Annotated in this window: 55 protein-coding genes and 3 pseudogenes; 30 read left to right on the plus strand and 28 right to left on the minus strand. The window is 52.3% G+C overall.

Going from position 1 to position 56,011, the window contains the following annotated elements; all coding sequences use genetic code 11:
- Both dnaA and ispD read left to right on the plus strand, forming a co-directional pair.
- Positions 1 to 1,362, plus strand: a complete 1,362-nt coding sequence (dnaA, locus tag RHJ31_RS00005) for a chromosomal replication initiator protein DnaA (protein WP_206200529.1) — start codon at positions 1 to 3, stop codon at positions 1,360 to 1,362.
- 51 nt (positions 1,363 to 1,413) lie between these two features.
- Positions 1,414 to 2,121 (plus strand): 2-C-methyl-D-erythritol 4-phosphate cytidylyltransferase, encoded by a 708-nt coding sequence (gene ispD / locus RHJ31_RS00010; RefSeq protein WP_206200530.1) that lies wholly within the window; start codon positions 1,414 to 1,416, stop codon positions 2,119 to 2,121.
- On the opposite strand, the gene RHJ31_RS00015 is transcribed toward ispD, so the two are convergent.
- Together RHJ31_RS00015 and RHJ31_RS00020 are read right to left on the minus strand one after the other, a co-directional pair.
- Positions 2,118 to 2,507: a hypothetical protein gene (locus RHJ31_RS00015; RefSeq protein WP_206200531.1), complete on the minus strand. Its 390-nt coding sequence runs from the start codon at positions 2,505 to 2,507 to the stop codon at positions 2,118 to 2,120. The genes ispD and RHJ31_RS00015 overlap by 4 nt on opposite strands.
- Positions 2,508 to 2,607: 100 nt before the next feature.
- Positions 2,608 to 3,789, minus strand: a complete 1,182-nt coding sequence (locus RHJ31_RS00020; protein WP_206201545.1) for an aldo/keto reductase — start codon at positions 3,787 to 3,789, stop codon at positions 2,608 to 2,610.
- 155 nt (positions 3,790 to 3,944) lie between these two features.
- On the opposite strand from RHJ31_RS00020, the gene RHJ31_RS00025 reads away from it, so the two are divergent.
- The 5 genes from RHJ31_RS00025 (at position 3,945) to lipA (ending at position 9,012) form a co-directional block, all read left to right on the plus strand.
- Complete coding sequence (locus RHJ31_RS00025) at positions 3,945 to 4,979, plus strand: PstS family phosphate ABC transporter substrate-binding protein (protein WP_206200532.1); 1,035 nt, start codon at positions 3,945 to 3,947, stop codon at positions 4,977 to 4,979.
- A gap of 95 nt (positions 4,980 to 5,074) precedes the next feature.
- Complete coding sequence (locus RHJ31_RS00030; RefSeq protein ID WP_302676897.1) at positions 5,075 to 5,779, plus strand: helix-turn-helix domain-containing protein; 705 nt, start codon at positions 5,075 to 5,077, stop codon at positions 5,777 to 5,779.
- A 167-nt stretch (positions 5,780 to 5,946) separates the two neighbouring features.
- Entirely contained in the window at positions 5,947 to 7,092 is a 1,146-nt protein-coding gene (locus tag RHJ31_RS00035; protein ID WP_206200534.1) for a sugar phosphate nucleotidyltransferase, read from the plus strand.
- 10 nt (positions 7,093 to 7,102) lie between these two features.
- Entirely contained in the window at positions 7,103 to 8,113 is a 1,011-nt protein-coding gene (locus tag RHJ31_RS00040) for a permease (RefSeq protein ID WP_302676898.1), read from the plus strand.
- Between the two features lie 2 nt (positions 8,114 to 8,115).
- Complete coding sequence (gene lipA / locus RHJ31_RS00045; RefSeq protein ID WP_206201546.1) at positions 8,116 to 9,012, plus strand: lipoyl synthase; 897 nt, start codon at positions 8,116 to 8,118, stop codon at positions 9,010 to 9,012.
- A gap of 136 nt (positions 9,013 to 9,148) precedes the next feature.
- On the opposite strand, the gene RHJ31_RS00050 is transcribed toward lipA, so the two are convergent.
- On the minus strand, positions 9,149 to 9,679 hold the full coding sequence (locus tag RHJ31_RS00050) for a Dps family protein (protein WP_302676899.1): 531 nt from the start codon (positions 9,677 to 9,679) through the stop codon (positions 9,149 to 9,151).
- Positions 9,680 to 9,784: 105 nt separating this feature from the next.
- Here RHJ31_RS00050 and RHJ31_RS00055 point away from each other — a divergent pair, with 105 nt between their 5' ends.
- Complete coding sequence (locus RHJ31_RS00055; protein WP_302676900.1) at positions 9,785 to 10,051, plus strand: Asr1405/Asl0597 family protein; 267 nt, start codon at positions 9,785 to 9,787, stop codon at positions 10,049 to 10,051.
- Here RHJ31_RS00055 and RHJ31_RS00060 read toward each other — a convergent pair.
- The 6 genes from RHJ31_RS00060 to RHJ31_RS00085 all read right to left on the minus strand — a co-directional run bounded on the left by RHJ31_RS00060 (position 10,048) and on the right by RHJ31_RS00085 (position 17,844).
- Positions 10,048 to 12,675 (minus strand): right-handed parallel beta-helix repeat-containing protein, encoded by a 2,628-nt coding sequence (locus RHJ31_RS00060; RefSeq protein ID WP_302676901.1) that lies wholly within the window; start codon positions 12,673 to 12,675, stop codon positions 10,048 to 10,050. The genes RHJ31_RS00055 and RHJ31_RS00060 overlap by 4 nt on opposite strands.
- 148 nt (positions 12,676 to 12,823) lie before the next feature.
- Complete coding sequence (locus RHJ31_RS00065; RefSeq protein ID WP_399375712.1) at positions 12,824 to 13,984, minus strand: PQQ-dependent sugar dehydrogenase; 1,161 nt, start codon at positions 13,982 to 13,984, stop codon at positions 12,824 to 12,826.
- 28 nt (positions 13,985 to 14,012) lie between these two features.
- Positions 14,013 to 14,348 carry a hypothetical protein gene (locus RHJ31_RS00070; RefSeq protein WP_302676903.1) on the minus strand — a complete coding sequence of 112 codons (336 nt, stop codon included), beginning with the start codon at positions 14,346 to 14,348 and terminating at the stop codon, positions 14,013 to 14,015.
- Between the two features lie 10 nt (positions 14,349 to 14,358).
- Complete coding sequence (gene rpoD / locus RHJ31_RS00075; RefSeq protein ID WP_302676904.1) at positions 14,359 to 15,525, minus strand: RNA polymerase sigma factor RpoD; 1,167 nt, start codon at positions 15,523 to 15,525, stop codon at positions 14,359 to 14,361.
- 486 nt (positions 15,526 to 16,011) lie between these two features.
- Entirely contained in the window at positions 16,012 to 16,785 is a 774-nt protein-coding gene (locus RHJ31_RS00080; RefSeq protein ID WP_302676905.1) for a PH domain-containing protein, read from the minus strand.
- 9 nt (positions 16,786 to 16,794) lie between these two features.
- The gene (locus RHJ31_RS00085) at positions 16,795 to 17,844 is read right to left on the minus strand and encodes a PstS family phosphate ABC transporter substrate-binding protein (RefSeq protein WP_310445710.1); all 1,050 of its coding nucleotides are present in this window, start codon (positions 17,842 to 17,844) and stop codon (positions 16,795 to 16,797) included.
- A 753-nt stretch (positions 17,845 to 18,597) separates the two neighbouring features.
- On the opposite strand from RHJ31_RS00085, the gene pstS reads away from it, so the two are divergent.
- The 4 genes from pstS (at position 18,598) to pstB (ending at position 22,436) form a co-directional block, all read left to right on the plus strand.
- Positions 18,598 to 19,644 carry a phosphate ABC transporter substrate-binding protein PstS gene (gene pstS, locus RHJ31_RS00090; RefSeq protein ID WP_302676907.1) on the plus strand — a complete coding sequence of 349 codons (1,047 nt, stop codon included), beginning with the start codon at positions 18,598 to 18,600 and terminating at the stop codon, positions 19,642 to 19,644.
- 104 nt (positions 19,645 to 19,748) lie between these two features.
- The gene (gene pstC, locus RHJ31_RS00095; protein WP_206200544.1) at positions 19,749 to 20,717 is read left to right on the plus strand and encodes a phosphate ABC transporter permease subunit PstC; all 969 of its coding nucleotides are present in this window, start codon (positions 19,749 to 19,751) and stop codon (positions 20,715 to 20,717) included.
- An 8-nt stretch (positions 20,718 to 20,725) separates the two neighbouring features.
- On the plus strand, positions 20,726 to 21,613 hold the full coding sequence (gene pstA, locus RHJ31_RS00100) for a phosphate ABC transporter permease PstA (protein WP_302676908.1): 888 nt from the start codon (positions 20,726 to 20,728) through the stop codon (positions 21,611 to 21,613).
- Positions 21,614 to 21,635: 22 nt separating this feature from the next.
- Positions 21,636 to 22,436, plus strand: a complete 801-nt coding sequence (gene pstB / locus RHJ31_RS00105; RefSeq protein ID WP_302676909.1) for a phosphate ABC transporter ATP-binding protein PstB — start codon at positions 21,636 to 21,638, stop codon at positions 22,434 to 22,436.
- A 3-nt stretch (positions 22,437 to 22,439) separates the two neighbouring features.
- Here pstB and gatA read toward each other — a convergent pair whose 3' ends face one another.
- Positions 22,440 to 23,888: an Asp-tRNA(Asn)/Glu-tRNA(Gln) amidotransferase subunit GatA gene (gatA, locus tag RHJ31_RS00110; RefSeq protein ID WP_302676910.1), complete on the minus strand. Its 1,449-nt coding sequence runs from the start codon at positions 23,886 to 23,888 to the stop codon at positions 22,440 to 22,442.
- A gap of 203 nt (positions 23,889 to 24,091) precedes the next feature.
- Between gatA and RHJ31_RS00115 the strand changes: the two genes are divergently transcribed.
- The 4 genes from RHJ31_RS00115 (at position 24,092) to RHJ31_RS00130 (ending at position 28,362) form a co-directional block, all read left to right on the plus strand.
- Positions 24,092 to 24,475, plus strand: a complete 384-nt coding sequence (locus RHJ31_RS00115) for a hypothetical protein (RefSeq protein ID WP_302676911.1) — start codon at positions 24,092 to 24,094, stop codon at positions 24,473 to 24,475.
- On the plus strand, positions 24,472 to 26,022 hold the full coding sequence (locus RHJ31_RS00120) for a DUF697 domain-containing protein (RefSeq protein ID WP_302676912.1): 1,551 nt from the start codon (positions 24,472 to 24,474) through the stop codon (positions 26,020 to 26,022). The genes RHJ31_RS00115 and RHJ31_RS00120 overlap by 4 nt, the downstream gene beginning before the upstream one ends.
- Before the next feature lie 79 nt (positions 26,023 to 26,101).
- Positions 26,102 to 27,577 carry a hypothetical protein gene (locus RHJ31_RS00125; RefSeq protein WP_302676913.1) on the plus strand — a complete coding sequence of 492 codons (1,476 nt, stop codon included), beginning with the start codon at positions 26,102 to 26,104 and terminating at the stop codon, positions 27,575 to 27,577.
- 29 nt (positions 27,578 to 27,606) lie between these two features.
- Positions 27,607 to 28,362 (plus strand): hypothetical protein, encoded by a 756-nt coding sequence (locus RHJ31_RS00130; protein WP_310445826.1) that lies wholly within the window; start codon positions 27,607 to 27,609, stop codon positions 28,360 to 28,362.
- On the opposite strand, the gene RHJ31_RS00135 is transcribed toward RHJ31_RS00130, so the two are convergent.
- From RHJ31_RS00135 to RHJ31_RS00155, 5 genes and pseudogenes are all read right to left on the minus strand, one after another.
- Complete coding sequence (locus RHJ31_RS00135; protein ID WP_206200552.1) at positions 28,359 to 29,501, minus strand: GNAT family N-acetyltransferase; 1,143 nt, start codon at positions 29,499 to 29,501, stop codon at positions 28,359 to 28,361. The two genes, RHJ31_RS00130 and RHJ31_RS00135, sit on opposite strands and share 4 nt — an antisense overlap.
- 105 nt (positions 29,502 to 29,606) lie before the next feature.
- Positions 29,607 to 29,903 carry a ferredoxin PetF1 gene (gene petF1, locus RHJ31_RS00140; RefSeq protein WP_011056851.1) on the minus strand — a complete coding sequence of 99 codons (297 nt, stop codon included), beginning with the start codon at positions 29,901 to 29,903 and terminating at the stop codon, positions 29,607 to 29,609.
- Positions 29,904 to 30,101: 198 nt separating this feature from the next.
- A complete protein-coding gene (locus tag RHJ31_RS00145; protein WP_302676915.1) occupies positions 30,102 to 33,482 on the minus strand; it encodes a glycosyltransferase in 3,381 nt (1,126 codons plus the stop codon).
- A 170-nt stretch (positions 33,483 to 33,652) separates the two neighbouring features.
- A pseudogene (locus RHJ31_RS00150) lies at positions 33,653 to 33,757 on the minus strand (IS630 family transposase); the annotation flags it as partial.
- Positions 33,758 to 33,863: 106 nt separating this feature from the next.
- Positions 33,864 to 34,316: a type IV pilin-like G/H family protein gene (locus RHJ31_RS00155; protein ID WP_302676916.1), complete on the minus strand. Its 453-nt coding sequence runs from the start codon at positions 34,314 to 34,316 to the stop codon at positions 33,864 to 33,866.
- Between the two features lie 235 nt (positions 34,317 to 34,551).
- Between RHJ31_RS00155 and RHJ31_RS00160 the strand changes: the two genes are divergently transcribed.
- Positions 34,552 to 34,830 (plus strand): hypothetical protein, encoded by a 279-nt coding sequence (locus RHJ31_RS00160; protein ID WP_149817044.1) that lies wholly within the window; start codon positions 34,552 to 34,554, stop codon positions 34,828 to 34,830.
- A 105-nt stretch (positions 34,831 to 34,935) separates the two neighbouring features.
- Here RHJ31_RS00160 and psaC read toward each other — a convergent pair whose 3' ends face one another.
- The gene (psaC, locus tag RHJ31_RS00165) at positions 34,936 to 35,181 is read right to left on the minus strand and encodes a photosystem I iron-sulfur center protein PsaC (protein ID WP_011056855.1); all 246 of its coding nucleotides are present in this window, start codon (positions 35,179 to 35,181) and stop codon (positions 34,936 to 34,938) included.
- Between the two features lie 314 nt (positions 35,182 to 35,495).
- Here psaC and RHJ31_RS00170 point away from each other — a divergent pair, with 314 nt between their 5' ends.
- The 3 genes from RHJ31_RS00170 to RHJ31_RS00180 are packed head-to-tail and all read left to right on the plus strand — an operon-like array spanning position 35,496 to position 37,622.
- Complete coding sequence (locus RHJ31_RS00170) at positions 35,496 to 35,915, plus strand: DUF4168 domain-containing protein (protein ID WP_206200556.1); 420 nt, start codon at positions 35,496 to 35,498, stop codon at positions 35,913 to 35,915.
- Positions 35,916 to 35,919: 4 nt separating this feature from the next.
- Entirely contained in the window at positions 35,920 to 36,687 is a 768-nt protein-coding gene (locus RHJ31_RS00175) for a glycosyltransferase (protein ID WP_302676917.1), read from the plus strand.
- Positions 36,642 to 37,622 (plus strand): glycosyltransferase family A protein, encoded by a 981-nt coding sequence (locus RHJ31_RS00180; RefSeq protein WP_302676918.1) that lies wholly within the window; start codon positions 36,642 to 36,644, stop codon positions 37,620 to 37,622. Before RHJ31_RS00175 ends, RHJ31_RS00180 begins: the two co-directional genes overlap by 46 nt.
- A 20-nt stretch (positions 37,623 to 37,642) precedes the next feature.
- Here the strand turns inward: RHJ31_RS00180 and RHJ31_RS13115 are convergent.
- Both RHJ31_RS13115 and RHJ31_RS00185 read right to left on the minus strand, forming a co-directional pair.
- Positions 37,643 to 37,732: pseudogene (locus RHJ31_RS13115) on the minus strand (permease); the annotation flags it as partial.
- 102 nt (positions 37,733 to 37,834) lie between these two features.
- On the minus strand, positions 37,835 to 38,002 hold the full coding sequence (locus RHJ31_RS00185) for a metallothionein (RefSeq protein ID WP_149817054.1): 168 nt from the start codon (positions 38,000 to 38,002) through the stop codon (positions 37,835 to 37,837).
- Between the two features lie 118 nt (positions 38,003 to 38,120).
- Between RHJ31_RS00185 and RHJ31_RS00190 the strand changes: the two genes are divergently transcribed.
- The gene (locus tag RHJ31_RS00190) at positions 38,121 to 38,513 is read left to right on the plus strand and encodes a helix-turn-helix transcriptional regulator (protein WP_302676919.1); all 393 of its coding nucleotides are present in this window, start codon (positions 38,121 to 38,123) and stop codon (positions 38,511 to 38,513) included.
- Here RHJ31_RS00190 and RHJ31_RS00195 read toward each other — a convergent pair.
- Positions 38,487 to 38,960: a type IV pilin-like G/H family protein gene (locus RHJ31_RS00195; RefSeq protein ID WP_302676920.1), complete on the minus strand. Its 474-nt coding sequence runs from the start codon at positions 38,958 to 38,960 to the stop codon at positions 38,487 to 38,489. The two genes, RHJ31_RS00190 and RHJ31_RS00195, sit on opposite strands and share 27 nt — an antisense overlap.
- Before the next feature lie 76 nt (positions 38,961 to 39,036).
- Positions 39,037 to 42,366, minus strand: a complete 3,330-nt coding sequence (locus tag RHJ31_RS00200; RefSeq protein WP_302676921.1) for a tubulin-like doman-containing protein — start codon at positions 42,364 to 42,366, stop codon at positions 39,037 to 39,039.
- 274 nt (positions 42,367 to 42,640) lie between these two features.
- Between RHJ31_RS00200 and RHJ31_RS00205 the strand changes: the two genes are divergently transcribed.
- Entirely contained in the window at positions 42,641 to 43,972 is a 1,332-nt protein-coding gene (locus tag RHJ31_RS00205) for a MotA/TolQ/ExbB proton channel family protein (RefSeq protein WP_302676922.1), read from the plus strand.
- Here the strand turns inward: RHJ31_RS00205 and RHJ31_RS13120 are convergent.
- The 4 genes and pseudogenes from RHJ31_RS13120 to RHJ31_RS00225 all read right to left on the minus strand — a co-directional run.
- A pseudogene (locus tag RHJ31_RS13120) lies at positions 43,969 to 44,115 on the minus strand (ABC transporter ATP-binding protein); the annotation flags it as partial. The gene RHJ31_RS00205 and the pseudogene RHJ31_RS13120 overlap by 4 nt on opposite strands.
- A gap of 68 nt (positions 44,116 to 44,183) precedes the next feature.
- Positions 44,184 to 44,528, minus strand: a complete 345-nt coding sequence (locus RHJ31_RS00215; protein WP_302676923.1) for a histidine triad nucleotide-binding protein — start codon at positions 44,526 to 44,528, stop codon at positions 44,184 to 44,186.
- 29 nt (positions 44,529 to 44,557) lie between these two features.
- Complete coding sequence (gene ispG / locus RHJ31_RS00220) at positions 44,558 to 45,766, minus strand: (E)-4-hydroxy-3-methylbut-2-enyl-diphosphate synthase (protein WP_206200565.1); 1,209 nt, start codon at positions 45,764 to 45,766, stop codon at positions 44,558 to 44,560.
- A gap of 121 nt (positions 45,767 to 45,887) precedes the next feature.
- Positions 45,888 to 46,253, minus strand: coding sequence for a helix-turn-helix domain-containing protein (locus tag RHJ31_RS00225; RefSeq protein ID WP_302676924.1), 366 nt, complete (start codon positions 46,251 to 46,253; stop codon positions 45,888 to 45,890).
- 164 nt (positions 46,254 to 46,417) lie between these two features.
- Here RHJ31_RS00225 and RHJ31_RS00230 point away from each other — a divergent pair, with 164 nt between their 5' ends.
- The 5 genes from RHJ31_RS00230 (at position 46,418) to RHJ31_RS00250 (ending at position 50,293) form a co-directional block, all read left to right on the plus strand.
- A complete protein-coding gene (locus RHJ31_RS00230) occupies positions 46,418 to 46,633 on the plus strand; it encodes a helix-turn-helix domain-containing protein (protein WP_302676925.1) in 216 nt (71 codons plus the stop codon).
- A gap of 172 nt (positions 46,634 to 46,805) precedes the next feature.
- A complete protein-coding gene (locus RHJ31_RS00235; protein WP_302676926.1) occupies positions 46,806 to 47,846 on the plus strand; it encodes a GGDEF domain-containing protein in 1,041 nt (346 codons plus the stop codon).
- Positions 47,847 to 47,873: 27 nt separating this feature from the next.
- On the plus strand, positions 47,874 to 48,071 hold the full coding sequence (locus tag RHJ31_RS00240) for a hypothetical protein (RefSeq protein WP_225901602.1): 198 nt from the start codon (positions 47,874 to 47,876) through the stop codon (positions 48,069 to 48,071).
- A 15-nt stretch (positions 48,072 to 48,086) separates the two neighbouring features.
- Positions 48,087 to 49,478 carry an argininosuccinate lyase gene (gene argH / locus RHJ31_RS00245; protein WP_302676927.1) on the plus strand — a complete coding sequence of 464 codons (1,392 nt, stop codon included), beginning with the start codon at positions 48,087 to 48,089 and terminating at the stop codon, positions 49,476 to 49,478.
- A 98-nt stretch (positions 49,479 to 49,576) separates the two neighbouring features.
- Positions 49,577 to 50,293, plus strand: a complete 717-nt coding sequence (locus tag RHJ31_RS00250) for a heme oxygenase (biliverdin-producing) (protein WP_302676928.1) — start codon at positions 49,577 to 49,579, stop codon at positions 50,291 to 50,293.
- Between the two features lies 1 nt (position 50,294).
- Here RHJ31_RS00250 and RHJ31_RS00255 read toward each other — a convergent pair whose 3' ends face one another.
- Positions 50,295 to 51,617, minus strand: a complete 1,323-nt coding sequence (locus RHJ31_RS00255) for a metallopeptidase TldD-related protein (RefSeq protein ID WP_310828487.1) — start codon at positions 51,615 to 51,617, stop codon at positions 50,295 to 50,297.
- A 149-nt stretch (positions 51,618 to 51,766) separates the two neighbouring features.
- Between RHJ31_RS00255 and RHJ31_RS00260 the strand changes: the two genes are divergently transcribed.
- Positions 51,767 to 52,639, plus strand: coding sequence for an SDR family oxidoreductase (locus tag RHJ31_RS00260; protein WP_302676930.1), 873 nt, complete (start codon positions 51,767 to 51,769; stop codon positions 52,637 to 52,639).
- Here the strand turns inward: RHJ31_RS00260 and RHJ31_RS00265 are convergent.
- Positions 52,636 to 53,496, minus strand: coding sequence for a peptidoglycan recognition family protein (locus tag RHJ31_RS00265; RefSeq protein WP_302676931.1), 861 nt, complete (start codon positions 53,494 to 53,496; stop codon positions 52,636 to 52,638). The two genes, RHJ31_RS00260 and RHJ31_RS00265, sit on opposite strands and share 4 nt — an antisense overlap.
- A gap of 69 nt (positions 53,497 to 53,565) precedes the next feature.
- On the opposite strand from RHJ31_RS00265, the gene aroF reads away from it, so the two are divergent.
- Both aroF and RHJ31_RS00275 read left to right on the plus strand, forming a co-directional pair.
- Entirely contained in the window at positions 53,566 to 54,597 is a 1,032-nt protein-coding gene (aroF, locus tag RHJ31_RS00270; RefSeq protein WP_302676932.1) for a 3-deoxy-7-phosphoheptulonate synthase, read from the plus strand.
- Between the two features lie 9 nt (positions 54,598 to 54,606).
- Positions 54,607 to 55,107 carry a GNAT family N-acetyltransferase gene (locus RHJ31_RS00275; protein ID WP_302676933.1) on the plus strand — a complete coding sequence of 167 codons (501 nt, stop codon included), beginning with the start codon at positions 54,607 to 54,609 and terminating at the stop codon, positions 55,105 to 55,107.
- Here RHJ31_RS00275 and RHJ31_RS00280 read toward each other — a convergent pair.
- Both RHJ31_RS00280 and RHJ31_RS00285 read right to left on the minus strand, forming a co-directional pair.
- On the minus strand, positions 55,088 to 55,414 hold the full coding sequence (locus RHJ31_RS00280; RefSeq protein WP_302676934.1) for a hypothetical protein: 327 nt from the start codon (positions 55,412 to 55,414) through the stop codon (positions 55,088 to 55,090). The two genes, RHJ31_RS00275 and RHJ31_RS00280, sit on opposite strands and share 20 nt — an antisense overlap.
- Positions 55,415 to 55,417: 3 nt before the next feature.
- Entirely contained in the window at positions 55,418 to 55,966 is a 549-nt protein-coding gene (locus RHJ31_RS00285; RefSeq protein ID WP_302676935.1) for a thioredoxin family protein, read from the minus strand.
- Positions 55,967 to 56,011 lie beyond the last annotated feature (45 nt).

Genomic DNA, 56,011 nt, shown 5'->3' on the forward strand with positions numbered 1-56,011 from the left:
GTGATTAGCTCTGCCGAAGATCTCTGGCACCAAATTTTGGAGCGGTTGCAACTGTTGCTCAGTCGCCCGACGTTTGAAACTTGGATTAAGACAGCAACGGTGCAGTCCTTTGATGGCCAGACCCTGACGATTTGCACCCCCAATCCCTTTGCCCGCAATTGGCTGCAAAAGTACTATTTGAAAACCATTGCCGATGTGGCACGGGAAATTGTCGGTGAGGCGGTGGAGATTGAGCTGGCGATCGCCCAAGGGGCAGAGCATGACACCAGCATTCGCCCCACCAGTCGTGCTGAAGTAGAGGCTACCACCCCGCCCGCTCGTCATCGCGGCAGTGAACTGAATCCCAAGTATGTCTTTTCCCGCTATGTCGTTGGCCCCAATAATCGCATGGCCCATGCGGCCTGCTTGGCAGTGGCGGAGTCACCGGGGCGGGAGTTTAATCCTCTCTTTCTCTGTGGCGGCGTTGGCTTGGGCAAGACCCATCTCATGCAGGCGATCGGTCACTATCGCTTGGAAATTGATCCCAATGCCAAGATTTTCTATGTCTCGACCGAGCAGTTTACGAATGATTTGATTGCCGCCATCCGCAAAGACAGTATGCAGAGCTTTCGCGAGCACTATCGGGCGGTGGATGTCATGCTCGTGGATGATATTCAATTTATTGAGGGCAAGGAATACACCCAAGAGGAGTTTTTTCACACCTTCAATACACTGCACGAGGCCGGTAAGCAGGTGGTTTTGGCCAGCGATCGCCCCCCCAGTCAAATTCCCCGCCTGCAAGAGCGCCTCTGCTCCCGCTTTTCCATGGGGCTGATCGCCGATATTCAACCCCCGGACTTGGAAACCCGCATGGCCATTCTCCAGAAAAAAGCGGAGTACGAAAATATCCGCCTGCCCCGCGATGTGATTGAGTATATTGCCGCCAGCTACACTTCCAATATTCGGGAACTAGAGGGGGCACTGATTCGAGCGGTGGCCTACATTTCCATTTCTGGGTTGCCGATGACGGTGGAAAATATTGCCCCCGTTCTGAGTCCAGCCATCCGCAAAATTGAGACCTCCCCAGAGGTGATCCTGAATGTGGTCTCTGAAGCCCTGAATGTGTCTATTAGTGATCTCAAGGGCAACTCCCGCCGTCGCGAAATTAGCATGGCGCGTCAAGTGGGTATGTATCTGATGCGCCAATACACGGGCTTGAGTCTGCCGAAAATTGGTGAAGAGTTTGGCGGCAAGGATCACACCACCGTCATGTATAGCTGTGACAAGGTGGCCGAACTGCAACGTACCGATCCAGAAATGGGCAGCCTGCTGCGACAACTCAGCGATCGCATTAACTTGGCCAGCCGTCCCACAGAGCCATAGTGCGCAGAGCCTTCCTATGCCAAGATAAAAACAGTCTTGAAAGGGGTATGAATGCACATCCTCATTCCCGCCGCCGGCATGGGTAAACGCATGGGGGCAGGCCACAATAAACTGCGCTTGCAACTCTTGGGTAAACCTCTGTTGGCATGGACATTGGCAGCGGTGGCTGCTGCGGAAGCGATTGAATGGATTGGCGTTATTGGCCAGCCAGAGGATTTTTCCACTTGGGAAGCACTCCTTGGGGACTTGAACCTACGGCAGCCCGTCCAGCTCATCGAAGGGGGTGAGACCCGTCAAGCCTCCGTTTTTAATGGGTTACAGGCACTTCCCGAAAGGGCTGAGCAGGTGCTGATCCACGATGGTGCCCGCTGCCTTGCCACCCCCGATCTGATCAACCGCTGTGCCCAAGCCCTAGAGACCTATGCCGGACTCATTGCCGCCGTGCCGGTCAAAGATACGATTAAAATCGTCAACCATGAAGGGGTTGTTGTCCAAACCCCAGAGCGGGACTCCCTGTGGGCCGCTCAAACTCCCCAAGGCTTTCGCGTCGAGCCGTTGCGTATTGCCCATGAAATGGCGGTGGTCAAAGGCTGGGAAGTTACAGATGATGCTGCCCTCTTTGAACGCCTAGGCTATGCCGTACATATTGTCTTGGGCGAAGAAACCAATCTCAAGATCACCACTCCCAGCGATCTCCCCCTTGCAGAACGAATCTTGCAGCATCGCCGGGAGCAAGGCCAAGGGGACACGATGCCCTAGGCCAAGGTTTCGGGACAGTAGCCCAAGCCTTGAATGAACTGCTTGCGAAACGCTTCGATGTCATCGTAGTTGGGGTAGCCGTGGGAAACGATCGCCACTTGATAACGGCGCATCACATCCACCATTGACTGTCCGGTTTCCAGTGCCCACAGTGCCATTTTCAGCGAAATCCCCGGTGTGTAGGGGAATCCCAATTCGTTCAAGAAGGCGCGGAAATTCCCTGCTTGTTCGTTGGAGAGGGGCGAATGCATTTTAATGCGAATCACCCACCCATCCACTTGATGAATGACTGTAACAAACTGTATTGGTAGCTTGGCGTATTCATGCAAGAATTGCACAACCCGCAGGGTAAGGCTGGCATTGCTGAGGTGATAGATGAAATCCATGGTGTTGACCTCTTACCCTTGATACTTTTATTGTCGGTGGCACCTAGAGCGATCGCCTAGGGGAATTGTCCGCGATTTGCTGGGGGAACCCCCCCTATCCTCAAGATTGAGATAATCGCTGCTGCGGCGTGCCACTGAGCAGATCATGGGCTGCCTGCAAAATCCTTGGAATCTTCTGCCGATGGGGACTCTTTTGCAAACAGGGGTCTAAATCCAAGTGCTTGACTTGGGCTGCATTGGCTCCAGGAAACCAGTGGCCGCCGTTGCCAAGCAAGTTATAGCGCATCCGCGCATAGTCCAGCAAATCGTAGGCCTGCACCAGATTCCACAGCCAGAGAATGGTGGGGATATTCACCTCACCGGGGGTGTGGCGATAGTCGGGCAATCCCTGATGCCAAGTGTGGTACCAGTCTTCCCCCAACCGCTCAATGGCGGCTTGCTCCAGTCGCGCCAAGATCGGCGGCAAAATTTCATCGGCCCGATCCAACAGATCGAGCACCTTGAGATGCTCATCAAAATCACTGGGGCGAGCAGCACCGACACTCAGGGTATGCACTTGGGGATGGGAGAGGCAAAACAAATCGTTAAAGACCATTGGGCTTAAGGGGGCACACAGTTCCACTAGGCGTTGGGGTGGCTTGTAGAGCATCCCCCCCTTATCCGCAGGGCTAATGATAAAGACGCCCATATCCCGCGCTTGGGCATCGAGGATGGCGGGCCAATTCTGCTGATTGATGTAGTACCAGTGCAGATTGACGTAGTCAAAGGCATCGCTGGCGATCGCCCGGCGGATCACCTCCAGACTGCCGTGGGTAGAAAAGCCAATGAAGCGGATCTTTCCTGCCGCTTGCCAGTCCCGTGCCACCTCTAGGCATCCCCCCGGTCGCAGCACCTGTTCCAGATGCTCTGGCAAATTAAGGCCATGAATCGCCAGCAAATCGATGTAGTCCAGCCGCAGATTACGCAGCGAGGTTTCCAAGGTTGCCCGAAATTCCTTGGCGGTGGGTCGCGGCCCCACTTTGGTTTGCACGATCAGCTTTTCGCGAGGCAGCCGCGGCAGAATTTTGCCCAACTGCACTTCTGAGGTGCCATAGCCGCGGGCGGTTTCAATATGATTAATGCCTAGCTCGACGGCTCGGCAAATCGTCGCCTCTAAATTGCGTTGATTTTCTTCTGGAATCGTACTCGGGCTGACATCCTGCCATGAAAACTGATAGCGCATGCCGCCACAGGAAAAGACAGGCATTGGTAATTGGGTGCGACCAAAGCGACGGTAGCGCATAGTCAACTCAATAAACGTTTCTTCATCATTGTCGCGAAATTCCCGATCCTGCGCTAACGGGGGCATGAGGGGCTGAGGCAGCGGCACTGAAGAGAGTATCCACAACATCCCTTGGTTTGGGCTAGGCTGGAAAAAAATGACAGCAATTATTTTGTATGTTCCAAGGGAAAAGCAATTCTCTCCTGCCTCTACTCCTTTCCTTGCTGGCCACCCTCGGCCTTTTGGGCATTGGTGCAGGGCTGGTGCTTCGCCTCATCAATAACGGCGAAATCATTGGCAATGGTGGTCTCAATCTCGGAACCAAGGGTCAATCCACGTTTACCCAAGTCAAGAATGTCCCCAGTGGTCTTTTTAATTATGGCGGTAGCACCACTTGGGCACCCATTCGCCGCGATGTGGATCCGCTGCTGCAGGCGGCTTGGCCCAATTTTCAACTGCGCTATGTGGATCCGCCCACTGGAACGCCGGGGTCGGGCAGTGGGATCCGCATGTTATTGAATCATCAACTGTCTTTCTCGCAATCTTCCCGTCCCCTCAAGGACGAAGAGCTAGCCAAGGCAGCGGCTCAGGGTATTAAATTAACTGCCATTCCTGTTGCCATTGATGGGCTGGCGATCGCTGTCAATCCGAGGCTAGAAATTCCCGGACTGACGGTGCAACAAGTGGTGGATATTTACACCGGCAAAGTAACCAATTGGCAACAGGTGGGCGGCCCCAACCAAAAGATTACCCCCTTCTCTCGCCGTCCGGAAGATGGTGGTACTGTTGAATACTTTATTCAGGAAGTGCTAGGGAAGCAGCCTTTTGGTCGCAATGTGGTCATGGTTCGCGATACCACCGATGGCCTACGGCGCGTCGCCGCGACACTGGGGGGTATTTATTATGCCTCTGCGCCGGAGGTCGTGGGTCAGTGCAGCATCCACCCGCTTCCCCTCGGCCGCCAAGCCAATGAGTACGTGCCTCCCTATCAAGACCCCTATGTTCCCCCTGAGCAGTGTCCCCAAGAGCGCAACCAACTGAATCAGCGTGCATTTCAAGAGGGGACGTATCCCATCACCCGCCGCCTATTTGTCATTACCAAGGAGGACAATAGCCTCGATGCCCAAGCAGGACGTGCCTACGCTGCACTCTTGCTCACGGATCAAGGGCAAGCCGCCATTGAAAAGGCAGGATTTGTGCGCCTGCGCTAGCGATCGCCCCCTGAACAGGGTTTTGGCTGAAATCAATATTCTGGCACCGCCACCCCAGATAATAGATCTGGCCACCTGCTTCTTAATCTGAATCCATGACCTACAAGCGACTCAGTGACAGCGAACGCCAGCGTGTCTTTCAACAGTACACCGCCGGACAAACGATCAAAGCTCTAGCAGCGGAATTTGGTGTGAGTGAAAACACCATTCGGCGTGTGATCAAACAAATGGAAGAAGAAGCGGCTGCCCCTGAAGCTCCCCTATTGGCGGTGGCTGCAACGGATGACATGCCAGAGGAAGAGGATCTAGAAGATGTAGAGACGGCAGAGGCCGTTGTCCTCGATGAGGATGACTACAGTGATGCAGAGGATGACGATCTCGAAGATGACGATGACGAGGAACTTGAGGGGGATATTCCCTTACCGGATCTCGCCGATGTAGAAGTGGTGCAGTCGGTGGAGGTCATTCCCCTTGCAGAAGCAGTGCTGCCCCGTCCTTGTTATGTTGTTGTGGATCGGCGGGCGGAACTGCTCACCCGTCCCCTAGAAGCCTTTCGCGGTTTAGGTGCCCTCTCTAGTGAGGAAGCGCAACAAAGTACCCTACCCATTTTCGATAGCCGCCCCGTGGCTCTACGCTATTCCCAGCAAAATCAACGCCTCTATAAGGCCAGTGATGTCCAGTGGCGCAAGACCGTTATTAAGGTGCCCGACGGCGAAATGCTGCGGAAAGTGCGCAGCTATCTTCAGTCCAAAGGGATTACCCGCTTGCTCTACCATGGACGAGTGTATGCCCTGGATTGAGGTAAGCTAGGGGGGGACAGCCCTTTTCTAAAACGTGGGGTTCCTCAAGGAGTAGTGATCAACCATAGCTTTGGCTCTTTCCAGAGTCTTGCGTACCTTGTGAAAAGGGCTGTTATCACGAGTGGAGGTGTCTCCCTTTCAGTGTTGGTAGATTAGGTAAAACCGATATGAAAGCAATGATCTTGGCGGCTGGAAAAGGCACGCGGGTACGCCCGATTACATACACCATTCCGAAGCCAATGATCCCAATTTTGCAAAAACCGGTGATGGAGTTTTTGGTAGAACTTTTGCGGCAGCATGGGTTTACTGAAATTATGGTGAACGTTAGTCACCTAGCCCACGAAATTGAAAGCTATTTTCAGGATGGCCAACGCTTTGGTGTGGAGATTGCCTACTCCTTTGAGGGCTATATCAAGGATGGCGAACTCGTGGGCAAAGCCCTAGGCTCTGCGGGGGGGATCAAGCGAATTCAAGATTTTCACCCCTTTTTTGATGACACCTTTGTGGTGCTGTGTGGGGATGCCCTCATTGACTTGGATTTGACGGCAGCGGTGGCTTGGCATCGCCAAAAGGGGGCGATCGCTACCGTGATTATGAAAACAGTCCCCAAAGAGGATGTCTCTAGCTATGGCGTCGTCGTCACCGATAAGAGCGATCGCATTATCGCTTTTCAAGAAAAACCTAGCGTTGAAGAAGCCCTGAGCAACAATATCAACACGGGAATTTATATTTTTGAGCCAGAAATTCTCGACTACATTCCCTCCAACCAGGAATACGACATTGGCAGCCAGCTGTTCCCTAAATTGGTGGAAATGGGTGCCCCCTTCTATGGCCTAGCAATGGACTTTGAATGGATTGATATTGGTAAAGTCCCCGATTACTGGCAAGCGGTGCGCGGCGTTCTTGAGGGCACAATTAAAAATGTCTCGATTCCCGGCCATGAGCAGTTCCCCGGCATTTATACCGGGCTGAATGTGGCGGTCAACTGGGATAAAGTCACAATTCAAGGCCCTGTATACATTGGCGGCATGACCAAGATTGAAGATGGGGCAACGATTATTGGGCCGACGATGATTGGCCCCAATTGCCACATTTGTAGCGGTGCTGTCGTCGATAACTGTGTGATTTTTGAGTATTCCCGCCTTGGTTCGGATGTGCGTCTTGTGGATAAGCTGGTCTTTGGCCGCTACTGTGTTGACAAAACAGGTACGACGATTGATCTCAAGGCTGCTGCCCTCGATTGGCTAATTACCGATTCACGGCAAACGGATATTCAGCCGAGTCCCCTCGAGTTGAAGGAGATTGTGTCTTAGAACTGGCTCTATGCCCATAACATTTGCGAATCAGTTGCAAAGCGGTTTTACCCTTTTCCTGAGCCTACTGGTGGAGGCAGTGCCGTTTCTGCTGCTGGGCATTTTGCTCTCTAGCGCGCTGCTGCTATTTGTAGATGAGCAGGCGCTCATTCGTCGCTTGCCGCGATCGCCCCTGCTGGGGGCCTTGGTCGGCAGTTGCATTGGCTTTCTTTTTCCAGTGTGTGAGTGTGGCAATGTGCCGGTGGCGCGGCGATTATTGGTGCAAGGACTGCCTACATCCGTGGCCATTGGTTTTTTGTTGGCAGCACCGACAATCAACCCGATTGTGATTTGGGCAACGTGGACGGCCTTTCGTGATCAACCGGAAATTGTCGTCTTTCGCGTCCTCTTTTCGCTAGCGATCGCCACCCTTATTGGCTGGGTTTTTAGTTTCCAAAAGGATCTAACCCCCTTTTTGCAGCCCACCGTCACCAGTCTCATGCGTCGTCCCCAGCCTCAAGCAGCCACTATACCGGCCTTGCTCCAGTCAGGCACCTACCTGTTGGGAACCCCCGGCCAACCCCTTGCCATGGAAACTCTCACGCTTGCGCCACCGACTGCAACGATGCCTTGGCAGCAGCGTCTGCCCCAAGTCCTGGAGAATGTGGTGCAGGAATTTCGCGAATTGGGGGGAATTTTAGTCCTCGGTAGCCTAGTGGCGACTCTTATTCAGGTGGCGGCTCCCCGCGAACTCATTCTCAGCCTTGGCCAAGGGCCGGTGATCTCGATTGTGGCAATGATGATCTTGGGCACAGTGATTTCCATTTGCTCGACGGTTGATGCCTTTTTTGCCCTTGCCTTTGCTGCCACGTTTACGCCGGGGTCAATTCTCGCTTTTCTTGTCCTCGGACCGATGGTAGATCTCAAGGGGCTGGGATTACTGCTGACGATTTTTCGCCCCCGTGCTCTAATTTACCTCTTTCTGTTGGTGGCACAATTGACGTTTTCCCTTTGTTTGTTTTTGAATTTGCAGTGGAGTTAGCCGTGGTTGTTAAGCCAGAGTGGTTACGGGTCAAAGCACCCCAGTGGCAGCGGGTCGGTTCCGTCAAGGAACTGTTGCGGGACTTAAACCTCAATACCGTTTGCGAAGAGGCCTCTTGCCCCAATATTGGTGAATGTTTCCATGAGGGAACGGCGACATTTTTAATGATGGGGCCAGCTTGCACCCGCGCTTGTCCTTACTGCGATATTGATTTTGCGAAAAAGCCACTGCCCTTGGATGCCACTGAACCCCAGCGACTGGCGGAAGCAGTGGTGCGAATGCGGCTCAATCATGTTGTCATTACCTCGGTAAATCGGGATGACTTGGCTGATGGTGGTGCCTCTCAGTTTGTGGCCACGATTCAGGCTGTGCGGGCGCGATCGCCCCAAACAACCATTGAAGTGCTCATTCCCGATCTCTGTGGCAATTGGCAGGCCTTAGATCAAATTCTCGCCGCCAGTCCCGAAGTGCTGAACCACAACACCGAAACCGTGCCCCGTCTCTATCGGCGGGTGCGTCCCCAAGGCAACTATCAGCGCAGTCTGGAACTGCTGCAACGGGTGCGCGATCGCGCCCCTTGGATCTACTCAAAGTCAGGCATGATGGTGGGTTTGGGAGAAACCCCTGAGGAAGTGGCGGCAGTGATGGCGGATCTGCGTCAAGTGGGCTGCGACATTCTCACGATTGGCCAGTATCTGCAGCCGAGTCCGAAACACTTACCCGTGCAGGCTTTTATTCCACCAGAGCAATTTGAAGCATGGCGGCAGCTTGGCGAATCCATGGGCTTTTTGCAGGTGGTCTCCTCTCCCCTCACCCGTAGTTCCTACCACGCCGAGCAGGTGCGTGCCCTGATGCAACAGTATCCCCGCCAGCGTCCTGCAACAAACCTCCTCGGATAAATTTATTGCAATTTAATCGCAACTAAGCTAGGCTAAGCAATAGGAAAAATCTGCATTAAAAAACCCCCTTGGGTGGGGGCGTTTTATGGACAACCGTGATCTTGCATTAAGGTTCGTTAACCTAAATTGCGAAAGACTACGCCTTCAGGCTGTCGTTGGCCAAGAAATGACCAATGTGGTAGGCACGCTCCTCCGTTTTCAGCAGGATTTGGTCATAGAGGTAGGCAGTGGCGCGATCGCCCAAACTCTCTGCTTGGGTAGCCTGTTGCCGCAGAACACCAATGATTGCCTGTTCGGCCTGCAAATCATTAGTGAGCATTTGGCGGCAATTAAAAGCCCCCTCCGGTTCAGGGGTAAAGCAGCAGAGCGTGGCCAACTGTTGAAAACCGGCCACAGGCACGCCCCCCAGACCATTCAGACGTTCACCCAAGTCATGGACGTGACCTTGCACCTGTTCATAGCAGTCTTGGAAAAACTGATGCAGTGGATAAAATTCTGCCCCCTCAACCACAAAATGATGCTTTTGGTACTGCAAATACAGGGCTTGAAAACTGGCCAAGAGGCGATTCATCCCCTCACAGATGGGCGTGGTGGTGGCTTTCTCCAGCAGTACAACTGTATCTTTCATCTCGCCAAACGCTTGGCGCGGCAATGCACTGGTCGTCATAGCACGATGCTCCTTTGCGGACACTAGTGAGCTAACTAACTTAGCTCTGACAGCCCGATCCTAAACTACCTTTCTGTACATTTTCAATAGTGGAGTGCTTATTGAATGTCTATAAACCCCCACCTTATTGCAGTTCAGTGGCAATTACGCTGGCCGATCTACCAACGGTTGATTGATCTAGAGGTGCCCTGTGACTATGCTCCCTATCAACCCCTGAGGGTCGAGGTCAACTCCCCCTTAGCTGCCTTACAGGTGTGGTCAGTGGTGCGGCAGATGTCTGCTCCCCGTGACACCCTAGTCGATTGGCTAGAACAGTGTTGGCAGTGCTCTTTGACCACCTTGAGTGAGTATCACAATCCTGCTGAGTCCTAGGGGAATGTACAACCCGCAGGTGGTGCAGCACTGAATATGGCAGGCGTGATATTGGTAACTGTTCCTGCGCCAGTTGTGCTAATAGTAACTCCACCGTTGTTAAGGCTAAGATTCGGCCTATCAACAACACGGAAGATGACAGGAGCATTCTGGGGTCGTAAGCGGAAACCTGCACCACTTGTTTCGACGTTACTAAATACGTTTGCACACAGTGTTGCATTATTATCAGCCCGCAGCTCTAAACTTCGCGTGGCAGGATTCCCTTGAGTGAGGGTGTTATTGTTGACTGTGGCATTGAGGCGAGAAGTATTCTGAGCACGCAGTCGCACTGCTTCACCACCAGCTGTTGCTTGGATACTGTTATTGCTAACCTCAAGTTGCAAGCTAGCATTGTTAGTGGTATCGATTTCTATCCCGCGATCGCTGACACCAGAAAGCTGATTGCCAACAATTCTGACCCGTGCCGGTGTTGGATTGGCAGCATTCGTGGTGAACTCAATGTCAATGCCGTCATTACCATTGCCAATATTTTGGATTACATTATTTTCAATGTTTAGCACCACTTGTCCTGCACTGTTGGACTCCAGCGTGATGGCATCATCATTGAGGATGTTGCGTATCTCATTGTTGCGAATTGTGATGTATGCACTAGGAGGTGCAATTGGAGCCGCACTGCTGACAATATCAAACGTCATCCCCGCATCAGAAATATTGTTAACCACGTTATTTTCTAGAACGGCTGTGAGGTTGGCACCATCGCCAATATTGAAGTCAATGCCATCACTGCCGTCGGTACCTGTACCAATGTTGCGAATCTGATTGTTCCGAACGATAACAGTTGCACTCGCCGGAGCCGCACAGTTCGCAAACTGATTGTCACTGAAACGGTCAGCCACAGCAAAGCTATCGCCACGGCAGAGGTTAAATTCAATTCCATCCACACGATTACCTGGCGTCAAGTTGTTTTCAGTCACGTTATCTTCGATGGTAATGTTGGCGTTGCCACGATTGTTGCGAATGAAGATGCTAGTTTCGAGGTTAGTATCTGTTGCTGTTTGGCCAACATTACGGACCGTGTTGCCATGAATAGTTACATTTCCAAGGGCATTATCTAGGCCAATTCCCTCACCAATACCACCATTAACAGTGTTATTTTCAATCGTTGCGTTGGTGCTTTCAGTAATACTGATGCCACGGCGGTTAAAGGCAGGGGCAGTTGTGCTCGTAATTGTAACGGTATTATTGCGAACCACAGGGGATTCAGCATTGACTAAAATGATGCCACTGCCATTGGTACTCGTAATTTGGTTATTGGTAATTTGTACACCAGTACTATTCGTTATACTGATGCCGTTGGCATTGATGGTTGTAATTTGATTGTTGAGAATACGCGGTGGATTGACGTTATTACCAATAATCGCAGGTTGGCCGGCAGGCGGTGTAATATTGAAGCCATCAATTGTATTATTCTTAGCTAAAACAATAGTGGCAGCTATAATAGGCTGTTGGTTAATCGGTGTGAGCGCAGGAATAGTAATCGTTCCAAGTGTACTAGGAAGTTGTCGATTCACAGTTGCTGAAAGCAGTTGAACTCCATCTTGGAGATTAATAATGCCTTGACCTGCGGTATTGCCATCCGTATCGGCAACACCAACCAAGACAATGTCATTTTGAGCAAGGGGTAAATCATTAATACGGGCAGCGCTACCTGCTCCAGTATCAACTGTAAAAACTCGATAGGGTTGACCTGTGGCAGGATTAATTGCTGCAATTTGATCCTGAACCAGTTCGTTATCAACGGTAATAAAGCTAAGGCGCTCGGGGGATTCGCCTAGACGGGCTGCTACATTTTGACCCTGTTCTGGAGCACGGCGGCGACTACCTGCGACACCGGGAAAAGAAACCCCAATTCCAAACCAAGCTTTCGTGCCAAAGCGATCATCATTTTGCACTGTTGCACTGAGGCTGAGGTACTCAATAGGGCGGGTAGCTAAACGGGCACGGACGCCAACAAAATCAGCAATACTCTCACCGCTGTAGTAGTATAAACCTGCGTAACCCCGCAGATAGTCTTTACCTAATGGAACCAATCGGGTTCCTACTTCAAAGTCAAAACCCGTCAGCGCTTCTTGGAAAAGGCGATCGCGATCAAGGAGAATCTGATTGTTTTGAGTGGTGCCGATTGAACCCACTGCTTGATTGAGGAGCACTTGTCGAGTCCCTAGGGGGATATAGCCGTTTATACGGACATCAACATCTCCCAAGAGTTCCAGACCAAGCCCAAGCTGGTTAAAACCTGCATCTCCCGTGTTGCGAAAATCGTAGGATAGGTAGCCACCAAGGGCAAATTTCTGATTGCCTGTCAGGGCACGGTAGCCAAGGGTCAAATTGTACCCCAAGGCTGTATTGGGCGTGGCCATGAGGAGTTTGCCTTCAAAGAAGCCGACGCTAGCACCCTGCTGTTGAAAGAACGGAATAAATGTTTCTGCACTGAGGTAGTTATCAAAACCAGCGCCTTCACTATTGAAGCGAATCGTTCCACGGGGCTGGATTCGAGGCCCTAAAATTTCCTCTGCTGATGACTGGCCAACGGCTGCATTGTTCAATCCTAAAATGACGCCCAAGCCAACTAGGCAGCTTCCTAGAAGCTTCCCCCAAGAACGCATATACACTCCTCAACACCTAAACTGGCGGTAGCCGATGATGTGCGACCGCCTTGATAAAGATATTGGTTTGCATTTAAGGAGCGATAAAGAACTGCTTAGCTCAACGTTAAGGAATCAGCCGCAACAGTCGGCCATTTTGGGGGTCATCCGTGAGAACATATAGGTAGCCATCGGGGCCTTGGCGCACATCCCGTACCCGCTGACCGATGGGGATGCGTCCTTGGCTTTCAACAGCAGTATTGGTATTCACTCGAATTTTGCGCACATCTTGGGAGACGAGACCGCCGGCAAAAAGGGCACCTTGCCACTGGGGAGCGCGATCGCCCCGATAAACTGCTAGCCCTGAAGGCGCAATGGCCGGTGTCCACACCACCAAAGGATCCACCATCCCCGGCCGGCGCCGCTCTGGGGTAATTTCTGCCCCCCAATACTCACGGCTATAGGTGACCACTGGCCAACCATAGTTGGCACCACGCTCAATGCGATTGAGTTCATCACCACCAAGGGAGCCGTGCTCCGTTGACCACACCGTTTCTGTGACTGGATCAACCACCAGTCCTTGGATATTGCGGTGGCCGTAGCTCCAGAGTTCGGGGGTGGCCGTGGCATCGCCCACAAAAGGATTGTCCTCCGGCACAGTGCCATCGTCCCGCAGGCGAATAATTTTGCCCAAATGACTGCGGCGGTTTTGGGCTTGCTCGCGAATTAATTTGCCTTCCAGTTCAATTGGGGGATTGCCGCCATCGCCAATGGCCATGAGCAATGTGCCGTCGGGGAGCCAAGCCAAGCGGGAGCCAAAATGCTGTGCCCCAGTTTTCGCTTGCGAGACTTCAAAGAGAACTGTCACCTCTTCAAGGCGATCGCCCACCAGACGCCCCCGTGCTAGGCGAGTACGATTCGCGGATGCTGTGCCATGGGCATAGGTAAGATAAACCCAATTGTTTTCAGCAAAGCGGGGGTGAAGGGCGACATCCAATAAGCCCCCTTGGCCTTGGCCAAAGACCGGCGGCACGCCACGAATAGGTGAACCCAAACGCCCTTGGTGAAATCGCCGCAACCGTCCGGGGCGCTCAGTAATCAACGCACTGCCATCCGGCAGCCAAGTTACTGCCCAAGGATGCTCTAACTCTTCAACAACGGTTTCAATGCGTACCGCCAGTGTTGGTGGTGGCTGCGATTCTAACAGGGGTTCAGCGGTTGATAAGGGTAACGGGGTATCCGACTGCGCAATGGGACTACAGCCTAGGAATACCCCGATCGCCCCCATGAGGGGGAGTAATTTGACAAATCGATAACTAGGCAATGGGTGTCACATCTTCAGAACGCTCTGCACCTTCAGACTCCGGCAAGACCACCGGCAGTTCCAAAGAGGCAGCATCAGAAGCAGGGGTCGGGGCATCCGTTTGCTGCCGCCGTTGCCAGAGGGTCACCCCCACTGCCGCTGCTGTAATTGCACCTGCACCCAGTCCAAGGGCGATCGGCAGCTTGCTGCTATCGAAGAATGAGGAATTACTCAGACTTTGATGACTTAACCCTTTGGCATAGGCACAGGCTTGGGCAGAACTGGGTTGCGGCATTGCCACCAAAGTGGCAGACAGACCAACAGTCACGGCAATGAGGGGACGCAACATAAACGACTCCTTAACGAATGTATTCTTTGAGGACACTGTTGCGGTTGGGATGGCGCAGTTTCCGCAGGGCCTTGGCCTCAATTTGGCGAATGCGCTCACGGGTGACGTTAAAGAGTTGACCAATTTCCTCCAACGTTTTCATGCGACCATCGTCCAAGCCATACCGCAGTTTTAACACATCTCGCTCGCGGGGGCTAAGGGTGCACAATACCGTTTCTAAATCTTCGCGCAGCAGGTGCTTGGACACTTGATCTTCAGGGGTTTCACCGTCGGATTCAATGAAGTCCCCCAGACGGGAATCCTCTTCTTTACCGATAGGGGTTTCTAGGGAGATGGGGAGTTGTGCCGATTTGGCAATGAAGCGCAGTTTTTCAATCGTCATTTCCATGCGATCGGCAATTTCTTCCTCAGTGGGTTTGCGCCCCATTTCCTGTGAGAGGAGTTTAGTGGTTTTCTTAATCCGCGAAATGGTTTCGTACAGGTGCACAGGCAGACGAATGGTGCGGGATTGATCGGCAATGGCGCGGGTAATCGCTTGGCGAATCCACCAGGTGGCGTAGGTGGAAAATTTATAGCCCTTTTCGTGGTCAAATTTCTCAGCAGCGCGGATGAGCCCTAGGCTGCCCTCTTGAATCAAGTCCTGAAAGGATAGCCCCCGGTTCATGTATTTTTTGGCGATCGAGACCACCAGTCGCAGGTTCGATTGCACCATTTTTTCTTTGGCTTTGCGACCCACAAATAAGCGATGGCGAAAGGCTTGCACGGTCATACCCAGCTCTGTAGCCCAAGGCTCAGGATTGCGCTCTAGCTCTTCAGGGGTACAGCCGAGTTGTTGACACAGGCGATCGCGCACTCGCTCCATTTCTAGGAGATCGGCAATTTTGCGCGCCAATTCAATTTCCTCGTCGGCACGCAACAGACGAATGCGGCCAATTTCTTGCAAATAGAGGCGTATCGAGTCCTCGGTGTAGTGTTTCTTCTTGACCTGTGTCCGCCGTCGGCTGGCACGACCTTTTGTGGGCTTGTCGTCAAGATCGTCGCTGACCTCCTCAAAGTCTTCGCTCTCCTCTTCCTCGATCTCTACAGCATCAAGGCCATAGTCACTGAGTAGAGCCACCTCATCCTCAAGGGGGGCTGTTGCGGGGTCGTAAACGTCAAGTACATTCGCTTGGGTCATGCCGTTGTCCTCGTAAAATCTCCCTAAATGTGTATTGTCAGTGTGTTGTCGGCAACCGTTGCCTTTGGTGACGCTAGAATCGTCAGCCACATTTCAATCATGGAATGTAGCTAAGGAAAGCGGTTGGACGGGGGCATAGGCTCTAGATTCCACATCCTCAGGATCTCTGCCGCTGGATCATCTTGAAAAATTTCCTGTGTGACCCATGGGGTCAGGGAGCAGGCAGTAGCGAGCGGTTGAGACTGTGCAGGAATCTTTTGACTAATTTTAACTAAAACCTCATTGATTGTAGCCTTTCTAACAGAAATCGCCCACAGCAAAGGGATAAATTTTTCGGGAATTCAGGGCTAGCGATCGCTCGCGTCAACAACCGCTAACAAATTCTAATTTGCTATTCTCAGATAAAATTTCTATCCCTGCTGAGGGAAATTTCTTGCTTCTAGCCTAGCTAATTTATCACCGTTCCGCCGTACCCGTTACGTTTGATCACGAACGATCACGAAACGCCCGAATCGTGGCTTGCAGTGCCTGAGTGCCCCTGACATCACTGCTGTAATAAAACCGCAGGGGAATTACCTGCCCATTCTGTAACTCCAAGGCCAAACGAGCTGATACTCTGCCCTTCTTACCACGGGAGAGCTGTACGACGACATCCTTGAGGTCATGCCAAGGGAAGGTTTTCTTTTCTGTCCTGAGAAGACTGCTATATTGCAGCGATACCACGCCTGCACTTTTATCAAAAACCAGCACCAGCACCTTGGCTCCGATCAAGATTAGGGGTAAGCCTAGACCCCAGCCAACAGCTAAGATCAAAAATCCCCACCAGTGGTTGTCTTCCACTAATGTTAAAGGGGGATGTTGCGGCTGCTGCAAAAAGCGACGGATGCGTTCGGCAACGGCTTCCCGATTCTGGCGATCGCGGGTAAATTCACCAAAGGCAATAGAACCCGCGGCGGTTTGTAGGTGCACCTGATAGACACGGTAGCGTCGTCCGCGACTAGAGCGCCACTGCTCGATAATGCCCACCCCTTGGAGCCGATTCAGGGGAATTTGGGTGATCTGTACCCCCGTTGCCCCAGAGCGCACCCAGCGACAGCGACTATCAATAACGCGAACCTCATGGCGGCACACCAGCTCATAGCGGGCTGCAAACCAAATCGGCACAGCGGCACCAACACAGAATATCAGACCTGCCAGCCACACCCCCCAAGGGCGACTGCGCAAAATCAGCCGCTGCTGAGACTTCTCGATAATTTCCATGCCCCTATTCTAGGGGGTCGGATTATTGGCATGGGTCTCTTGGAAGATCACCTGACGCCGCAGCACCTCTTCAATCGTCACATCAGGTTCAGGCACCCCCTTGAAGGCAGTCCCCACCTCTAGGCGAATAAACTGAATGCCTGCCAAGCGATAGCCTTCGGGCGTAAGGGGGACATACCCGACCTTGGGAACGACCGTCGGTGCCTGCTGGATGTAATACTCGACAAACTGTCGCAGCAGGGGCTTATCTTGGGCATATTTGGCATTGACATAGAGGAAGAGGGGGCGCGAGAGGGGCTGATAGGTACTGTTTTGCACCGTCTCCACTGAAGGTAGAATGGCGCCTCGGTCATCATTGACGGGCACAGCCCGCAGCCGATTCTGGTTGGCCATGTAGTAAGCATAGGGAAGGTAACCAAGGGCATTCACATCCCCAGCAATACCCGCTACGATTTCGTTATCGTCTTCGCTGGCTTTGTAGTCGGTGCGAGAGCCGCGCTGATTGCCAAGAATCGCCTCGTTGAAATAATCAAAGGTGCCTGAATCTTGACCCGGTCCCCACAGGACAATCGGTGCATCTGGAAAGTCAGGTCGTAATTGGTTCCAGCGCGTGAGCTTTTTCTGCGCTGCTTTTTCCCAAAGTTTTTTCAGCTCAGCCACAGAAATCTCTTTTAACCAAGTGTTTTGGGGGTGAACGACAATGGAGAGCGCGTCAAAGGCAATGGGCAATTCAATAAAGGGGACACCATTGGCAATGCACTCATTCATTTCAGTAATGAGGATCGGGCGAGAGGCGTCACTAATATCCGTTTTGCCGCTACAAAAGGCGCGAAAGCCAGCAGATGTCCCTGAAAAAGCAACGGCAATATCGGCCTCTTGACCATTGGGCGTGGTCTTAAACCCTTCGGCGATCGCCCTGGAAATGGGATAAACCGTGCTCGATCCATCCACCCGAATCACCTTGAGCATTGGGTCATTAGATGCCGCCTCCATTGTGCAGCCCACAAGGATGATGGCCAAAAGGGGTAAGACGCCACGTCTCAATTGCTGAAACTTCATAACTCAAGCCTCACTCTAAAAATGACGGATATTGCATCAATTAGAAAATTGGTGAATTCAACTATTTCCCCACTAAAACAAAATCACTAAAAACGATGAATAACTTGCCAAAACTATTTATAAATAAAACTTCAAAGATGAGTTATTAATATAAATCCTTCTAAAGTTAGTAACTTGAATTCAAAGAATTGAGACTTAAAAAGTCTTATCTTAAGGCATTTCGTTAGCCCTTCTCCCTAGAGAAAGTATTGTTGAGAAAACCCTAGCGATAATCTTAGGCTGCCTTTGGTCTCAGGAACCTAGAGATTAAGAAAATTTTTATAAATTGCTTCCTTAAAAGTATTCCCCACTACACCCAGCGGAAAACTAAACTTAGACTGCCCTACCCAAGCTTTGGTTCAGATCGACAGAGACTGCACAATAATAAAAAAACTTAATTAGCAGATAGAGTCATTCTTAACCTAACCTTTACATCGTTCCCGTATTATCGCCCTAGCTTGTCTTTGAGTTGCGATAGATTTGTCGTTGCTATTGAGCAAGCTGTCATACAGCCCTTGTTCTAAAAACTATGGAGCACATGAACGGGGATGAGATCCTCGTGCCTGCTGTCAGCGCACAATCGTTCTAAACTGTTTTGAGCAGTCTCAATCCTCACGAGAGGGGCTGTAACTACTGATGCATCAATGCATTCGTTCATTGTCCTGACTTGCGATCGCGCTTATGATCTTCAAACTCAGAAAATCTCGAATTCTCATGATCCTCTCCGCTATTATTACCGCTGGCATCGTTGTTGCTTGCGGTCCTCAAGGAGGGGGTGGCCCAAATCAAGCGGGCGAGCCGATAAATATTAATGGTGCCGGCGCCAGTTTTCCTGCCCCCCTTTACCAAAACTGGTTCAAAACCTACGCCCAGCAGGTTGATCCCAACGTCCAAATCAGTTATCAATCCGTTGGCAGTGGTGCTGGTTTGGAGCAGTATATTAACGGCACAGTGGATTTTGCTGGTTCCGATGCACCGATAGCCGGCGATCGCCTGAAGTCCTTTCAGGAAAGATACAAGGCTGACCCTATCCAAGTTCCCATGGCCGGCGGTGCCGTTGTCTTTGCCTATAACCTGCCCGGTGTGGATGAACTGAAATTACCGCGGGCAGTCTATTGCGACATCGTTATGGGCAAAATTACCCGCTGGAATGATCCCAAGCTGGTTGCTGCCAATGAGGGTAAAACGCTTCCCGATAAACCAATTACCTTTGCCCACCGCTCTGACGGCAGTGGCACCACATTTATTTTCACAAACCACATCAACACCGTGTGTCCTGGCTGGCCGGCAGGGGTTGGCACCTCCGTCAATTGGCCTGTGGGTGTTGGTGGCCAAGGCAATGAAGGCGTGGCTGCCCAAATTCAGCAAAACGAAGGCACCATTGGCTACGTCGAGTATGCCTATGCCAAACTCAACAACTTGCCCCGCGCCCTACTGGAAAACAAGGCAGGTAACTTCGTCTATCCTTCCCCGGAAGCTGCCTCCAAAGCCTTTGAGGGCGCTGACGTTCCCGAAGATTTTGCATTGCTAGTGCCGGATCCCGAAAATCCCGAAGCCTTTCCCATCGCTGGCTTGACATGGATCTTGGTGTACCCTGAGTACCAAGATGGCAGAAAATGGCAAGCCCTTAAAAATGTGCTGCTTTGGGCGCTGGGCAATGAGGGCAAAAGCATTGCCGAACAACTGGACTATGTTCCCATGCCTGACGACATCGTCGCGCGAGTCAAGGCAACCCTCGATAAGGTGAAAGTCACAGGCTAAATCATGCAACCGCAGGGGGAGTGTTTCCCCCTCGCAATCCCCTAGGATGAAAAGAGCCAGTTATGGCAATTGAGGGAACTGATCAATATTACCCGTGAAACCCTATGGCTGTTACCAGCACTCCCCCTGAATCACCGGATTTGGCTGCGATTGAGGCACGGAAAAACCTCCGCTACTACCTCGATCAATCCTTCTACTATCTGACAATGGTCTTTGCCTTGGCGGTGGCTGTTGCCCTGCTTTGGATTGTGATTCAAATTGGCCTTGCGGCTATACCTGCAATTACACGATTTGGTCTGCGCTTTCTGGCTAGCACCACATGGGATCCGGTGCAAAATATCTACGGCATCCTACCCCAAATCTACGGTACCCTTGTTAGTGCCCTCATTGCCCTACTGGTGGCAGTTCCCCTAGGACTGGGTATTGCCGTCTTTCTCAGTGAGGACTTTCTACCTACGTACATTCGTACCCCAATTGCCTTTGCGATTGAGCTATTAGCTGCCATTCCTAGTGTGGTCATTGGCCTGTGGGGTATCTTTGTGCTGATTCCCTTTTTGCGGCCATTTTACAATTTCCTGCACGAGTACCTCGGCTGGATTCCTCTCTTTGGTACCAGTCCTCGCGGTAACAGCATCCTCACCTTAGGTCTAGTGCTGGCGTTCATGATTTTGCCCCTGATCACCTCCATTTCACGGGAAACGCTGGTTTCTTTGCCTCCTTACTTACGCCAAGGAGCAATGGCTCTAGGCGCCACCCGCTGGGAGACGATTTTGCGGGTGCTCATTCCTGCTGGCTTCTCTGGAATTGTGGGTTCGATTATGTTGGCTCTCGGTCGGGCGATGGGGGAAACGATGGCCGCAGCTATGCTCGTGGGTAATACCAACCGCATCAGCCTCTCAATCCTTGAGCCGGGTTCGACGATCGCGTCATTGATTGCCTCCCAGTTTGGGGAAGCAGGGCGAGAGCAAGTGGCTGCACTGCTGTATGCCGGTTTAGTGCTCATGATCCTGACACTGCTGGTCAATATCTTGGCAGAAATCATTATTAAGAAGTTTCAAAACGTTGAGCGATAGGTTGCACCATGACAGAGATCAGTAACCGCCTTTCTACCGCAGAGATTCAACTAGGCAGGGTCTGGACTTCGGCACGAAACCTCTTTGGTCTGTTGATGACAAGTGTGACGGGACTGTTTGCTGTCATTGCGGTGATTCCCTTGGCAGCCATTGTCATCAATGTGGCGTCCCAAGGACTGCCTCGGATTAACTTAGATCTGTTTACAAAACTGCCACCGCCGCCGGGTTTGAGTGGGGGGGGCTTGGGAAATGCGATCGTTGGTACGTTAATCGTGCTCGCTGTTGCCATGGCGATTAGTGTTCCCATTGGCGTTTTGGGAGCCGTCTGGCTGTCCGAATTTGGGCGGGGGAGCAAAATCGCCTATTGGGTGCGGTTTTCGGCAAACGTTCTCAGTGGGGTGCCCGCTATTATTGCGGGTTTGTTTTCCTATACGATTGTGGTCATGACGATGGGCACCTTTAGTGCCTTTGCCGGTGGGGTGGCTCTGGCAGTTGTCATGCTGCCCATTGTGATGCGAACCACAGAGGAAGGCTTGGTGCTGGTACCTGAGGAGGTTCGTCTGGCAGCATTGGGATTGGGTGCCACTCGTTTTGAGACGGTAACGCGAGTTGTTCTCCCTGCGGCGTTGCCTTCTATTGCTACTGCGGTAACTCTAGCGGTGGCGCGGGCAGGGGGTGAAGCGGCACCTCTCCTCTTTACGGCTCTGAATAATAATTTCTGGTCAACGGATTTGTTTCGCCCCATTTCCACGCTTTCGGTACAGGTTTATTTCTTTGCCATCATTCCCTACAAACCCCAGCAGGAACTGGCATGGGCAGGCGCGTTGGTGTTGCTGAGCATCATTTTGATCGTCAGTATTGGCTCCCGCTTACTCACTCGTAAGAAACGCTACTAAAGACTTAAAAGGTAACTGTTCTATGACAACTTACCCTAAACCTACTCCTAAAGTGGTTTTCCAAGTGCAGAACGCCTCGATTTTTTATGGCTCATTTCGGGCAGTACGGGATGTGACGATGGACATCTATGCCAATGAAGTAACGGCTCTCATTGGCCCATCGGGTTGTGGCAAGAGCACGCTGCTACGCTGTTTTAACCGCATGAATGATCTGGTGCCGGGTGCTCGGGTAGAGGGCAAGATTACCTACCACGGCAAGGATCTGTACGCCAAGGAGGTGGATCCCGTGGAGGTGCGGCGGCGTATTGGCATGGTGTTCCAAAAGCCTAATCCCTTTCCCAAGTCAATTTATGACAATGTGGCCTTTGGAGCGCGGGTCAATAAGTATAAGGGGGATTTGGGTGAGCTAGTGGAAACTGCCCTACGGCAGGCGGCTCTTTGGGATGAGGTGAAGGACAAGCTCAAAGAAAGTGGTCTGTCGCTCTCTGGCGGACAACAGCAACGGCTATGTATTGCGCGGGCGATCGCCACCAAGCCCGAGGTCATCCTCATGGATGAACCCTGTTCTGCCCTTGACCCCATTTCTACCCTCAAGGTGGAAGAACTGATCCATGAATTGAAGCAGAACTACACGATTGTGATCGTGACTCACAATATGCAACAGGCAGCACGGGTCAGCGATCGCACAGCCTTCTTTAATGCCGAGGCCACAGAGCGGGGTAACCGGGTGGGCTACCTCGTTGAGTATGATTACACCAGCGTCGTCTTCAATAACCCCAAAGAGCAAGCCACGATGGATTATGTCAGTGGCCGTTTCGGCTAAGGTCTAAAGCGGCGGCTGCTGTTGGTGCCAAGGGGTCGCCTGTTCATAGGCATAGGCCACGTGAAATAGGGTCTCTTCCCCTAGGACGTTGCCAATCAATTGCAGACCAATGGGCAGCCCTTCCTGATCAAAGCCACAGGGGAGGCTCAAGCCTGGTAGCCCGGCAAGGTTGACGGGAATGGTCATCAGATCTGACAGGTACATACTCAGGGGGTCGGCGGTTTTCTCCCCAGCTTTGAAGGCAGTGGTGGGAGCTGTGGGGCAGACCAAAACATCCGCCTGTGCAAAGGCTTGGGCAAAGTCTTCTTTGATCAGGGTGCGTACCTTTTGTGCCCGTAGGTAGTAAGCATCATAGTAGCCAGCGGAAAGGGCGTAGGTGCCAATCATGATCCGTCGCTTCACCTCAGCCCCAAAGCCTTGGGCGCGGGTTTTCATGTACATTTCAAGGAGATCGCTGGCTCCTTCAGCGCGAAAACCAAAGTTCACGCCATCATAGCGGGCTAGGTTTGCCGAGGCTTCCGAAGGGGCAATAATGTAGTAGGTGGGCAGGCCGTAGGCAAAGCGGGGACAGGAGAGTTCAACAATCGTGGCCCCCAATTCCTCTAGGGTTTTTAGGGCAGCCTCAAGGGCAGATTTCACTTCTGGTTGGATGCCTTCACTCACTGTTTCTTGAATAACGCCAATGCGCATTCCCTTGAGATCGGGTTTGAGGGCTTGGGTGTAGTCGGGAATCGACACGCTGAGACTGGTGGCATCCTTGGGATCATGCCCCGCGATCGCTCCCAAAAGAATCGCAGCATCGGTAACCGTCGGTGCCAAAGGCCCAATTTGATCCAATGACGACGCATAGGCAACAAGGCCATAGCGCGACACCAAACCATAGGTCGGTTTGAGGCCGACCACCCCACAAAAGGCGGCGGGTTGACGAATGGAACCGCCCGTATCGGAACCAAGGGCAGCAGCACATTCCCCGGCAGCAACGGCGGCAGCAGACCCCCCAGAAGACCCCCCAGAGACCCGCTCTGGATGCCAAGGATTGGCGGTGAAACCAAAGGCAGAATTTTCGGTGGAGCTGCCCATGGCAAACTCATCCAGATTGGTTTTGCCCACCATAATCGCGCCAGCGGCCTGCAATTTTTGGGTCACGGTGGATTCGTAGGGGGGGACAAAGTGCTCCAGCATCTTAGAAGCACAGGTGGTGCGCACCCCGTAGGTGCAAAGGTTATCCTTGATAGCCAAGGGAATCCCTGTGAGCACACCAATCTCTTCACCGGCAGCAATGCGCTCATCCACGGCGGCCGCTTGGGCAAGGGCGCGATCGCCCGTCACGGTTAAGAAGCTATGGAGCGTTGGCTCCACTTGGGCAATGCGATCTAAGTAAGCTTGGGTAATTTCAGTGGCGGAGCGTTCTTTGCGAACGAGTTGACGGTGTAGCTCCTGAATCACTGACATAAATGCAGATTCCCTAGTGACAATGCAACACTGGCGATCGCGGGCATGGCCGCAAACAGGCCAATCTTAAGTTTAGCAATGTGGCTGATCATTTATTGCTCCAGATGCAGCGCTTTGGCACAGGGCTGTCTCTGAATCAATCAGCGATATATTAGGAATCAAGAAGCCCTGACGACGGTGCTCATGCCCTTGGGGAGTATTCGATGGAACCGCTCGACCCCGTGGATCGGGAAGCCTTTACCAACCCGACATTGCAGCGATTGTTGTTCTTTGTCTATTTGCTGCCCATTTTTGGCATGATTCCAGCACTGTGGCAGTTGAGTCGCCGGGGGAGCGATCGCCAGACCCGACAAGTGAGCCGCCTCGCTGTTCTCATTGGTCTCATTTGGCTGTTGGGCTATGGCCTGCTGAATGGGGCGGTCAGCGTGAGTGAAGCCCAGTCTCTGCATCATGGCCTATTACTCTTTCTCAACAGTCTCTGGGGATCCGCCTATTTTCTGGTGAACTTGGGGCTGATGGTACAGTTGTGGCAGGGGCGATCGCTGAAATTGCCCTTCCTACAACGTCTGATGAAATACCTGCCATGACCCCCAAGCGCTGGTTTTGGCCCCTATTGGGATTCAGCGCCATTCTGGTGCTCATCCTCTGGTTGATATCGGCACTCACGTGGCTCTATGTGCAGGTGGCCTTTACTGCCCCCTTTTTGGCCAATCTCTTGGTGCTGATTTTCATTGGTCTATTGGGGGGGCTGCTCTATACCTTCTTTCGTTACCTGTACTTACTTGAGCGCAAGGGCAAGCCCGCCACCGCTACGCCCCAAGCCCCCCTCGATAAAACGGAGGCCGCCGCTGAAAACCTCAAAGCCCTACGGCAGCAACTGAGTCAAATTGAAGATGAGGTGGCACGGCAAGCACTGTTGGCACGGGCACGGGAGCTGGCGGAGGATTTTTACCGCCAAGAATTGCGCATTGTGGTCTTTGGCACCGGTTCGGCGGGTAAAACCTCTCTTGTCAATGCCCTCATAGGGGAGATGGTGGGGGAAGTGGCACCAACAATGGGCACGACGGCGGTGGGGCAAACCTATCGTTTTTGGCTACCTAATACAGAGCGGGAAATTCTGATTACCGATACCCCCGGCATTTTGGAGGCGGGTGTGGCTGGAACCTACCGCGAGCAATTAGCCCGCCAACTGGCCGCCGAAGCAGACTTACTCCTTTTTGTGCTCGATGATGACCTGCGCCAGTCGGAATATACCCCCTTGGTCAACTTGGTGGAAATGGGCAAGCGATCGCTCTTGGTGCTCAATAAAATTGACTTGCGCTCCGAGGCCGATCAACTGGCTCTTTTGCGCCATCTACGGCAGCGGGTCAAGGGGTTGATTCCACCCCAAGATGTGGTGGGTATTGCCGCCCGTCCCCAACCGATTCGCCTCGACACAGGAGAGTGGTTAGAACCCGAACCCCATATTTGGCCATTGATTCGGCGGCTGAGTGCCATTCTCCGCGAGGAAGGGGATGACCTCGTGGCAGATAATATCCTCTTGCAGTCTCAACGCCTAGGGGAGCAGGCTCGCAAAATCATTGATCAGCAACGGCGCCGCCAAGCCGATAAGGTAGTGGAGCGCTACCAGTGGATCAGTGCGGGTGTGGTCTGTGTCACGCCGATTCCCGGCGTAGATCTACTGGCTGCCGCCGCCGTGAATGCGCAAATGGTGATGGAAATTGGCAAGGTCTATGGCTGTGACCTGAATCGCGATCGCGCCCGCGAGCTAGCTCTTTCCCTAGGCAAAACCCTGGCCAGCTTGGGCATTGTTAAGGGAGCCATGAATCTCGTCGGTACGGCCTTGCAATTGAGCATGGGGGGGCTGGTGGTGGGCAAAGCCGTCCAAGGAATTACAGCCGCCTATCTCACTCGGATTGCGGGCAAAAGTTTTATGGAATATTTTCGCCACAACCAAGACTGGGGCGATGGTGGCATCAGTGAAGTAGTTCAACAGCAATTTGAACTCAATCGCCGCGATGAATTTATTCGCTCCTTTGTGCAGCAGGCGATCGCCCGCTTACCGTCGCACCTTGGCACCATGATGCCTGAAGCAATGAAAACACCCTTATCCCATGAGGAAGAGCTGCCTTAAGGTATTCTTAGGATTCCCCCAAGGGTCTTAGCAAAAACCGCTACTATGTTCAGTAACTATTTTATGTTACCGATTTCGGATGAGTCTCTCGACCCGCAGTCCCGATCTTGAGGTGGAACAACTGCCGCAGTTATTGCAGGCAGCTCGGTCTCGTTATTTGGCCGGGGAGCGATCGCCCGCTGTGACGAAGCCCCTCTCTCAAGCCCTGCGAGCCATCCTCGAGCGCAACATTGATACCCATCTGAGTCAACGCGGCGGCTATCTCCAACGCCTAGTGGAAGCCTATTTTCGCCTCTTTCCTCGCTGCCTAGAAAACTTGAGCCGCGATCAACTCCAACAGCAGGCAGTGCAAAAAACGGTGCAGCGGTTACTGCAAATTCCCGCCACCGTCATTCAAGATGAGTACGATCGCCTCAATCGTGGCCAGTACAATCAACCCCTAAAGCAACTGGTGCTTGCCTTTAGTCGCCCAGCCCTAGCCAACCGTAATCCCTCTCCCGAATTGACAGAGGCCGAGTGTTTCCTTGCCTTCTTTATCCAGTGCCTACGTCAAGAACTCGGCGCAACGGTTCTCCTATCCCCCCAGTTTCGCCAAGAGTACCGCGATCTCCTGCGCACGGTCTGTCTGGGGAGTTCTGATCCCGAGCAATGCCAAAGTAACCTCACGGGCTGGCTCTGGGAAGCAATGAAATCCTTTGACCCCCTCAAGCCCTTTGGTGCCACTGGTCATGGTCGTCCCACCTTTGAAGCATGGGTGCGCACGGTCATCAGCAATAAACTGGCGGATGAAAAACGCAAACTCCTCAAGCGCGAGGCCGATGAACTGCTCTTCTATGACAACCGCGCCCTGCAAGTCTTTCAAGATCGTTATCAAGCAGCACCCCCTGAGGTACAACGGGAGATTGATCCCAAAGCCTGCGCTCAGTTGATTACGATTGTCCAAACGGAAATTACCGATCCCCGTATCCGTGCTTCGACGGCTCGCTTGCGCCAGCACATTGCCCAACTCTTGGGCTGGACGATCGAGTACACCCGCGACATTCATCAACAGGTACGGCGTATTCTTGGACGTTATGTGCAGTCCACTCGCTCTCTGAACATTTGCTCCACCGACAGCAACCAAGAATGGATTGACAACTATCCCGATACCCGCACCCTACCCACCAGCAATGGCCAAGGGGTGGAGTCCATGGTGGAGTTTCTCAATGATCCGCAGACGCCGACATGGGTCAGGGATTGGTGTGAGCGTCGCCGTACCCAAGCGGAAATTGCCCGTGAACTCTTTGTCAGCCAGCCCACGATTTCTCGCTGCCTCGGTCGTGAATATCGCCTGTGGCTCTACCGTAAATTCTTTCAAGATCCCCAGATTCCGCAATGGATGAGGCGATGGTATGAAACCCAATCAATCCCCAGCCCCCATCAACGACGGCAAACCCGCCGTGAAATTCACCCTGACTATGCCCGTGGCCTCTGCACCGCAAAACAAATTGATGAGCAAATAGAGGCCAAACTTGCGCAGTGGTGTGAGCATAACGATATTTACTACCTTCCCTAGGCAGCCTCGCTTTTTCGTACTTGGTTTGGATGACGACGGCTATGACTTCCTTTTTGGCACCGACTGTTCCCATTCGTTCCCTGATATTGGATGCCGCCCATGGGGTGCTGCAGGGATGTCGTCCCAGTCGGCAACGGCAGGTTCTGCCCTATTTGGTTGCCCTCTACTCGTTCATAGACTGGTGGGAAAATGAGGGTGTTCCCAGTAAGCAGGATGATCTGGACGATCTGCCCGATGATCTGACCTTGAGTACCACTTGGTGTGAGCGGCCAGAGGTTCTTGACCTTGTGGACATTGCGGATCTCAACTTGGAAGGGGTGCAGTTATCTATCTATCCTGTCGAGGCGGGAGAGTCTCTGCGGATTCATTGCCCGACATTTTTGGGGGTGATCAACGCCGATTTGGCGGTTGCTGTTGGTTTGGATCGCGATCGCCGTCAGGCACAGATGCTGGGTTTTTGCGATCGCCAGACCCTTCTTGACTACTGGCAACACCATCCAGCGGATGCCCAAGGCTATGGCACCTTTCCCCTAGAGTACCTGCAACCCATCTTCTACTTGCCTGAGCAAATTAGCTTCCTCAACCCGCTGCCCCGAAGCACACCGCTGGCCACCAAGGGCAATACCTACGGTCAACCCCTCGAAACTCTACCGCAGCTCACCCAGCACACGGCTGTTGCTGAACCTGAAGGGTTACCCCTCGACAATGAAACCGCAATCCAACGCCTTTTACAAGCTCTCCAAGGCTACACTGAAACCTCGGAAATTTCCCTCTCCCAAGATTAAGATTGGGCTTCTGGGGGCGATGTGTTTTCGGGTGAGTGCTCGCGGTAGTAGGCCTGTGCTCCCTCTTTGGTATGAATCTGACCGGGTTGAGGACGGCGATGGGTTTGCAGGCCTTGCAGCACTTCTGATAAGGTCAAGCCTTCCGGCAGGGGCGATCGCACTTCCCGCACCTTGTGCCACACCGAGCGCGACATCATTAAACTGCGGCGAACCGGTTCCGCCCAGCTTTCAAGGTAGGCTTCTCGCTCCCCTTGGTAATCCGTCGAAGACAGCAGTAGAGGTACGGGCGGATAGGCCTGCACCAAGCGAGCAATGTGGGTCAGTACCCCTGGATACAGATTTGTATAGGCAGGATGTACTGTTAAGTCTAGCCAGTGGGGCGTGTGTCCATCTTGGCTGGTATGGAGTGTATAGGAGGCGATCGCCACCTTCCGCTGTGGTTCAAACACATAAGCACGATGCACTTGTACCTGTTGCGACCAACTGGCCAAACCGTGGTGTAGCCAATCCAAAAGACTCGTTTGAAAGTCCCGATAGTGGCGATTAAAGACTTGGCGCACCAGTGCCGGCATCGACATCGTATCCAACTCATGCAGCAACCGTGCATCAGCATTCGTGACCTTCAGCAAATTAGGCAAGCAAGGCGTGCCCTGTGCCAGTTCTGCCAACTGATCCGCTGAAATTTGCCAGTAGGTGAGATGCGCCAAGGGTTGAAAGCCATTTTGGCGGTAGAGGTCTAGTGCTTCACGGTGGTCAATATTGATTTCAACCATCCAAGTACGGGCTTCCACAAGGGTACTAAAACAGTGGCGCAGGAGTTGTGTCCCCACCTCCGTAAACTCTTGGGCGGCCAATTGCTGCACCTGCCATGTGGTGCGACTTTCATTAAAGGGAGCCACCTGCACAACGCCTAACACTTGGTTGTCCCGCTCCGCGACATAAATCCGCAGCTTGCTCATCCCCGTTAGCCACTGCAATAGATGCAGCGGTGAGGTCATCAGGCCACCCGCCAAGGACGGCAGACCAAAGGGTTGATCATGTACCCCTTCATGGCACAGCCGCTGTTCCACCACCTCCACATCCCGATAGGCCAAGGGACGGATAATCAAATCACCAGTGGAGGGCAAGTCGGAAACCATCAGCCGGCACCAATCACTACTTCCATCTTAAGGACTCCGTCACCAAAATAAAGGGGCGCTGCCCCACGACAACCGCCCCAACAACATAAATTGTGCAAAATCGCCTTAGTAAAGTTCTTCCTCTTGGTTAGTGAGGATTTTGCAATCAGAGCGGGGATAGGCGACACAGGTGAGCACAAAGCCCTTTTCAATTTGATCATCATCCAAGAAGGACTGATCCGACTGATCCACTTCCCCTTCCAGCAGCTTGCCGGCACAGGTCGAGCAAGCACCAGCACGGCAGGAGAAGGGCAGGTCTAGGCCTTGCTCCTCAGCCACATCCAGAATGTACTCATCTTCAGGCACATCAATGGTTGTTTCGCTTCCATCAGGACGCACAAGCGTTACTTTGTAGGTTGCCATGAATCTTGTCCTCTCATGTATGGAAAAGGCAGGGAGCCATCACGCTCCAATTTAGATACTAGGGGAAAACCTCAGCCTTGATGGTTGGATTCAAGTCCCTCTTTGTATCGTTTTCGTAATTTGAGGCTCCCAAGGTATCTGAAATACTTATAGACATTGAACCCTATGGAGAAAATTAAGCAAACTCGATGACTGGCTCTATTCTCCAACTCGATGGCGCGGGGGCACAACCAACTCCCCTGTCCGATACCGATTCACCATGGCCGTTAGGGCTTGCTCCATCTCACGGCTAAAGCGTTGGGGATTCCACAGGGGGGCATAGCGTTTAGCTTGGCGCAGTTTCCAGCTGACCTGCTGCCGCAGCGCTGGCTCCGTCCCGAAACGAATTCCCCAATTCACATACTCCTCATCATTGAAGGCAATCCCCTCCTCAACGCCAACATTTTTCAGGAAAGTATAGGTATGGCGTGCCACAAACTGCTGGCCTACCTTTGTAACAATTGGCACCTCCAACCAGAGGGCTTCAAGACTCATTGCTCCCCCAGCATAGGGATAGGTATCCAGCACCACATCCACATCATAGAGATTGGCACGGTGGATCTCTGGCAGATTTGATGTCAAGAAATAGAGTTTGCTTAAATCAAATCCCGCAGCTTCCGCCACACTGCGGCACCACTCCTCAAAAATCGAGCTACTAGCGTGGTACTTGACAATGAGTACAGCATTTGGCACCGCTTCAACAATGGCAAATAGCAGCTTGAGCATTTCGGGTTGAATTTTACTGGCTCGCTGGGCACACAGAAAGATCACCGTATCGGCACTCAGCCCCAATTGATCGCGAATCCCAGTTTTGTTGGCCACTTCATAGCCATCAAGGGAGAGATAACAATCCGGCAGGCGCCACAGGGTTTCTGTGTACCATGCCTGCGCTCCCTCGGGAAGAATATACGGGTCAACAATAAAGTAATCTACTGTTGGCAAGCCAATGGCATCAAAGCCCACCCATGTCGCTTGTACAGGTGCTGGCTTGAGGGTGAGAACTTGATAGGTAAGGTCACTGGTGCAGCTATCTAAGTCAATGAGAAGATCAATTTTATCGTCATAAATCTGCTGAGCAATCTCATTGACTTTTGTGTCACAACTGCGAAAGTAATCGAAACTAGCTTGAAACCAGCGAGAAAGTTGGTCTTCCTTACTGGTACGAAACCATGGATTATAGCCATAAAATTCAAACTGCTGGCGATCGTACAACCGAATAAAGGCACGAACCTGATGACCCGCAGGATGCTCGTGAAAACAAGTGCCAATAAATCCAACTTTAATTTTCTCAGTAGATGAACTCTCTATAGAAGAATGTAAAGATCGTTGATGATTAGCATAGTAATTATTGACGGGTAGAAAGTACTGAGCATTTTCATAAAAGACTTTATTACGCCTGTTATAGATTGGTTTAATTTTAGAAGGTTCATCAAATTGATGTGTCAGATGAAAGTAAGAAGAGATAGCATAAAAGATGCTGCCAAAGTCAATTTGTTGACTGCTGATATTCTCTGCAAGAAATTGATTACAGCGATCAGCGTTCTCAAGCCATCTCTTCCACAGATTTGCAACTTCTTCAGAATAATTGAGATCATACTTAAACGTTTGTAGCACGTGCAGTTTAGAAGTGGGGCTGACATCCTCCCCCAAAAGTGTCAGTGGATAATCAAAGAGCTTATTTGCACAATAAAGTGCCAACTCATGTAACTTGCTCTTAGCACAAATACGAGAAAGAAACTCGTACAATCCCCATTTTTCCTCAGCAATTTTTAGATAAACCTCAGCTAGGGAAGGAGCTAGGTTAGCAGGATGATTATTGAGCATTTCAAACACTGCCTTCTCAAGCGCAGGTTGCAGTGATGGATATTGGCCTAGCGCTTTGATAAACTCAGGCAACCCCTCTAGCTCACTGTTGTCACCCAATAAGTGCTGCACTGTATTAACAACATCATCAGGGTTAATTTCCTCTAAGCCTTTATTTGGTGGCAATAAATCAGTGAGTTGATGTAACAAGTGAGTAATTTCTTCTGTGCCGAATCTTAATTCAAGTGAGAGGTTAATTAATTTCAACCCTATCTTGAGGTTAGGGGTAAATTCGTAGGCGTAGCTTGTGAGAGCAAATTGCAATTCTAAGGTGTTGCGAGGTAAATTTGCAAGTTCCAATAGGATCGGTGCCCATGTTGCGGTAATTTCTGCTTGCTCTTCTTCAGTAAAGTCACTGAGATACACTGACCACAGCAGCTGTGCCTCTGTCTCCTTGCCCTGAAAAATGTACGTGGCGCCTTGATAGGCAACCCAGTAGTGCTCTGCAGGAAACTGCTCGCTCAATGTCTCGCAGGCAGCGAGTACATCCTCATATCGTCCCTGTTCAAGATAATAGCGAAGTCGCTGCTGCCAGTTGCCCAGCATTACCACAGACTCTGTCAACACCTGTTCTAGAAATGCTTCCCATTCGCGGGCACGAACTGACCATGTGCAGTGGCGATTGATGTAGTCCACTTGAGCACGGAGATGGGCATCGAGGGCGGCATGGGCTGGAGGGTCTTTAAACCTTTGAATCACCTGATCAAGCACGCAGCCATAGGCAGCTAGATAGTCCTCGTGGGGAAGAGGGATGAGGTCAGCAAAGCCCGCTGTTGTTTCAGGGAGTGCCCCCAGTTCACTAGTAATGACGTAGCAACCACTGGCCATAGCCTCCATTGCGGCAATGCAGGAGGTTTCAGCAAAGGTATTCGTATAGGCCCAAATGGCAGTGGATTTGAGGGCTTGAGCTAGTTCTGGTTGGGGGAGTGAGCCAATATAATTGACATTGGCCAAGTCATGGCAGCGTTGGTAAAGGTTCCCATACCGCTGCTGATCCTCAGCCTCGCTGGCTTGATAGACCTTCATGCTGGAATAAACATTGAGGCGTACTGCGGGATGGCTCGCCTGCAGCGAAGGCATGAGATCAAGAAGTAGATTCAAACCGCGAAAGGGGGTACTCGTATAGGCCAGCGTCAAGGGTTGCGCCTTTGCCTTAAGGATAGATTCTGTAGGATCAAAAAGGTTTTCAAAACAAGGGGCAATGGCATTACGCAGGACAGCGGTTTTCTCAACAGGAATCTTGAATACTTCAATATATTGCTCTTGCTGCCATTGACTAATTAAGATAATTCGTTGATAAACCTCCTGATGTTCAGGGGATTGCAAAGATTCAACGTCAGGTTGACCGGCAGCGTGTTGTGTCCATAGTAATAGGGGAGTCTGGGGTGGCAACACTAAACGAAGCTGGTCAGCCGCAGCGGTACTATTCAAAATAATGGCCACATCAGGTTGCAGTTGCTCAAGGAATGGCAGCGTCAGCCAAGCTAGGGGCAGATGGGGAACCTGCCGAATACATTCAATATGCCGCGTGTTATTGAAGAGCCAGACCTCGTGCCCTCGCTGTTGCAATTGCTCCGCCAGATAACACAACGCCGACTGTGATCCCCCTAAGGGAGCTTCATAGGGTGTGTTGAGTGTGTACTGCCAACCAATCCGATCAATAAAGAGAATGCGCATAGGAGCAGAGGGTAACTGACCAGACTAATTTTCTCTTAAGGTAATAGTTTTTGGTAAAAAAAGCCAAGAATACCTCGTTTTAGCTCTAATTTGGTTTGACTGAGTAAAGCCAACTTTGACTTAAAACTTAACTTAAGACTAATATAGCTATTCCAATCAAGAATGAGACATTATCCAGCACAATACTCGCGAATCATCTCATCCATAGAACAGTTTGACCCCGTATACATCCGCGCTTGCTTCAGCGCACTAAAGTCATGCTCAATCACATTCAAAATAAAATCTAGATACAAATAAAAGGCCAAGAATACAGAATTCTTGGCACTTCAGGTTTGATCAGTAAAACTCTGCAAAAAACTTAGGCAGTCCTACTGCATTGACCTAAGAGCAGTTAGGAGCATTATTATTGGCGCCTGTCACAATTGTAGAGGTCGTGATACCGTCGGCCACCGTCACACAACCTGTGACCCCTGTCCCTTGGTTGTCAATAGAGGTTGTTTTGGCGATAGCATGTGCCCCAGCACTAGTCGTAATTCCAGGCTCCTGGTATCCATCAGGGACGGAGACACCCAACTTCAGGGTTGTGACATCAGGTGCAAAATTTGTGTTTTCCAAACGATAGGCCTGTTGGGCACGGTTGATGGCACCGATCGTGTTCTTGGCGCTAGAGAGACGAGCTTTAGCCGCCTGGTTGAGCATGGAGGGCAGGGCAATGGCGGCCAAGATACCGATGATGATCACCACCACCAGCAGCTCAATGAGGGTGAAGCCTTCGTTGGCTTTTTTCTTGGCCAGCAGGTGCTGGAGGAATTTTGCTTTCAGTTCGGTTTTCATATTTTTGAGACTCCTTAAGTCAAGACATATTCGCCTCTAGGCATAACATACCCACCCCCTGCGGCAAAATTAACACCCCTGCTAAAAAGTTTCCGATTTTTTCCTCGCTACTACTGGAGTGCCCTCGGTAGGCGTCATTCCCAATCTGCTAAATTTGCGGTAGCTGGCTCGCGTGGTATCTTCGCCTCATGTGCAGTAGGCTAGTCTATAGTTATCAAGCCTGATCAGTCTCTTTATGAATAACCGTGGCAATGGCTTTGGCTGGGGATTTCTTGCAGGTGCCCTTTTTGGGGGCATTGCGGGTTCCCTTGTCACGCTTTTAGTCAAGGACAGACTGCGGCAAGCAGCTACGGGTGAATCTAGGCGACTGCGGGGGGATAAAGCCACTCCTCTCAACGGCAGTGATGACAACTTAATGGAGTCGATGCGCCTAGAGCTAGAGGCCAAAATTGCCCAAATTAATGAAGCGGTGGATGACCTGCAAAACCGCCTCAGCAACGAGGATCAGCCTTGAGCGGTAGGTAGAGTACGGCCGCTAAAACAAATAAAAGACTTGAGACGTAGGGATATTGCCTCAAGCCCAATCAAGAATTCGACGAAGATTTCACAAAATGGGGGACTAGTAGGCTAGACCCATGCTGCGGGTGGTTTCGGCACCCAAATAGACGCGAATACTCAAAAAGTCCGTCGGACAGGCCGTTTCGCAGCGTTTGCAGCCAACGCAATCTTCTGTGCGAGGGGAGGAGGCAATTTGACCCGCTTTGCAACCATCCCAAGGCACCATTTCCAGCACATCGGTGGGGCAGGCCCGCACACACTGGGTGCAGCCAATGCAGGTATCGTAGATTTTGACAGTGTGAGCCATGTGGTAACCGCTCCTAAAACGATCAGGATGACAGGTGGATGCCCTGCCGCCAACTCAGGAAGCCCCTAAGCTACGACAATAAGGGCAGTCTGGAGATAAATACCGAGATTTAGGATACCGCAGTGGTTGGTTGCGCGGCGGGGTGGATGAGCAAACTTCAAAGAATGTAACTTTTTTGTAAAGTCTGGTAAATTTACCTACTGTGGGGTCAATCTTAGTCATTTAATCCGTGGCGCTTGCTTGGGTTGCGGAACTTGAAAGGGTTCTAGGGATTCCAAGTACAGTGTAGTCGGATGCGTTGTGTGTGGTGGTCAATGTCTTGGAAGTGGTTGCCCCTTGCTGTGTGTAGTGCAGGCCTACTGCTGGTGCCTGTGCCTTCACCTCATTCCTTGGCTCAAACTTCCCCGCGCACAGATGCGATCGCTCCGTGGGAGATCATGAACTATGCCCGCGTGGTTCTGGAAATTGAACCCATTCGTCAAAAATACTATCGTCAAGCTCAGGTGGCTTTCCAAGGTCAAGTGCCCCGCAACTCTTGCTTTGGCATGAATCCCCAAAATATCCCCAGTGGCTTGGAGACCATCTGTGCTAACTATGTGCGTGAGGCAATGCAGGTGCTGAGGAAATATAATATGTCTTTAGAGCAATTCAATGCGATTACACTGCGAGCACAGCAGGACAGCGCCTTGAGTCAGCGTATTCAGGCCGAGATGGTGCGATTGCAGCGACCTTGAACCCATGAAACCCACTCAACCAACTCTAAGTATTATTACTGCGACCTATAATGCTGAGGAACACCTGCCACGGTTGATTGCGTCGTTGATTGCTCAAACCGATCCAGACTTTGAGTGGGTCGTTGCCGATGGCGGCTCTACAGATCGCACTTTAGAGCTAATAGAAGCAGCAACAGCTAAACTCAAGGCAGTCGTTGTCGACTCGCGACCCGACTTTGGGATCTATGATGCCCTCAACCGTGCTATTCGCCTAGCCTCAGGAGACTATTATCTGGTGATGGGTGCAGATGACGAGCTCTTTCCTGAGGCAGTTGCCCAATACAAGATCGCTTGCGAGGAAACAGGGGCGGATTTTGTTACTGCTAATTATTACATAGGAGAGCGTGACATAGCGTCTGTTTGGCAGCCAGCATGGGAATGGCGGAGGGGAATGCATGCTCACGTAACTGGTCATGCTGTTGGCTTGGCAATTCGACGCACACTACATCAAAGGGTTGGTCAATACTCCCGCCATTTTCCTCTCCTAGCGGATCAGCTTTTTGTTATGCAAGCAATTCGTGCAGGCGCAAGGGTTGCTAGGAGAGATTTTATTGCTGGGCGTTTCCATCCCCATGGAACCAGTGGTAGCGATCTTTTGGGATTGATTGTTGAGCTGTATCGGGTTCAAGTTCGTTTAGGACACTCCGTCCTTGTCCAAACCTTGCTACTCTTTTATCGGATTATCAGATGTTGGCCCCGCATTCAACAACAGAGATCAAAATTTCTGTTGTAATTCCTTTGTATAACAAAGCTAGGCATATTGCTCATACGCTGAGGAGCGTTTTGCAGCAAACCAGCCCAGCAGCTGAGATTCTTGTGGTTGATGATGGGTCAACTGATGCTGGAGCTGAAATTGTTCGCGGCTTTTTGGATCAGGGTGTGCGTTTGATTCAACAGCCAAATCAAGGGGTGAGCGCCGCCCGTAATCGCGGATTACAGGAAGCCAGTTATCCCTACGTCGCATTTTTGGATGCTGATGATGAGTGGTTGCCCGAGCACTTGAGTACTCTTCAAACATTAATCACGGAGTTTCCGCAAGCCGCTTTGTGGAGTACATTTTGTTTAATTCGGCAACATGGGAACTACTATTTGCCACCAAGCGGGTTGCCATATGGCTGGCGAGGCATGGTGGAGCGGTTCTTTGAAGCCCATGCCCAAGGACTAAGCATTGTTAATTCCTCAACTGCTTGTGTTTGCAAGGAGGCGCTACTTTCTGTTGGGGGCTTCCCTGTGGGTGTCAAACTAAATGAGGACTACATCGCTTGGTGGCACTTGGGGTACCAATACCCTGTGGCTCATGCAGCAATAGTTACTGTTATCTATAACCAAGATGCAGAGAATCGCTGCAGTAAACTTCCTCAAGCTGCACTCCCTGCTTCATTACCCTTTTTAGTAGAGTTGTTACACTCTCAGCAAACTCCTTACCACCACCGCCGAGGGATTAAGGCCTGTTTTCGCCGAATTGCCATAGCCACATTGATAAACACCAAAATTAATGCAGAGACATTGGATACGAAAACTCTTCTTCGCCTCGCATGGCGCAGTGGGTGCTATGAGTTGCTCCTAATCCTTGTTGTCCTTTATTTGTGCCCCAGAAGTTTCCTTGGGTTCCTTAAGCATAGACGCCATCGACAACAGCGACAGCAGGCTAAGGATCTGTTAGGCTGAGATAGCATTAAATAAATAAGCAACCCAGCTTTAACAAAACCGATAAATAAAGGCACGGCAGAACAAGAACAAAATGGTGTTACTGCTCCTAAACTTGCTGCTAAAATATGCTGCTTAATTTGCGTTTTCCCTCTAAATAAACTCTAACTTTTTCAGGTTCTAAGGTGGCAAAGGGCGGAGTTCCCCGCCCATTCAGCTAAAAATTGCGAGCCTTAGCTACAGCCACAGCCAGCGTGGCCACAGCCACCGCTTTCTTTGCAGGTGCCGTTGGCACAGGCTTCGGAGCAGTAGGGTTTGCCTTCAACCATGATGGCCTCGCTGAGGGAGACAATGCAGAGACAGTGGGGGCAGGCGCATTTCATTTGGGTAACGGTTGTCATGGCTTTTTTCTCCAAATGGGTGACACAAGGGAGGTATGCTTCACCTCTCCTTTAATATATCTGAACAGTTGTTCAAACGTCAATTAGTTAGCACCTGATCAACGCCTATGATGGAAGTATGAATACTAAAATTTTTGCTCCTTCTCATCCTCATCATCCAGAGGCTTTGGCACGAGCGAGCGATCGCCTGCTCTCTACGGAAAAAGCCCAACGGATGGCGCAATTTTTTGGCCTGCTAGCCGATGCCAACCGACTGCGGATTGTAGCCTTGCTCGCCCAAGGGGAGTTTTGTGTTGGCGATATTGCCGTGGCACTGGAAATGAGCGAGTCTGCCGTCTCCCACCAATTGCGGATGCTTAAGGCCATGCGACTGGTCAAGTTTCGTCGCCAAGGGCGGCATATCTTTTATCAATTGCTAGATCACCACGTCCTCACTCTTTATGAGGCGGTCGCAGAACACTTAGATGAAGACGCATCAGACACTTCAGGGAGTGGGAACGGGGCAAGATGAGGGTGAGGCAAGTCCTGAACCAGCGGGGGCAGCTTCTAAAATTTGGGTTGTGGTTAGTGTTGTGTAGGTGGCGTAGGTGCAGCCCGTAAACGCTTTCAATTCTGAACGCTCAGGGGTGGCTTGGAATTCAGCATACTTACTATCCGCATCGGTGATCTCGTAATCATAGTCGGGCGTATCACTAAAGCCGATTTGTAAACTTGCGATGTCAGTGGTGAATGTGGGATTGGCCAAACGGTAGGCCTGTTGCGCACGGTTGACCGCACCAACGTTTGTTTTGGCTTGGGATTCGCGGGCTTTGGTGGCTTGATTTAACATGGAGGGGAGGGCGATCGCGGCCAAAATCGCAATAATGATGACGACGACGAGCAGTTCAATGAGGGTAAGGCCTTTCGAGAGGATGAGCGATCGGTAGAACCAAGGCAAATTAAGACGGTAAGGAGACATAGGGCGGCTCTCAGGTTAGACTCGTCTTCACTCTCAAGTGTTCCCACAGATCTCCGTAAAATTACAGGCAGCTCCCCTATAGCCCCAGTAGTTTTTTCTTGGCCGCTTGGAACTCCGCTTCTGAGAGTAGCCCCTGCTGGTACATGGCCATCAGTTGTTGCAGTTGCTCTAAGCCAGAGGAACTCGCCGAAGCACTGGTTTCAGGTGTTGGTTCGGGTTGGGATGGAGGTGGTTCAGGAGCAGGGGACGTTGGTGTGGGGCTAGGGGCTGGTGTGCCTTGAGCCAATTGATAGGTTTGGATCACCTCTTGGAGAATGGCGGCTTCTCGCTTATATTCAAGGCTGTCGCGTCCTCCAGCTTTGTGGAGTTCTTCCTCGCGTCGCTTCAAGTAGTTCAGTAGATGCTCATAGAGGACTTGCTTTTGTTCTGGGGTTTCGGCTGCTTTGAGAATAACGGTCACTTGGCGCTGAATTTCCTCTAAGTCGGGACGGCAGGCCAACACCTCTAGGACTTGGGTTACTTCCTCCCAGTTGGCGGCAATGTCCACATCTTCAAGACCAACGGCGGTATGGCGGGTGTAGCGGATGGTGGCTTCGCGGGTGGCGCGGTTTTCTGCTTGTTTGAGGACATCAAGGGCGCGAGCAATCACCACCAGTTTTAGAATTTGGGGGTTTTCTGGAAAGACATCCCAGAAGGGGGGATCCTTTTGCAGATGTACGGGGATGGGCAAATCGCGGTTTTCTCCCCGCAGGCGGGCGCGTTTGGCGGTAATCATTTGGCCTCGCCAATCTTGGTAGGACTGCCGCAGTTCGGGCATGCCCTCAATACAGCGTAGGGAAAAGCCCCCCATCTCTTGGACAAAGACAATGCGGTGGCGTTCGCGATCGCCCAAGGGCTTAATGTCATCACTGGTAATGCTCTGGCCATTCGGTTTGACGAGGTTCTTGAGCAGCGGAATCAGTTTTTTGGCAGCCAAATCGGTAGTATTTTCACCGCCGACAATGGCGATATTGGTATTCACTGAAGGAGTAAAGCCAGCATCACGACCACTCATGACCGCTTGGGAGAGCAATAGCAGTGGCTTTGATTTCTGATAGGCCATGCGCAGGACACTGAGGATTTCCCCTTCATCGTTGCGATAAACCTGCAACAGGCGATCGCAGGCGGTGAGATCCCGCACAAGGCGGCTCTCTTCTGGGGCATTTTGCACGGTGCGCCGTACGGTTTCTTGGATAATCTCCCGCAGGTCACTTTCTTGGACATCCGCTAGTTGTGCCAAATCCAATAGGCGCATCACTTCATTGGCGGCGCGGGTTTCCTTCCAGAGGGGACTGGCCTCCTGCAACACCGTTGCTGCCGTTGTGGTACAGAGTTGGTTCAGGCCAATGGCAAATGTGGACTGCACCCCGGTATTGGCACCCGCATAGCGTTCCACCAAGTCTTGATAGAGGCCATTGAGTTCTTGGCGATCGTAGAGCTTCACCCCATTGATTCGCAGGGCATCGGCACTATCCGCTTGACTATCGGCCATCGCCTTGAAACCATCCCGTAAATTGAGGAGCCGCTGGTTGAGCTTGGCAAGACGTGCCTCCATCCCTTGCAGCCATTCCTCCAGTTTGCCCATCACCTCTTTGGCCAGAATGCGGGCTTTGGCTTGAATGATGGCATTGAAACTGCCCTCAATCCCCTCTAGGGCCTGCTGGCAAAATTCCTCCATTTTGGCTTGCTTGGAGATGCCAAAGAGAGTGCTAAAGTGCTGGATGTCCTGCAGGGCATTTTCGTATTGTCGCTGACGATTGGTGATATTGGGTTGCCAAGTATGCTGAATTTCGCGGTCGTACTTTTCTGCTTGGCTCATAAAAATTTGGCGAATTTGCTGCAGAAAGGCATTGGCAAACTTCAGCCCCCGATTGCGATCTTCAACAATGCGGTAGAACTCCTCCTCAAGACTTTGGCGAGCCTGCTGGATAATTTGATTGCGGTTGTCGTACATGCGCTGCAAAAAGTCACCGTGGAGACGCTCATCGGGGCTAAGTTCGCGCAGGTGGGCAGCACGGTAATTGTCCACCTGTTCACCCAGCCAAGGCACAAATTGCAAAATTTTGCCTCTTTCGGCACCAATCATGCCCCCTACCCCCTGTTGGGTACATTCAAGGCGGTTTTCACGGCTAATTTGATTGCGTAGATCGTTAACCCAGCGGGAAATTTCCTGCATGTAGGGGCGATCGCCCGCTGCTGCTAAGGCCAGTACCAAATCCACATCCAGCAAGTTCATGGGTTTCAGGAGACTCTGGGTCACCTCTAAAAGCTGGGGTGGCAATTGCACCGATTCGTTCAGCCACCAGTGAATAAAGTCTTGGCAAAGGCGATAGGTCAAGGAGGCGCGAATTTGGGCAATGGGAATTTCGACACTGGAGAGGCCAAAGGCCATAAAGCTCTTGGGATAGCCCCGCCCCCCGGCATCCTGAGAGGCCCAAGCCGCCTTAATGTTGTCGCGAATCGAGCGTTTGTGGGGCGCAAAGTCAGAAGTGAGATCCAAAAAGATATTTTGGGCAATCATCTCGCGGATCTCATCGAGCTTGAATTCATTCTCGCCATTTTTGGTGCCCACGAGGTAGGTAAAGTCAAAGGGAGGACAATTGTAGCGCACTTCATCGCTGAGGCTGCTACTAAATTGCGCCACGTACTCGGTGCGGTAGTCGGCAAAGTAACTGAGTTCCATGAGGGCGGCATAGCCATTGGCCAGCACGCGATCGCCGACACTAATGGCCGCAAAGGCATTGGGCATGGGCACAATTCCCGTGACGAGGGGACTCGACTGCCCCTTGAGCCAGTGGCGCACACAATAGCCCAAGTCAATGAGCATACCGCTACCGGTGCCCCCAGAGAGGGAGCCCGTAATAAAGACATTTAAGCTGCTGTTGTTGACCTTGACCCCATAGCGGCTTTGCATATAACTTTCGTGGCCTTTAACGCGATCGCTGGCCGCTTGGAACTTTTGTTGAATCGCATGGTAGTTGCAAAAGAAGGCAAACCGACCACAGGCACGGATTTGACCTGCCCCAGCCTCTAGGGCGGTAATGTTGCGCTCCAGTTCCTTGGGAAACCAAGAGGCAATCCACGGGTAGTTGTCGAGGTTTTGAATAATTTGCTGCACATTTTTGCCACTGACACTGGCCCAGTGCTTTTCGTTGTCCTTGAGGGGAGAGCCGGCGGCGAGGGGATTGGTCACTTTGTAGTCGCGATCGGTGTCAATGGCGAGGAAGCTAATCACGGGAAACTGTTTCAGACTGCCGTAGGTTTCTTCCACCAGTCGCCGCACCCGCGATAGCACCTCAATGCCTGTACCTCCCACGCCAACAATTACTGTCGGAACAATGGACTTTTCCTCCACCTGTGCAGGCATGATTCCCGTCTCCGTGACCAGTCATCCCCATCCTAGCAAGGATGTCTACCAAGTCTGGAGTGGCCTGTCCATGAATACCATCCCTCAGGAGAGCAGAGAACCGTGGTAGTAGGAGACTCATTGACTGGGAACTGGTACGAATCCTCTCACGGCAGTACCCTGTGGATTTCGGGGCTGGTTCATTCCCTGATCGGCAGCAGGGAGCAGCCGCAGTTGCCAAAATTTGAGGCGCCTTCACGATAGATTGAAAGATGTTTGCGCCCTGAGTATCGTCATGACAGCTTCTTCTCCGGTTTCGACAACAACTGCCCCTTCCCTAACACCGGTGGCGGTACCCCGCCGGGATCTGACTGTGCCGCTGTGGTTAGCGCTGGCGATCGCTGCCGTTGCTACGGTGATCCTTTACATTTTCTTTTTGCCCCTTCAGGGCACCTACCTTGGCCAACTGCTCCTCAATCGTGGCTGGACGCAACCCGTGGCTGTCTTTTTTGCGTGGACAGTTTTGGTGTTTACGATTTTGAAGGCGATCGCCCTCGTTCAACAAGCACCCAGCCTGCGGCAAATCTGGATTCCCGCCAACTACCCCTTCACCTCAATGCGGGATATTTTGCAACTGCAGCAAACCCTTGCCCAACGGCGGACGCTGCTGCCCAATCGCTGTGCCCGTGTTTTAGGCGCGTTTCTCAGTAGTGGCCAGCGAGAGATTGCCGTTGAAGCCGCCGCAGAAGAGAGTGGCAGTGCCGCAGCCGCCACTGATGCCTCCTATACGATTCCCCGTGTTCTCGTCTGGGCGATTCCCCTGCTGGGCTTTATTGGCACCGTGGTTGGGATTAGCCAAGCGGTCAGTGGCTTTTCCAGCTTTTTGGAGACGGCTCAGGACGTGAACCAAATCAAGGAGGGGATTGGCGGTGTGACGACGGGGCTAGCAGTGGCCTTTGATACGACCCTCGTGGCCTTGGTGCTGAGTGTGCTGGTGATGATTCCGATGGTGATCGTTGAACGCTGGGAGAATAAGCTGCTGCTGCAAATTGACACCTACATTAACGATCAACTGCTGCCCCGCCTCCCCGTTACGAATACGTCCGCAGGGGTGGATCGCGACACCCTCCAAGACATGATTCAGGAAACGATTCGCACGGAGCTGCCCACGGAGGAACGGCTGCAACAACTCTTGGACAATTTAAATCAACTGGCCCGTGCCGTGGTCAGGGATCGGCAGCAATTTGTGGCCACACTGGAGGAGCGCCAGCAACAGTCCATTGAGCAGTTTGAGCGCCTCGTGACCCAGATTCAGCACAGCCAAGGGGAACTACTGGCGCACGTCAATCAGGAACAGACCGCCATTGCCCAAGAACTGCGGCAACAAAGTCAGTACATTGCTCAACTCTTGGCCGAGAGCGATCGCACCCTGCAACAGCGGTTACAACTGTTAGAAACCCTCAACCAAGCCCTGCAAGCCCTCGCCGATACGGGTAATCTGCAACTGCTGCTCGATAGCCTCAACCACACGCTGGGGAATTTGCAACCGGTACTACGGCAACTGGCGCAACCTCGACGGGTGACGCTGGTGGAGCAGCCCAGTTCCTTGGAGGGGGGCAATCCCTAGACTGCGAGGAACCGCTGAATCCCGTCTTGGCTGAGATCACCGGTGGGGTCAGAGGCCACAATGCCCCCCTTTTGTATCGCATAGCACCAGTCTGCCCCCCGCACAACGTGGAGGTGCTGCTCCACTAGGAGGACCGAAATGCCTCTTGGCTGAGATCTGCACCCATGGGGTAGAGCATTTTCTTCAGCACAGGAAAGAGTTCAAAATCTCCTTAACCCGGTGGCCATTGCATGGCTCGCCCGCCCAACAGGTGCAGGTGCAGATGATAGACGGTTTGACCGCCATCGGGGCCATTGTTAATGACAATCCGATAGCCATTGTTTAAACCCTCTGCCTCAGCAATGCGTTTGGCCGTCAGCAGCAGGTGCCCCAGCACACGGTGATCTTCCGGTTCTGCCAAGCTCAGTTGGGGAATCGGCTTTTTGGGGATGACCAGAATATGCACGGGGGCTTGGGGGTTGATATCACGAAAGGCCAAGCAAAGGTCATCCTCATGGACAATATCCGCTGGGATCTCGCGGCGAATGATGCGGCTAAAAATGGTTTCCGTGGTCATGGTTTCACTCCTCACAGAGGTCTAATGGTTTAGGGATCCACCCAGCGGCCATCGGCTTTGATTAATTCCACAAGGGCAGCCACCCCTTCAGATTCCGGCACCTTTTTCACTTCCTCACGACCGCGATAGAGCGAGATATAGCCGGGTTGTTTGCCCACATAGCCATAGTCGGCGTCGGCCATTTCCCCTGGCCCATTGACAATGCAGCCCATGACAGCAATATTCAGACCCGTGAGGTGTTTGGTGGCTTCGCGGACTTTGTGCAGGACTTCCTCAAGGTTAAAGAGGGTACGGCCACAGGAGGGACAGGCCACATACTCCACCATGGTGCGCCGCAGACCCAAGGCTTGCAAAATGCCGTAGCAGACGGGAATTTCTTTTTCGGGGGCTTCGGTGAGGGAGACACGAATCGTATCGCCAATACCTTCGGCAAGGAGGGTGGCAATGCCAGCAGTGGATTTGATGCGGCCATACTCGCCATCGCCGGCTTCAGTGACTCCCAAGTGGAGGGGGTAGTCCATGCCCAGTTCATCCATGCGCTTGACCATAAGGCGGTTGGCGGCAATCATCACGGGTACCCGTGAGGCCTTGAGGGAAATTTCAAGGTTGTAGAAATTCAAAGACTCGCAGATGCGGATAAATTCTAGAGCCGATTCCACCATGCCTTCTGGGGTGTCCCCATACGTAAAGAGCATCCGCTCAGCAAGAGAACCGTGATTGACGCCAATGCGCATGGATTTGCCCTGATCCCGCAGCGAGATCACCAGTGGCTCAAGGGTTTCGCGAATTTTGGCACCAATTTCCTCAAACTCGGCTTGGGTGTATTCAGTGCGATCGGGCTTGGGTTTCTCAAAGACGTATAGCCCCGGATTGATGCGTACATTGTCCACATACTTGGCAACTTCGAGGGCAATTTTCATGCCGTTGTGGTGAACATCGGCAACCAAGGGCACAGGTTTGTAGGTTTGGTAGAGGCGATCGCGAATCTCTTCCATGGCTTTAGCATGGGCAAGGCTAGGCACTGTCACCCGCACAATTTCACAGCCAATTTCATGGAGACGACGAATGGCGGCTACTGAGCCTTCAATATCTAGCGTGTCTTCATTGATCATCGATTGCACCGCCACAGGATGACCGCCCCCAATGATGACAGAGCCAACGGGCACGGGACGGGTTTTGCGACGGACAATGGCGGTTTCTGTCGGAGTAGCTTGAACAGGACTCGGCAGCGTTTGCATAGGATGTGAGTGGCCAAATTGCGCAACTTCTCCCTTTCAGGATGCCATAGAAGCGGCAAGCTGCGGCAGGCGATCGCCTCCCAAGAGATTTGCTATAATTTTCTCGAAACCTAAAAAATACTCAAACGTCCCCTTCATTGTTAGCAGCAGCCTTTAACAACCCTAACGCTGTTTCTAGCACCCGAACTGCTGTCGCCGGAGGTAAGTGACGCAATTTGCCAAGAATCTCAGTCACCAGTTGTTCTTCTTCGCGGTTGGTGACATCCGTTTGGTCGAGGTAGGCGATAAAACTTTCTAAATCCTCAAAGCCAAAAACACGACATAACTTTAATAGATTTTCAGTATTTGGAAATGAAGCCATATTTTCCCATTTTTGCAAGCAGGTATAGGAGATTCCCAGCTCGGCGGCAAAGGCACGTTGACTGCGTATCCCCCGTTTTTGGCGTAGCAGCCTAGAGAGTTGTTTTCGAGAGAGTGGACTAACCATGCGGAACCTAAATAGACCCTTGGAAAGGGCACTGCGTCTTTCAATAACTTTACATGTCAAGCTCATCAATGAATACCCCCACTACCTTGTCAAAAGTTGTCGCTTGACAACCTTATTGCCCGCAATTAACATTGAATTGTTGGGCACAGATTGATAACAGCACTATGCATCCTGAGGACATTAAGGCAGAATTGCGGAAACGGGGCTGGAATGGCGCTAAAATTGGCCAAAAGCTAGGGGTTTCCCGTCATTGTGTATCGGCAGTGATTCGTGGCCGCTCCCGCTCGGCAATGATTGAGAAGGAAATAGCAACGATTCTTGAAAAGCCCCTTTACGTTGTTTTCCCCGATTACTATAGTTATCAATCGCCTCCTGATTAATTTTTTCTACTTAGCAACTATCTTTAGTATAGTCTGATAATTAAAAAAACTTTTATTTTGGCAATCAATCTTCACCTAGCCAGTGTGTTCCTGAAATACTGCTTCGTGGCGTAAATGTTATCTTTCCCTTTTGAAAAAAATTTGATGTCAGAAATGAGGGGCACACTTAGAAATGAGGGGCACACTTGTTGAATATATCCGCCTCTTTCCTGAGCCGATCGCGATCGTGAACAGTAGCGGTGAAATTCTAGCAATCAACGATGGTGCCTCGCTCTTTTGGCAACAGGATGCAGAAGCCTTAATTGGTAAATCCCTCGCAGCGCTGCTGCAACAATCGCCGGAGCAGGTACAGGCATGGTTAAAGCTCTGTCAAAGCAATGCCCAGATGTTGGCTGCCCATTTTCCGATTCCCAACCCTGAGACGGATCAGTGGGTTATTGAAGGCATTGGCGTCAATCTGGATGATGAACCTGCGATTTTGACGCGGATTGTTCCTAGCTTTTGCCACAATCAGCAGTTACTCGCTGCCCAGTTGCAACAACTACAGGCCGAACTGGCTCGGCAAATTGCCCTTGTGACGGAATTGCAACAATGCCAACAAGCCCTAGAGCAGGAAAAACAGCACCTCCAGATCCTTGCGGAACGGGATCCCTTAACGGGGTTAGGCAATCGTCGCTTTTTTGACATAGCATTGAATCAGCTCTGGCAGCAGGCTCAAGACCAAGGCCATGCTTTGACGCTGGCTATCATTGATATTGATGACTTCAAGGCCTATAACGACTGCTGTGGTCACTTAGCGGGCGATCGCGCCCTGCAACAGGTGGCTCAAACCCTTAAGACCCATCTGCGCTCCAACGATATCATTGCTCGCTACGGCGGTGAGGAGTTTGCCCTTGTGCTCTCCCATGTTTCTGCTGATACGGCTCTACACATTGTTGAACGAATGCTCCATCATGTCCGAGAGATGAAAATCCCCCAAGGGGAGAGGGCACACCATCCCTACATAACAGTCAGTGCTGGGTTATGCTTTGTTCCTGCCAAGGCAAGTGAGGGCACCTTAACGGAGATTTTTGCCATTGCTGATGCCGCCCTTTATCAGGCCAAGCAACAGGGGCGCGATCGCTGTATTCTGCTGGAGTGGTCACACAATGGGTCTTCTAATCTTGGGGCTTGTGATACTGGTTGGCGATCGCCGCCACCTCCGCTAGGATAAACTTGAGTTGCGTTTCCGCCAATGGCTATGAATACTGCACCGAACTACTTTATTGCCAGCCAAATGACGATTGAGCCGCAGATTATTGTGGCGCAGAAATTCAAAGATACCTTGGGGGAAGACGTTTCTAAGGCGTGGGCAAACTTTGTCGATTCGGGTCAACTGTGGGCACTGATTATTGGTCTGGCCATTGGCTGGATCTTTGGCAAGCTCCTGAATTTTTAGCCCTGAGAACTGCCTGTGACCGCCCAACCCCAGCCTTGGAGCCAGCGCTTTGAACAAGCCCTCCATCCGGCGATCGCCCGCTTTAATGCCAGTATTGGCTTTGATATTCGCCTCATTGAATACGACCTCACCGGCTCCCAAGCCCATGCCCGCATGCTGGCAAAAACGGGGATTATTTCCCCTGAGGAAGCCGAAACGCTGATTCAAGGCCTAGAGCAAATTCGCCAAGAATACCGGGATGGCCAGTTTACCCCCGGTATTGAAGCAGAGGATGTGCACTTTGCCGTCGAACGCCGCCTCACAGAACTGGTTGGGGATGTGGGTAAGAAACTGCATACGGCGCGATCGCGCAACGATCAGGTGGGCACGGATATTCGCCTTTACCTGCGCTCAGAAATTGACCATATTCTTCGACAACTGCGACAGTGGCAGCGCACTCTTTTGGACTTAGCAGAATCCCATGTGGAAACGCTCATCCCCGGTTACACCCACTTGCAACGGGCACAACCCCTGAGCTTGGCTCACCATCTACTGGCCTATGTGGAAATGGCCGAGCGGGACAGCGAGCGACTGCGGCAAATTCGTGAGCGGGTGAATGTCTCTCCCTTAGGAGCTGGGGCACTGGCGGGCACAACGTTTCCCATCGATCGCCACTACACAGCAGCATTGTTGGGTTTTCGTGAACCCTATCGTAATAGCCTCGACGCCGTCAGCGATCGCGATTTTGCCATTGAATTTCTCTGTGCCGCTAGCTTGATCATGGTGCATCTATCGCGGCTCTCGGAGGAGATTATTCTGTGGGCCTCTGAGGAATTTGCCTTTGTCAAGCTCACCGACACCTGTGCCACGGGTTCTAGCATCATGCCCCAAAAGAAAAATCCCGATGTGCCGGAGTTGGTGCGGGGCAAAACAGGACGGGTGTTTGGCCATTTGCAAGCCCTCTTGGTGATTATGAAGGGGCTGCCCTTGGCCTACAACAAAGACTTGCAAGAGGATAAAGAGGCGCTTTTTGATGCTGTGGATACCGTCCGTGCCTGCCTAGAGGCAATGACGATCTTGATGGCCGAGGGAGTGGTGTTTCAACCGCAACGCTTGGCGGCGGCTGTGGAGAGCGATTTTGCCAATGCCACCGATGTGGCGGATTACTTGGCCAGTAAGGGGGTGCCCTTCCGTGAGGCTTATAACTTGGTGGGGCAGGTGGTGAAAACTTGTCTTGCTGAAGGGAAATTCCTCAAAGACCTCACCCTTGAAGAATGGCAAGCCCTGCACCCCGCCTTTGCAGCGGATATTTACGAACGCATTGCACCGCGACAGGTGGTGGCTGCCCGCAATAGCTACGGGGGCACAGGGTTTGATCAGGTGCGCCAAGCCCTCGCAGCGGCTCGCGATCGCCTTAATGATTTTTAATGAAAAATGGTGTCATTTACCCTTAGTCTGAAAAATAGACTGTACTGACGGTCGCTTTTAGAAACAAAACGTTGCAAATTTTTAAGAAGGATCTCGTGATGACGACGTCTCTAGCGACGAAATTGCGCGAAGGCACCAAAAAAGCCCACACCATGGCCGAGAACGTTGGCTTTGTGCGCTGCTTCCTCAAAGGCACCGTGGAAAAAAGCTCCTACCGCAAACTCGTTGCCAGCCTCTATCACGTTTACAGTGCCATGGAACAGGAAATGGAGCGGCTCAAAGACCATCCCATTGTTGGCAAAATTTACTTTCCGGAGCTGAACCGCAAAAATAGCCTTGAGCGAGATCTGACCTACTACTTTGGTTCCAATTGGCGGGAAGAAATTACGCCCTCGCCAGCCACACAGGCCTATGTAGCCCGCATTCATGAAGTGGCGAACACCGCCCCCGAACTGTTGGTGGCGCACTCCTACACCCGTTACCTTGGCGATCTTTCCGGCGGCCAAATTCTCAAGGGGATTGCTGAGCGGGCGATGAACCTACAAAATGGCGAAGGTACGGCGTTTTATCGCTTTGAGGCCATTAGTGACGAAAAGGCCTTTAAGCAACTCTATCGCCAACGCTTGGATGAATTGGCCGTAGATGAAGCAACAGCGGAGCGGATTGTGGATGAGGCCAATGCCGCCTTTGGGATGAATATGAAGATCTTCCAAGAACTGGAGGGCAACCTCATCAGAGCCATTGGCCAGTTGCTCTTTAATACCCTCACCCGTCGCAAACAGCGCGGCAGCACCGAATTGGCCACTGCTGAGTAGCCTAGAGGGTAAAGTTAAAGGCCTTGACCAGCATCCCCGGCACCGTAATACCTCCAAGGGAGCGGCGCTCATAGGTGTCGGTGTGGGCAATCCAAAGCGGGGTGTCTGTCAAGGCTTCGAGGTTGTCTCCCCAAAACTCATAGAGACTGTCATCAAAGCGCAGGTCTGTAATGGGTGCAACAATTTTGCCCTGCTCTACCCAAAAGCAGGCGTAGCGGGTCATGCCGGTCATTCGTCCATTGGGGCGATCGCTCCAGTTGAGGTAGTGTAAATTGCCCACATAGAGACCCGTATCGAGGGCAGCCAGCACCTCCTGCTCTGGTAGCGTGCCCGGCCAGAGGAGGGGCGATCGCAGAGTTTCTTGGCGGTTGGCACCATTGGCCACAAGGTGGTATTCCTGAGCGGTGCGCCGACTAATGAGTAACGTTTGCAATTTGCCGCGATCAATCAATGCCAAGCAAGGGGGCGCAATATCGCCATCGGCATTAAAGCGGGGCACCGTTCCGGTGGTAAAGTCCTCCTGCAAACTAAAGAGGGGAGAGAGGGTTGCCCCTTCCCGTAATTTGGCGAGGGCACTGCCGCCTTGACGATAGGCCGCTTCACTCACGGCTCCCCAAGAGAGCATGCCCACCAGTTCAGCCACCGCTGCCGGGGCAAAGTAGGTGCGATAGCGTCCCGCTGCTAACTGACGGGGAGGCTGTTCCAATTGTGCTAACTGCTGGCGATCGCCCTCAATTTGAGCTTGATAGATGACAGTGTCCCAATGGGTACTGGCATAGCTATTTTTCACCGCCTTGCCCGCCGCTGTAAAGAGAGAATAATCCAAGCAAAACGTTTCCGTAGCAAACCAGTGCTCCTGCCCAGCGGAGTTAAAGCTCCCACGAGCGATCGTCCCCCCACTGTAAATGCCCACAAAATCAAGGCCTTGAACGGGTGTCAGAATTGTCTCTACCACTGAGTCAGGATCAGGTAAGCGGCCAAGGTAGGTATCCTGAATCGAACCGGTATCCGTTGGTGGCACGAGGTAGGGATCCACAGGGAGTTGCACCGTTTCTGAACGCAATGCGGCCAACTGCTCTAGGGCAGCCGCTAGATCCGTCGTTCCCGTATAGGGAAACGAGGTGCTTGCCGTCCGTTGCTGCGATTGCAACCGCAGGGTCACCACCGTATCTTCTACGGTGCCAATTTGCCGCACCCGCGCCCGATTGAAGCGAATAAACTGGCTGGATTCACTGGCAATTTCAACGAAAAGCGCCTCTGTCGGTTTCAGGGCAGCAAACAGCTCATGGCTCAGGTGCTGAGCAGCAGAAAAGTCAAGGGTCATGCGGCGCAGAGTTTTTGTGAAGATTCTCAAAGGTATTCCTTGGTATTCCTTAGGTTAGCGCATTCCCCCCCTGCATATTCTTCAAGCGTCTTGCATTGTGGCTCTGCCTAGGGCACGCTGAGACAAGAATCCCTTAATAGTTCCGCTGCATGTACTTGGTCACGGGTGCCACAGGACAATTGGGTTTGCGGGTGGTGCGCCGCTGTATCACGTTGGGGCTGCCGGTACGAGCCTTTGTGCGCCTGACGAGCCAATACGATCTCCTCAAGGAATGGGGTGCCGAGATTTTCATTGGCGATCTGCAACAGCCCCGCGATATTCAGGCTGCCATGGCGGGCGTGGAGGCGGTGATTTGCTGCCATGGTAGTCAGTTACTCAGCCGTGCCATTCAGGCCATTGATTACCGTGCTACGTTGGATGTGATTCAGGCGGCTCAGGAACAGGGGGTACGCCATATAACCTTGATTTCTCCTTTGGCGGTGACGGGCGATCGCCAGCAGTCCCCCTTTCTCAAGGCCAAGTACGAAGTCGAGCAGGTGCTCATCAGCAGTGGCCTCAACTATGCCATTTTCCGCTGCCCCACCCTTATGTCTAGTTTGCTGCCCCTTGCGGAGCGCTTTCAGCAGACGGGGGTTTACATTGTCCTTGGAGATCCCCAGCACCGCCTGCAACTGCTCAGTCCCGAGGATTTAGCCCGCTGTATTCTCGTGGCTAGTCAAGCCAGCCAACCGGCCATTTTTAGCTTGGCACATCCAGAGGTCTTAACCCGCCAAGAGATTGCCGATCGCCTTGGTCGCTTTTTCAATAAACGCCCCTTTGTCATGACGGTTCCCCTAGCCGTGATTGACGGCGCTCGTCAGTTTTTGGGAGTGATGAATCGGGATCTTGAGGCCAGCCTAGGAACGCTGCGAACCCTATTGGCCTATGAAAGTCTCTGCCCTGCCAGTGAAATTGAACGTGCCCAAACCTATTTTCAACTCTCCTTTGAGTCCTTAGAGACATTCTTGGATCGCTACTTCTAGCCGCGAATATCCCCACAGGGGCGATCGCGATAGGCCTGCCAATAGCGATTAAACGTGGCCCAGTCAAAACTACGCGGATCCATGCGCTCCCCAGAGCGATCCACCGCCGCATGGGTGGTTACCCGTTGGAGATCAATGCCCGTTTGCGCCACCAGCCATGCCAAGGTACGGTACTGAGCATCGGTATAGCCCGCATGGGTAGAACCATTATGGCGACCTTCAGGAGGGGTTTCTAGGGAAAAGTGGAGGGCAAAATTGTTCACCGAAGGGGCAAGGCGGGGGTTGGTCTGCACCGTTTCCCTGCCAAAGACAGAGTTGCCCGCACCATAGGCACGCTTGGACCAAGGCACTAAGTGCAGCAGCCAACCCCTGAGGGTGATCAATTCATGGTAGCTGGCTTGATCTTCATCGCGGGGATGCGGTGTTTGGAAAAAGTTGAGGGTGGCTTGGGCAGAGGCCACGGTTTCATGGAGAACAATCAGGGGCGGGTAGGTCACCACTTGACCCCGCATATCGGTACGGTAGCGATCGCCAAAATTTGTGGGGTGGGCCGGCACACGGTACCAAGGGGGGGCGACTGGACACTGTTGGTGGGCTTGGCGCACTTGGGCAAAGAGCCGTTCATACTCAGCGCCATCACTGCGTTGCAGGGGCAAACGGCTATCCTGTGGCGGGGGTTGAGGCGGTTCAGGTGGCCGATCAAACTGGGGGTCATCAATGGACAGCGCTTGGCTGAGATCTAGGGGGGGATCGCTAGCGGGCATTGATCCGATGATGGCGCTCCAGAGGGACAACACCACCACGGTGGCGATCGCCAAGGAAATGAGAAACCGCCCGCCTTGGGAAGGACGCAGCATAGGCACAAACGAACCAATTTGGCACAATACAATCAAACCCTAAGCCGAAAATTTGGGATCAGCAAGCGGATGATTATTGTTCTAAAAAGTGGCACCCCCAGTGAAGAAATTGAGCGGGTCAGCGCTGAGATGCGCACTTGGGGACTCACCCCCGAAAAAATTGTGGGCAAGCACAAGGTAGTTATCGGCCTTGTCGGCGAAACTGCGGAACTCGATCCCCTGCGGATTCAGGAAATTAGCCCTTGGATTGAGCATGTGCTGCGGGTTGAGCAGCCCTTCAAGCGAGCCAGCCGCGAGTATCGCCACGGTGAACCCAGTGAAGTGGTGGTGCCAACGCCCAACGGCGAAGTTATTTTCGGCGAAGGTCATGATGTGGTGGTGGTGGCAGGACCTTGCTCCGTTGAAAATGAAGCGATGATCCTTGAAACGGCGCAGCGGGTGAAAGCGGCGGGTGCCAAGTTTCTCCGCGGTGGCGCCTATAAACCCCGTACCTCCCCCTATGCCTTCCAAGGCCATGGTGAAAGTGCCCTTGATCTGTTGGCAGCAGCAAAAGAAAAAACGGGCTTGGGCATCATTACCGAAGTCATGGACGCAGCGGATCTAGACAAAATTGCTGAAGTGGCCGATGTGCTGCAAATTGGTGCCCGTAACATGCAAAACTTTTCGCTTCTCAAGCGGGTGGGTGCCCAACCCAAACCCGTGCTTTTGAAACGGGGGATGTCTGCCACCATCGAGGAATGGCTGATGGCTGCTGAGTACATTTTGGCGGCAGGGAACCCCAATGTGATTCTCTGTGAACGGGGCATTCGCACCTTTGACCGTGAATATACCCGCAATACCTTGGATTTAGCAGCGATTCCGGTGCTGCGCAAGCTCACCCATCTGCCGATTATGATTGACCCCAGTCATGGCACCGGCTGGGCAGAATTTGTACCTGCCATGGCCAAAGCCGCCGTGGCCGCAGGTGCCGATGCCCTGATGATTGAAGTGCACCCCAACCCAGCAAAAGCCCTCTCCGATGGTGCCCAATCCCTCACGCCGGATCAGTTTGATGAGTTGATGCAGGCCTTGCAACGTCCCCTTGTGAGTCTCAGTCGATAGGCTGCCGAGATGACCGATATGCTGGTCAAGCTCTACGAGCTAGCGGTGGATTGGCCCGCCGTCATGGCGCATCAGCAGCAGGGGATTCACTACCGCCAGCCTTTGGGGTCAGAAGTGGATGGCATTGTCCAGTGGGTGGGCGATCGCTTTAGTGCCGGTTGGCGCAGTGAAGTGGCTCTTGCCTTGAGTCAGCGTCCGCCACGGGGACTGATTGCCGTTGAAAATGGCGAACTTCTAGGCTTTGCCTGCTACGATGCAGCCGCCCTGGGACTGTTTGGGCCAATGGCTGTGGCCGAACCCTATCGCGGGCGGGGGATTGGTCGCCTGCTGTTGCAGTTAACCTTGGCTCAGATGCAGGCAGCGGGCTATGCCTATGCCGTGATTGGCTGGGTTTCCTCAGAGGACTTTTATGCAAAGACCGTTGGTGCCATGCCGATTCCCAATTCGCGGCCCGGACTCTGGCAAACGGCCTTAAACCTTGGGCAGTTGACTAACCCGTCAGGCTCTTAACGAGGAGGCCAAGGACAAATCCCAAACCAGCAAAGCGGACAAAGTGCCAAAAGTTTTCTTGAGCCAGAATGTCCTGCCAGCATTCCCGCGCTGCTTCCCCTAAATGGAACAGGAGGGTCAGGCCAAACTCCGCCTCTAGTTGCCGCAGCTCTTGGACGAGGCGATCGCGCTCTTGATCTAGGGCAGCCTGATTACCTCCTTTCAACCGTGCTTGGGTGGCTTTGATCTGCTCGTACTCACGGTAAAGCTCTGCCATCCGTGTTTGCGTCTCTTCATAAACCTGACGCACCTCATCTTGGGGTTCCACAACCTAGCCCCCATGACTGCGGGGATCATCACTGCGTTGGCGGGCGAGGGGACTCGTGAGTTGGGACATTTCACCCGTCAGTTGACCGTAGGGCAAGGGGAGGTTATTGCTGAGGGCTTCAAGATTTTTGGCCATCACTTCCTTGGGTTGCAGGCCGATCGCCACTGCTTGGGGTTCCAATTGCCGATTCAGAAAGACAAAATGGGGAATGCCATCCACATTAAATTGCTCAATTTCCGGTAGCCACTTGGTGTTGTCCACATTCAGCATGACGAAGTTCAGGCGATCGCGATATTGCGCCTTTAATTCCGCCAAATCCTTGGCCATGGCGCGACAGGTGCTACACCAGTTGGCGTAAAACTCCAAAAGTGTCGGCTTGCCATTGACTTGAGCCTCCTCCCAAGGGGTGGCTTGGCGGGCTTGCTCGGCGAGGGTGAGGGGTTGATTGCTACTGCGCAGACCCGCCAATAGGGCAAGACTAATGAGAATGGCGACAACAGCAATCACAAAATTCCGTAACCGTTGACCACTGGCTGCCGTTGCTGCTCCCATAGGGCATTCCTTGCACGTCTTAACACGTTGATCCTAGCGGATTTT

The organism is Thermosynechococcus sp. JY1331, from assembly GCF_031583475.1.
GTDB lineage: Bacteria > Cyanobacteriota > Cyanobacteriia > Thermosynechococcales > Thermosynechococcaceae > Thermosynechococcus.

Coding starts and splice junctions, on each gene's coding strand:
- RHJ31_RS00170 (WP_206200556.1), top strand. CDS start 35,496: ATGTCTTGGAAGTGGTTGCCCCTTGCTGTGTGTAGTGCAGGCCTACTG.
- RHJ31_RS00255 (WP_310828487.1), bottom strand. CDS start 51,617: ATGACCCTTGACTTTTCTGCTGCTCAGCACCTGAGCCATGAGCTGTTT.
- RHJ31_RS00055 (WP_302676900.1), top strand. CDS start 9,785: ATGTCTATAAACCCCCACCTTATTGCAGTTCAGTGGCAATTACGCTGG.
- RHJ31_RS00155 (WP_302676916.1), bottom strand. CDS start 34,316: ATGAAAACCGAACTGAAAGCAAAATTCCTCCAGCACCTGCTGGCCAAG.
- RHJ31_RS00190 (WP_302676919.1), top strand. CDS start 38,121: ATGAATACTAAAATTTTTGCTCCTTCTCATCCTCATCATCCAGAGGCT.
- pstS (WP_302676907.1), top strand. CDS start 18,598: ATGATCCTCTCCGCTATTATTACCGCTGGCATCGTTGTTGCTTGCGGT.
- RHJ31_RS00205 (WP_302676922.1), top strand. CDS start 42,641: ATGACAGCTTCTTCTCCGGTTTCGACAACAACTGCCCCTTCCCTAACA.
- RHJ31_RS00025 (WP_206200532.1), top strand. CDS start 3,945: ATGTTCCAAGGGAAAAGCAATTCTCTCCTGCCTCTACTCCTTTCCTTG.
- petF1 (WP_011056851.1), bottom strand. CDS start 29,903: ATGGCAACCTACAAAGTAACGCTTGTGCGTCCTGATGGAAGCGAAACA.
- ispG (WP_206200565.1), bottom strand. CDS start 45,766: ATGCAAACGCTGCCGAGTCCTGTTCAAGCTACTCCGACAGAAACCGCC.
- RHJ31_RS00015 (WP_206200531.1), bottom strand. CDS start 2,507: ATGGATTTCATCTATCACCTCAGCAATGCCAGCCTTACCCTGCGGGTT.
- aroF (WP_302676932.1), top strand. CDS start 53,566: ATGATTATTGTTCTAAAAAGTGGCACCCCCAGTGAAGAAATTGAGCGG.
- RHJ31_RS00145 (WP_302676915.1), bottom strand. CDS start 33,482: ATGCGCATTCTCTTTATTGATCGGATTGGTTGGCAGTACACACTCAAC.
- RHJ31_RS00240 (WP_225901602.1), top strand. CDS start 47,874: ATGAATACTGCACCGAACTACTTTATTGCCAGCCAAATGACGATTGAG.
- RHJ31_RS00160 (WP_149817044.1), top strand. CDS start 34,552: ATGAATAACCGTGGCAATGGCTTTGGCTGGGGATTTCTTGCAGGTGCC.
- RHJ31_RS00070 (WP_302676903.1), bottom strand. CDS start 14,348: ATGTTGCGTCCCCTCATTGCCGTGACTGTTGGTCTGTCTGCCACTTTG.
- RHJ31_RS00125 (WP_302676913.1), top strand. CDS start 26,102: ATGAGTCTCTCGACCCGCAGTCCCGATCTTGAGGTGGAACAACTGCCG.
- RHJ31_RS00235 (WP_302676926.1), top strand. CDS start 46,806: ATGAGGGGCACACTTGTTGAATATATCCGCCTCTTTCCTGAGCCGATC.
- RHJ31_RS00285 (WP_302676935.1), bottom strand. CDS start 55,966: ATGGGAGCAGCAACGGCAGCCAGTGGTCAACGGTTACGGAATTTTGTG.
- RHJ31_RS00030 (WP_302676897.1), top strand. CDS start 5,075: ATGACCTACAAGCGACTCAGTGACAGCGAACGCCAGCGTGTCTTTCAA.
- RHJ31_RS00120 (WP_302676912.1), top strand. CDS start 24,472: ATGACCCCCAAGCGCTGGTTTTGGCCCCTATTGGGATTCAGCGCCATT.
- RHJ31_RS00265 (WP_302676931.1), bottom strand. CDS start 53,496: ATGCTGCGTCCTTCCCAAGGCGGGCGGTTTCTCATTTCCTTGGCGATC.
- RHJ31_RS00260 (WP_302676930.1), top strand. CDS start 51,767: ATGTACTTGGTCACGGGTGCCACAGGACAATTGGGTTTGCGGGTGGTG.
- RHJ31_RS00035 (WP_206200534.1), top strand. CDS start 5,947: ATGAAAGCAATGATCTTGGCGGCTGGAAAAGGCACGCGGGTACGCCCG.
- RHJ31_RS00215 (WP_302676923.1), bottom strand. CDS start 44,528: ATGACCACGGAAACCATTTTTAGCCGCATCATTCGCCGCGAGATCCCA.
- gatA (WP_302676910.1), bottom strand. CDS start 23,888: ATGTCAGTGATTCAGGAGCTACACCGTCAACTCGTTCGCAAAGAACGC.
- RHJ31_RS00200 (WP_302676921.1), bottom strand. CDS start 42,366: ATGCCTGCACAGGTGGAGGAAAAGTCCATTGTTCCGACAGTAATTGTT.
- pstA (WP_302676908.1), top strand. CDS start 20,726: ATGACAGAGATCAGTAACCGCCTTTCTACCGCAGAGATTCAACTAGGC.
- RHJ31_RS00065 (WP_399375712.1), bottom strand. CDS start 13,984: ATGGGGGCGATCGGGGTATTCCTAGGCTGTAGTCCCATTGCGCAGTCG.
- RHJ31_RS00195 (WP_302676920.1), bottom strand. CDS start 38,960: ATGTCTCCTTACCGTCTTAATTTGCCTTGGTTCTACCGATCGCTCATC.
- RHJ31_RS00180 (WP_302676918.1), top strand. CDS start 36,642: ATGTTGGCCCCGCATTCAACAACAGAGATCAAAATTTCTGTTGTAATT.
- RHJ31_RS00175 (WP_302676917.1), top strand. CDS start 35,920: ATGAAACCCACTCAACCAACTCTAAGTATTATTACTGCGACCTATAAT.
- ispD (WP_206200530.1), top strand. CDS start 1,414: ATGCACATCCTCATTCCCGCCGCCGGCATGGGTAAACGCATGGGGGCA.
- RHJ31_RS00250 (WP_302676928.1), top strand. CDS start 49,577: ATGACGACGTCTCTAGCGACGAAATTGCGCGAAGGCACCAAAAAAGCC.
- rpoD (WP_302676904.1), bottom strand. CDS start 15,525: ATGACCCAAGCGAATGTACTTGACGTTTACGACCCCGCAACAGCCCCC.
- RHJ31_RS00085 (WP_310445710.1), bottom strand. CDS start 17,844: ATGAAGTTTCAGCAATTGAGACGTGGCGTCTTACCCCTTTTGGCCATC.
- pstB (WP_302676909.1), top strand. CDS start 21,636: ATGACAACTTACCCTAAACCTACTCCTAAAGTGGTTTTCCAAGTGCAG.
- RHJ31_RS00130 (WP_310445826.1), top strand. CDS start 27,607: ATGACGACGGCTATGACTTCCTTTTTGGCACCGACTGTTCCCATTCGT.
- RHJ31_RS00115 (WP_302676911.1), top strand. CDS start 24,092: ATGGAACCGCTCGACCCCGTGGATCGGGAAGCCTTTACCAACCCGACA.
- RHJ31_RS00040 (WP_302676898.1), top strand. CDS start 7,103: ATGCCCATAACATTTGCGAATCAGTTGCAAAGCGGTTTTACCCTTTTC.
- psaC (WP_011056855.1), bottom strand. CDS start 35,181: ATGGCTCACACTGTCAAAATCTACGATACCTGCATTGGCTGCACCCAG.
- pstC (WP_206200544.1), top strand. CDS start 19,749: ATGGCTGTTACCAGCACTCCCCCTGAATCACCGGATTTGGCTGCGATT.
- RHJ31_RS00225 (WP_302676924.1), bottom strand. CDS start 46,253: ATGGTTAGTCCACTCTCTCGAAAACAACTCTCTAGGCTGCTACGCCAA.
- RHJ31_RS00050 (WP_302676899.1), bottom strand. CDS start 9,679: ATGACGACCAGTGCATTGCCGCGCCAAGCGTTTGGCGAGATGAAAGAT.
- RHJ31_RS00020 (WP_206201545.1), bottom strand. CDS start 3,789: ATGCGCTACCGTCGCTTTGGTCGCACCCAATTACCAATGCCTGTCTTT.
- RHJ31_RS00230 (WP_302676925.1), top strand. CDS start 46,418: ATGCATCCTGAGGACATTAAGGCAGAATTGCGGAAACGGGGCTGGAAT.
- RHJ31_RS00185 (WP_149817054.1), bottom strand. CDS start 38,002: ATGACAACCGTTACCCAAATGAAATGCGCCTGCCCCCACTGTCTCTGC.
- RHJ31_RS00275 (WP_302676933.1), top strand. CDS start 54,607: ATGACCGATATGCTGGTCAAGCTCTACGAGCTAGCGGTGGATTGGCCC.
- RHJ31_RS00080 (WP_302676905.1), bottom strand. CDS start 16,785: ATGGAAATTATCGAGAAGTCTCAGCAGCGGCTGATTTTGCGCAGTCGC.
- RHJ31_RS00135 (WP_206200552.1), bottom strand. CDS start 29,501: ATGGTTTCCGACTTGCCCTCCACTGGTGATTTGATTATCCGTCCCTTG.